Origin of the sequence: Zunongwangia pacifica, from assembly GCF_023499215.1 — a bacterium.
Lineage (GTDB): Bacteria > Bacteroidota > Bacteroidia > Flavobacteriales > Flavobacteriaceae > Zunongwangia > Zunongwangia pacifica.
In genome coordinates this window covers 230,685-288,355 of sequence record NZ_JAKHSK010000002.1, presented here as the reverse complement: position 1 = coordinate 288,355, position 57,671 = coordinate 230,685, and the positions used below count along the sequence as shown (strand labels likewise).

Below are 57,671 nucleotides of genomic sequence, written 5' to 3'. Positions count from 1 at the left end.
TTCTTGGGGCGGTTTATTATCACCCACAGATTATCAAACCTATTCCTGGAAATACATCCAGCAGATCATCGATGCCTTAAAAGATGAAATTCCGGTGATTGCGTACGGTAAAGGTTGCTGGTTTGCGCTTAAAGAAATGTCACAATCTGGCGCAGCCGCTTTAGGTGTAGACTGGACATGCTCTGCAATGAATGCACGATATTTAAGTGGCGGACAAATTACGCTACAGGGAAATTTTGATCCTTCAAGACTATATTCGTCTCCACAGGAAATTAAGAAAATGACCACCCAGATGATCGACGAATTTGGTAAAGATCGTTATATCGCTAATTTGGGACACGGCATTTTACCAGATATTCCGGTTAAAAATGCGCAGGCATTTGTAGATGCGGTTAAAGAATACAAACCCAGATAATGGCAATTTGGGCAAGAATACGGCGGCTTAAATTTAAAGAGATTTTGATCCTGCTGAAGTTATTCCTGCCCAATCCATTTTATATTTTTCCAACCTATCGAGCCACCAGAGAAACGATGACACTTTGCGACCGGTTGTTTGGGAAAAAGCATTATCAGGATAATCGCGAAAACGCTTTTAGACATGCCTACTGGAATTTTTTAATTGCTGAAAAAGTTTTCATAAAAAATAATTCTGTTGAAGAATCGATAATTTGGGCAAAAAAAATTACAGATCTCCATGAGCGCCTGGCTCCTAATAAGACATTGGCGCGAGCAATGGATCTACATAATAATGAAGTAGGGCGAACTCTCTTCAGCAATAATCCTGAGGAAAATGCCGTGGAAAAACTTCAGGATTTAATGAATTCCGCAGTGAAGATAAACGATGTAGATCTATCGAAATTGGATAAAAATCAACTCGTTTTTATAGAATAATAGCTTACGATTATGCTGAACAAAAATTACCGAGACGAAGAAAAAGAACGCATCGATGCACAGCTACGATCGATCATGGAAATGGGCCATATTCCCGAAGAATGGGAAGAAATTCGGTTAGACTTCGATCGAAAACTGAAAGAAGCTTTAGGCATCGGCTTAAATGAAATTGAAAATCTTCCTGAAGAAAAAGTGATGGAGATTTTAGCGAATCTTGACTTAGAATTTTCACATTACGAAGCCCTGGGCGATATTCTTTTAAACAGTATCGAGCTGGAAGCTGAAGAAAAACAGGCCGATATTGCGCAAAAAACACTTTCAATTTATAAAAAAGCCCAAGAGGTAAGTCGAACGTTTTCATTTAGTCTCACGCAAAAAATTAATGAGGCTAGAAGTTGGATAGATGATTAGCATGAAAGACCAATTTTATCGATATATAGAGGATCTCCAGGACACCATAACTTCAAAACTGGAGGAAATCGACGGAAAAGCAACATTTAAAGAAGACCTTTGGAAACGTGAAGAAGGTGGTGGTGGCCGTACCCGGGTCATCGAAAACGGAAATGTATTCGAGAAAGGCGGCGTAAATATTTCAGCAGTTCACGGGCCGCTAAACCCAGCCATGCAACAGTATTTTAAGGTTGGCGATGTAAACTTTTTTGCCTGCGGACTAAGTTTAGTAATTCATCCTAAAAGCCCTATGGTTCCTACCGTTCATGCCAACTGGCGCTATTTTGAGATGTATGATAAAGAAGGAAATACGGTAGACCAGTGGTTTGGTGGGGGGCAGGATCTTACCCCTTATTATCTTTTTGAAGAAGATGCGATTCATTTTCATCAAATTTCGAAAAATGCCTGCGATAAGCATGATCTTAATTTTTATCCTGAATACAAAAAAAGATGTGATCTGTATTTTTGGAATGCGCATCGTGATGAGGCACGGGGAATTGGCGGATTGTTTTTTGATTACCTGAAAGATTCTGAAGAACATAATATCACCGACTGGTATAATTTTGTGACCGAAGTTGGCAATAGCTTTTTAGAAGCTTACGTCCCCATTGTTGAAAAAAGAAAAGATCTTGAATATGACCAAAATCACCGGGACTGGCAGGAAGTGCGTCGCGGGCGATATGTAGAATTTAATCTGGTTCATGATAAAGGCACTCTATTCGGCTTAAAAACCAATGGCCGGATCGAAAGCATTTTAATGAGTTTACCGCCTCACGTACAATGGGTTTACGATCACCATCCTGAACCCGGCAGCGAAGAAGAAAAATTAATGAAAGTACTAAAAGAGCCTGTGGAGTGGGTGTAGGTTGTTAATAGTTTACGGTGGACAGAAATATAGCTGATAGCTTTTAGCTCTCAGCAGTCAGCTTAAAAGATGAAAAATTATAAGAAATACTTGGTTTGGCAGAAATCCCATCAATTAACATTGGAGGTCTATAAACTATCCGCAAAGTATCCAAAAGAAGAAACTTTCAATCTGGTAAGCCAAATTAAAAGGTCATCGAGTTCCATACCTACCAATATTGCTGAAGGTTGTGGAAGAAAATCTGATAAGGACTTCTCTCGATTTCTATATATTTCATTTGGCTCAGCAAACGAATTAGAATATCAAATGTTGCTAAGCAAAGACCTCAATTTTATTAGTGCTGAAGACTATGAAAACCTTCAACTTCAAACTGAAGAAATTAAGAAAATGCTTAGTGCTCTTATAAAAACTTTAAATGGAAGCTAATAGCTGAAAGCTTACTATCTGAAATTTTAGAAGTTAAGAAAATGCTAGCTTCATTAATTCGAAAAATAAAATCAACATTTTAAATAGTTTAATTTAGCCGTAAACTTAAAAACTGCTTACTGGCAACTAAAAACAAAATCATGTTCCCATTACAAAGAAATAGAAGATTGCGTACCAACGAAGCCATTCGAAGTTTAGTAAGAGAAACAAGTGTGAGTCCACAAGACTTTATGTGCCCCATGTTTGTAACCGAAGGTAAAGGAATAAAATCGGAAGTACCATCAATGCCCGGAGTTTATCGTCAATCTTTAGACGGCACTGTAAAAGAAGTAAAAGAATTGTGGGCTTTAGGCGTAAAAGCGGTGAATCTTTATGCGAAGGTAAGTGAAGATTTAAAAGACAATACCGGTAAAGAAGCCTGGAACAAAGACGGTCTTATGCAGCAAACGATTAAAGCTATAAAGGATGCCGTTCCCGAAATGATTGTGATGCCCGATGTAGCACTAGATCCTTATTCTATTTATGGTCACGATGGCATTATAGAAAATGGTCAGGTAGTTAACGATCCTACCGTTGATGCTTTAACGAAAATGAGCATTAGCCATGCCGAAGCGGGGGCAGATTTTATAGCTCCTAGCGACATGATGGATGGCAGAATCTTAGCCATTAGAAAAGGATTGGAAGAAAATGGGTTTCATAACGTAGGGATTATGAGTTACAGCGCTAAATATGCCTCTGCTTTTTACGGTCCGTTTCGTGATGCCCTAGACTCTGCTCCTAAAGACAGTACGGTAGAAATACCCAAAGACAAAAGAACCTATCAAATGGATTTTGCCAACCGTACCGAAGCCATCAAAGAAGCCATTCACGATGTGGAAGAAGGTGCAGACATCGTTATGGTTAAACCCGGGTTATGCTATTTAGATGTAGTAAGAGAAGTTAAAAATGCCGTAAATGTACCTGTTGCGGTCTATCAAGTCTCTGGAGAATATGCTATGATTAAAGCTGCTTCAGAAAAAGGATGGATAGACCACGACGCCGTTTTGCTAGAACAATTAACTGCTATAAAAAGAGCAGGAGCCAGTATTATTTCAACTTATTTTGCGAAGTATGCCGCAAAATTACTTCAGCAATAATTATTAGAGCTTAGATCGCTTCGCTTTTCGATAATAGAAAACAAACAAAAACCTCACAGATTTTAAAAATCTGTGAGGTTTTTTGTTATTCAAAATTGATTTGGAATTATATATCAGAATTTATAGAATAATCCTGAAAAAAGCCTGACTGCCCGATGGGCAGATTCAGGAAGAAATTCATTTTTTTGACACTTCGCGAACTGGCAATAAGGTCGTGTTAAGAAAAATAAATAATGATGATTGCTGAAAGCTGGCAGCTAGTGATTATTTATCAATATTTTAATCTTTCACATTCGGTTTTTTAGTAAATTTATGCCGTGAAATTCAACAAACTACATATCTCATTTTCTTTGGTGCTTATTGCTTTATTAAGCGCCGTAGGAATTTCACAACCTAAAACCTCAGCTTACGTATATCAGGATTCGGCAAAAAGCACTTCTAGTTTTCAGCAATCTGATATCACCAAAGCATTTGTTTTTGAAGAACCGGGAAGTTACAATCTGCAAACCGATCAGGAAGATCTTGCATTGTCCCTTGTATTCTTCAATAGTTACTTTCAGCTGGATTCCAGAAAAATTCCGCAGCTTACCCTAAATAACTCCTGGGGTTTTATTCAAGACCACAAAAGCAAGCTGGAAGCTCAAATATTTCCATTCCACTTTTACTCCTGATTGATTTAATAATTATTTAGTGCTGATTTTCAGCAAAAACAACATGAGATCCTATGCAAGGATTATATCATGTATTTATAATTATTAAAATTCAATAAAAAATGGAATTATCTTCAACAGTAATAGGCATTACCCTTTTTATTTTATTTATGGGGCCTATATTTTACGCACTTTACATACAGGGTCTAAAAGAAAAGAAAAACAAAAGAGCCCTCCAAAATCTTGCTAAAGAGTACAATATAAATCTGGATTATACTGAAATTTCTAATTCTTTAATCTTAGGATTGGATAAAACACAACATAAACTTTTGATCATGGAGCCGGTTAATGCAATGCAACATCAGATGATAGACCTCTCTGAAATTAATAAAACCAGTGTCATAAAACGCAGTGTTACGTTTACCGAAAACGAAAAAAGAAAAACAAAAATCATTCAGATAAGTATAGAATTACTCTCTAAATCTAATCATAAACGTATAAGTGAAATTTTATTTTACGACGAGGATAACGGAGATACTAATGATATGGAAACCCAATTATTTGCAGCTTCCCGCTGGAATGATCTTATACAGACAAGCTTATAAAGGATCTTTAATTGGTTGAGTTGTTGATAGAAAGCTGTTCTTTAAAATTTATAGAACAGCTTTCTTATTTTATAATTTCTTTCAAATAAATTCGTTTTTTAATCCCTAATTTAGTTTTCTTAAAAACTAAAGAACACTAATGGGATTACTCCTGCTTTTTGCCACATTTTCGATATTTTTTTCCTTTATGTGCTCTATTTTAGAAGCTGCACTTCTAAGTTTTACCCCGGCCTATATAAAAATAAAGAAACAAGAGGGTAAACATTATGCTGAGGTTTTGGCGAATTTTAAAAAAGATATCGATAAGCCTTTAATTGCCATTTTAACCATAAATACGGTCGCCCACACCGTAGGTTCTATATTAGTAGGCGTACAAGCCGAAAAAACCTATGGGGATGGCAGCAACGCTGTAGGTATAGTTTCGGGATTATTAACATTAGGAATTTTAATACTTTCTGAAATTATCCCAAAAACACTAGGAGCCACATACTGGGATAAAATGGGTGCCTTTACTGCGAACGCCCTTAGATTAATGATCGCTCCAATAAAATATACCGGTCTCTTATGGCTACTCATGTTAACAACACGACTTATTGGCAAATCGGCCAAGGTGAATACCATGAGTCGGGAAGAGTTTGCAGCAATTACCGAAGCTGCTGAAGAAGAAGGTGTTTTTGAAGAGAACGAAAGCACTGTGATTAAAAATATGCTGGTCTTTAAATCGGTAGAGGCCAAAGATATCATGACGCCATTTTCTGTAGCAATTACAGAAGATGAGTCTAAGAGCATTGAAGAATTTCACCAATCCCATAAAAATTTAAAATTTTCCAGAATCCCGGTATATAAAGAGAAATCTAATAATATCACCGGTTTTATTTTAAAGGACGATTTGCTGGAAGAAATGATAAAGCAAAACGGACAAGTGAAACTGGAAGCTTTAAAACGTGAGATCTTTGTGACCACCTCTGAAGTGCCTATCCCCGATCTTTTTGATATCTTTATTAGAAAACGAACCCATATTTCTATCGTGACCGACGAATTTGGAAATGTAGTTGGCCTGGTCACTATGGAAGATATTATTGAAACACTTTTAGGTCTGGAAATTATGGACGAAAGTGACAGTATTGAAGATATGCAAAAGCTTGCCCGTAAAAGTTGGGAACGACGGGCAAAACGCCTGGGATTAATCCAACGTCGCGAAGAAGCACAACCTGAAGAATTACAAAATGAAGACAACGTATCTGAAGACTCCTCTGGGAACAGCCAGTATAAAGGGTAATAACGACGGAGTTTCTGAAATAAAAATTCAGGAGAAAAATATAGAATTTCAGGAAAGCCAGGAGCTTCCGGAGTGCGTACTTCAGGCCAAGACCCAATTGCAGGAATATTTTCTGAAAAGACGAAAATATTTTGATTTTAAAATGAATCCGGAAGGCACCCCTTTTCAGAAAAAAGTATGGAAAGCCTTATTAGAGATTCCTTTTGGAAAAACCAGTTCGTATATGGAACTTTCTAAAAAGCTGGGTGATCCTAAAGCGATAAGAGCAGTCGCATCAGCTAACGGTAAAAATCCGCTTTGGATTGTGGTACCCTGTCACCGTGTAATTGGTAGTGATGGTTCGCTTACCGGTTATGCCGGTGGATTACACCGCAAGAAATGGTTATTGGAATTAGAGAGCCCTTCACCACAGCAAAGTTTATTTTAGACGAATTTTGATAGTATTTAAAGTTTAAGCTAGGTTTTATTTCTTCAGAATCCTTAATTTTAGGCTATGAAGAAATTTTTACGCTTTCTAAAATACGTTCTCAGTATTTTGATCCTGCTTATTGCGCTGCTTTATATATTCGATTATGATTATATCTTAAAAGGCATAAAGGTTACCTATCTTAAAGGTCATAAAACCGCGTATATCGATGATTATCCTGAATTTGATAATCGTGTAATTAAAGCTGATAGTTTAAACTCACAACCGTGGCCAGAAAGCAAAAATTATAATTCGGTTAAAGCAACCGACTCTTTAGAAAACCTCAACAAAGAACTTCATACGGCTGCTTTTTTGATCATTAAAAACGATAGCATCTGGTATGAGAACTATTACGATCAATATTCAGCAAAAAGCAAAACCAATTCATTTTCCATGGCCAAAAGTGTGGTGGTTGCACTTTTGGGAAAAGCTATTCGGGATGGCTATATCACCAGTATTAATGAGCCTGTAAGTCATTTTTTTCCGCAGTATGACATTCGGTTAACCGTAGGCGATTTAGCGTCGATGTCTTCAGGACTTAATTGGGACGAAAGCTATTATAACCCTTTTGGTCAAACAGCCAAAGCCTATTTTGATGATGATATTCGAAAAATAATTTTAGACCTTAAAGTGGTAAAAACACCCGGCAAAAAATTTAAATACCTAAGCGGAAATACAGAACTTTTAGCCATGGTTTTAGAAGAAGCGACCAATAAAACCTTATCTGACTATTTAAGTGAAAGCTTCTGGCAACCACTGGGAATGCAAAGCGATGCCCTATGGCAATTAGATAGCCAGGAAAGCGGTATGGAAAAAGCCTATTGTTGTATTGCCAGCAACGCTAGGGATTTTGCAAAATTCGGGAAGCTTTTTAAACAAAATGGACAATGGAACGGGCAACGACTTATAAACCCTTCTTTTGTTCGAACCATGAAAAATCCAAGATTCGAGGACACTCCGTATTACGGATACGGACTTTGGCTTAGTGATTATAAAGACAAGAAAATCTTCTATATGCGTGGTATTTTAGGGCAGTACATTATTGTAATTCCTGAAGATGATCTAATTATTGTTCGTTTAGGTCAGGGCCTTTTAAAACGCAACGGAGAGGACAAACATAGCCCCGATTTTTATCGATATATCGATGAGGCTTATAAGATGCTAAAAAATTAAATAATGAGCTATTTTAAAGAGCTACCTGGTAAAATGAATATTGCCTTTCGGCGATTTCCTTTAACCTTAGTATGGGTAATACTGGGGAGCATTTATATAATTGGTTTAGTAGAAACTGATGCCAATATATTTACAACTTTCTATGCTGAAACTTTAGTTTTGATCTTAGGAGTTAGCTGGCTTATAGGAATCCGATTTTTAAATGAGAGTTTTTCTAATAAATCAGTCAGTTGGGCCATACGTGTATTAGCATTATTAGGATTACTACTCTATTATATTAGCTTTCCTGATTATGAAAACTCAACAAGTATAACTTATACCAGATGGTTCATTTTATTAATTTCTGGACATATTTTAATCTTCTTTGCACCGTTTACCAGCCGTTGGAATAAATTAGATTACTGGAATTATTTACAAAGAATAATTATTGCCATTTCCAGAAGTGTTGTATTTTCAGGAATCATTTATTTGGGATTATCTTTGGCGTTATTAGCTATTGAAAATTTATTTTCAATAAATATCAGAGATGAAATTTATGGCGATTTATTTGTTATTTGCCTTGGTATCATAAATACCTTTATCTATTTATCCGATTTTCCAACTGCAATACATCATACGCAACAACTCTATTATTCTAAAGCATTAGATGTATTGATAAAATACATTCTTATCCCTATCGTTCTATTGTACCTGGTAATCGTTTATGCCTATTCCCTAAAAATTTTAATCACCTGGGAACTTCCTCAAGGTTGGGTTTCTTACTTGATAACAATTCTTTCAGTTGCTGGTTTTATAATTCATATAATTATTGAACCCATTAGAGAAAAGCATCCGGACTTAATAGTAAATAAATTTTATCCATTCTTTTATTTCTCTTTATTTCCCTTATTTATTTTACTTTTTGTAGCTATTTTCACTAGGGTACTAGAATATAATTTTACAGAGAACAGATACTTTTTACTTATTATCGCACTTTGGATTTTAGGAATAAGTATTTACATTTTAATAAGTAAGAAAAAACGCTTATCGATTATAGTTATTAGCTTCTTTATACTTTGTATATTAAGTATTTCTGGGCCATGGAATGCCTTCAAAATCTCTACAAATGCCCAGAGCAAAGAACTTTTAAGTTTAATTGAGAAAACTAAAAAATCGAATCTTTCTCGGCAGGAAGTCGATCGATTTTTAAATATTTCCAGATACCTGAAAGAAAGGAATGAATTATATCTTATCGATGATGATTTAGGTTTTAAAACCAATTATATTACTTCAGCTTACAACTCTGGCAGCTTGATATTAGACTCCATTTACGGGGAAAAGAATTATAGTAAATCTATAAATTCCAACACGAATTATTTTTACTTACAAAACATTAATAAAAGAAGGGAAATCGATATTAGTGATTATGAAAAATTTGTAGAGATTTCTTTAAATAAAAATCCAAAATCAGGCTATTTACTGCAAGTTGAGGACCAATATATAATATTCAAAGGTTCCGATAAACAATTATTCAAATTCAACCTCAAAAAAGATATCAGAAAAAAAATTAAGCTCTATGATTACCTAAGTAGTGCGCCTGTAGAAAGTTTTGAATATACTATAACAAATGAATTTGGTGAATTTAAACTGATCATTAATGCTATAAATGGAAATATAGAAAATAACGACGTTAAATTCAATAATATTGATGGTTATATACTAATGAGACTGCATTAATCTTTTAACTTAATTTCTATTAGTCCAGATATTTTGAGTGTATTTTCGGGCCAAATTTATATCGAAATGGAAGCTTCGGTACAAAATCTTTTGCAAAGATTTCACTCAGCCTCCAGCATCATCTTAAATTAAATTCAATTTTTACAATTCAGAGTTCATTTTTAAGTGGATATTATACGCTTTTGGCGGTGCCAATAAAAAAAGGCCTTGCAATTAAAATTGCAAGGCCTTTTCAAATCGATTTTATTTGATTTAAAGGGTTTCTTTTAACCATTTAAAAAACTCGTTTTGCCAAACCAAAGCGTTTTGTGGCTGCAACACCCAGTGGTTTTCATCTGGAAAATACACCAATCTACTTTTTAAACCAAGCAATTGTGCGGCTTGATAAGCACCTAAACCTTGCTCTATCGGTACACGATAATCTTTACCGCCCTGATAGATTAAAATAGGCGTATCCCAATTGGCTACTTTCGTAATCGGGTTAAACTCGTTATAGGCCTTTTGTGCATCGGCATTCTCTTTTTCCCAATACGGACCTCCAAAATCATGGTTTACAAAAAACAATTCTTCCGTAGTTCCATACATGCTTCGCGTATCAAAAACACCATCGTGTGCAATAAATGTTTTAAATCGGTTATTATGAATTCCGGCTAAATAAAATACTGAATATCCACCGTAACTTGCTCCTACAGCTCCTAAGCGGTCATTATCTACATAGGATTCTTTAGCAACTTCATCGATAGCCGATAAATAATCGTCCATTACCTGGCCGCCCCAGTCTTTACTAATTTCTTCGTTCCATTCTACACCATGTCCCTGCATTCCCCTACGGTTTGGCGCTACTACAATATAGCCTTGCGAGGCCATGACCTGAAAATTCCATCGAAAAGAATAAAATTGTGATAAAGGAGATTGTGGGCCTCCCTGCGCATATAATAAAGTTGGATATTTTTTAGAAGCATCAAAATTAGGAGGCAAAATAACCCACACTAACATTTTTTTGCCATCGGTAGTGCTTACATATCGTTTTTCTACCTTCGGAAGGTCTAAAGCTGCATACAATTCGGTATTTACATTTGTCAGCTGCTCAAAAGTTTTCTTCTTTAAGTTGAAGCGAAACACTTCTGCAGCATGATTCATATCGGTTCGGGTAACCAAAAGTTCTTTTTTCTTTTCGGCAACAATACCGGTAACATCAAATTGTCCTTCAGAAAGCTGTTCTACTACCGAAGCAACTCGTTTTTTCCCCGGATAATTTACTTTGAATAACTGGATGGTACCATCAACCGGAGCGGTGAAATAAATTTCTTCTCCGTTTTTAGCCCATAAAAAGCTATTTACTGTTCCGTCCCAATTGGCCGTTAGGTTTTGTTTTACGCCATTTTCTAAAACGACAATATCATTTTTATCTGCTTCATACCCATCTTCTTTCATTTGCAACCAGGCTAAAGCACCTTCAGAAGAAAAAGCAGGATTGGTATCATATCCTTTATTCTCCCCAGTGATATTTTCGGTTTCTTTTGTTTCCAAATTGTATTTATAAATATCGGTATTTGTGCTTATCGCGTAATCTTTACCTTTTAGCTTTTTAGATACGTAATAAATACTTTTACCGTCTGGAGCCCAACAGTAATCCTCTTCCCCTCCAAATGGTTTCTGCGGAGTGTAATAAGGTTCATTAGGCATAATATCTATTCCTTCACTGTCTTCTTCCCCAACTTTTTTATAGAATACATGCGAGTAATTTCCGTTTTGCCAGGTGTCCCAATGACGAATATCTAAATCTGAATATACATAGGCATCAGACTTGTCTAAATTCTTATAAATATCTTTGGATTGTACATCTTCAATATGAACTTCTTTATTAAAAAGTTGGTATTCCCCATTGGGAGAAATATTTCTATCACTTGCTACAGCAACTTCTTCTTTGCTAATCTCCTTTGCGGTGCCACCTTCAGCAGGAATTTGGTAATATTTAGACGTAAAATCGTTCTCTTCGATATTAGGGATCGAAACTTTATAGAATAACTGTTCCCCATTTTTATCGAGTCCTAAAACACTAATTCGTTCTACCTGCCATAACTTTTCCGGCGTCATTTTTTGTTGCCCAAATACAAGCGGACCACTAATTACTAAGCTCATAACCAGCATTAATTTCTTCATAAGTTTTATAATTTTCTCTATTTAGAGGTAAAGTGTATGTCGTACAAATTTAAGCCTTAGTTTGCGAATTCTCTTTAAAGAATTTAAAATATCGCATTTGCTATAAAACTCAAAAACTACCTATAAATAGGCCATTCAATCATTATAAAAGAATACTTTTGTTCGCATAAATTTTTACTGATGTCCCTAAAACATATATTCTTTTTACTCATCATCACTATTACGGCTTGTAAAACCGGGAGTACCAAAAAGATAGGTCATTCCGAATTTGACAAAACACATAAAAGATTAGAATATTTAATTAAAAATGACTCTACAGCGGCTTTTAAAAAGGTATTCAAAAAAACGCATTTTGACCCTAATCATTCCGACTTCGGAACACCATTATTATTTAATGCTGTTTCAAAAAATAACGAAGAAATCACTGATTTTCTACTGAAAAAAGGAGCCGATATTAATTATATCTCTAAATATGGAACTGTAATGCACTGGGCTTTGGAAAGCGAGAACACTAAAATGGGCAATTTATTGCTGAATAACGGTTTTGATGCGTCTATAGAGAAAAAGATGATTAAAAACCCGGAACCGCTAAATGTACTGACTGCTTTTTTGGTTGAAAAAAACGATGAAAATATACTTCTTTTTAAAAAATTACTAGACAGCGGAATGAACCCAGATTTAAGAGATAAAGATGGGGCTTGCTCGCTTATTTTGGCTTCTTATTTTTCTAAACCCGATTTAATTTCACTACTTCATAAAAATGGAGCAGACATGAATATTAGAGCTGTTCCTGATGAGAATAACCCTAATTTGAGCCCTACCGAATTCACCACTAACCAGTACACAGCCCTTATGATTGCTACTTTATTTGAAAAAACAGAAATTGTGGCGCAACTTTTAAGCTATCCTGAAGTAGATACCACAATAACTGGTATTAAAAACCAAAAAACAGCTTACGACATTGCTCTCGATACTAAAAATAAAGATTTAATCGCCTTATTTCAATAAACTGCAATTAACCATAATCGGTAAATAACGAGTCTATTTTTGAAAGTACGGTAATAAAATTGTAATTTAAAATACTGAATTTCAATTTTTATGGAACTTCAAAAACTCAACTTAGAGCATATTTTATTTCTGGATATCGAAACCGTTCCAGAACATGCTTCTTTTGAAGATTTAGATGACGTGAAGCAGCAACTCTGGGCTGAAAAAACAAAATATATCAGGAAAGACGAGCACTCTCCAGATGAGTTTTACCCACGAGCAGGAATTTGGGCCGAATTTGGTAAGATTGTATGTATTTCAGTTGGTTTTTTAAGTTTGAAAGAAGGTACTCGTGATTTCCGACTTAAAACTTTTTCAGGTGAAGAGAAGTCGGTTTTAAATGATTTCGGCAATCTTTTAGATGAACATTTCAATAAACCTTATCATTTGCTTTGCGCCCATAACGGGAAAGAATTTGACTTCCCCTTTATTGCCCGAAGAATGATTATCCATAACCTGAAACTGCCCGAGAAATTAAGCAATATGGGCAAAAAACCCTGGGAAATTCCGCATCTCGACACCATGGAACTTTGGCGTTTTGGTGATTATAAACATTTTACCTCACTCAAACTACTTACCAATGTACTTGGCATTCCTTCTCCAAAAAACGACATTGAAGGGTCGCAGGTGTATGAGGTTTTTTATACCGAAAATGATTTGCAACGCATTATCAGCTATTGCGAACGCGATGTTGTCGCGATCGCGCAAATCCTTTTACGTTTAAAACAGGAAGCCCTTTTAAAAGATTCAGAAATCAGCACTGTTTCTTTATAATTTCATCTCTGGAATTTCTCCCTCAACAATCAGCTTTCCTTCCGTAGCAGCTTTAATTTCGTCTACACTTACGCCCGGTGCCCGTTCTAAAAGTTTAAATCCGTCCTCGGTTACTTCAATCACGGCCAGATTAGTCACAATTTTGGTAACACAACCTACCCCGGTTAAAGGAAGCGTACATTTTTTAAGCAATTTCGATTCGCCCGCTTTATTGGTATGCATCATGGCCACGATGATATTCTCTGCAGAAGCCACCAAATCCATAGCGCCACCCATACCTTTTACCATTTTCCCCGGAATTTTCCAGTTGGCGATATCTCCATTTTCGGCCACTTCCATAGCACCTAAAATCGTAAGATCTACATGCTTCCCGCGAATCATCCCAAAACTTAAAGCCGAATCAAAGAAACTCGCTCCCGGCAGCGCGGTAATGGTTTGTTTGCCCGCATTAATCAAATCGGCATCTTCTTCGCCTTCTAACGGAAAAGGGCCCATACCCAAAATCCCGTTTTCACTCTGAAATTCTACCTGTATATCATCACGCACAAAATTGGCTACCAAAGTAGGGATTCCAATCCCCAGGTTTACATAAAACCCATCTTTTACCTCTTTGGCGATACGTTGTGCTATTCCGTTTTTGTCTAACATAGTTTAATGTGTTGATTTGATGATGTGATAATTTGACAATTAAATTATCCTCTCTTTTAATTTGAAAATTTTAAAATTTGATAATTAGATTTTCTTACTGGATGCTACAATCTTTGATAAAATCTTAATGATTACCTCTATTTCCTTCATCAAAAAATCTGGAGGATTGGGATAATGATTTGAAGCTTTACATAACTTAAGCCAATAAAAGGTTTCATCAGCTTCTTTTGAAGCTATCTTCAATTTATGAATAAAATCTTTTTTACTCTCTGCATTCTGTGCTTCCCAGGTATTTGCTCCTATTGAAGTTCCACTTCTAAATAGCTGAGAGGACATTTCATATTTGTGATCTGCTTTTAATTCTTCTGAAAATTCAATGATAATTAAAGAAAAATTGAAGGTTTTATCTACAATTATATTTGGCTTATCATTCCTCATTTTCAAATTGATTAATTTTCAAATCATCATACTATCTTTCTCTTACCGTTCTTTTCTCGATTCGTTTTTCGTAATTTTTGCCTTCAAAAATGCGTTGTACAAAAATTCCCGGAATGTGAATAAAATTAGGATCCAGTTCACCGGGTTCTACCAGTTCTTCTACCTCAACCACCGTAACTTTTGCAGCACCGCACATCACCGGATTAAAGTTTCTGGCTGTTCCTTTAAAAATTAAATTCCCTGCTTTATCTCCTTTCCAGGCTTTGATAAACGCAAAATCGGCTTTAAAAGCTTCTTCTAAAACATACATTTTCCCATCGAATTCTCTGGTTTCTTTGCCCAGGGCAACCTCGGTTCCATAACCGGCAGGGGTATAAATTGCCGGAAATCCCTGCTGGGCTGCCTGGCATCTTGCTGCTAATGTTCCCTGCGGAATCAATTCTACTTCCAGCTCTTCGCTTAACATTTGTCGTTCAAATTCAGCATTTTCGCCTACATAAGAAGAAACCATTTTATCGATTTGCTTCTTCTGAAGTAAAAGTCCGAGTCCAAAATCGTCAACACCGGCATTATTGGAAATACAGGTTAAATTTTTAATGTTTAATCGTACTAATTCTGAAATGGCATTCTCTGGTATTCCACTTAATCCAAAACCACCAAGCATAAATGTCATCCCATCGTGAACGCCTTCTAAAGCTTCAGTAACACTATTTACCGTTTTACTAATCATTGATTGCTATTTTCCTTTAAAAATAGAGAAATTTCAAGATAATTGCAATATTTTAGAAAGTCCTTAATAAAATACGGAATTTGACTATTCTTAGCTACTGCTTTTCTTTTCCGAACAAAGCATAAAAAAGCCCAGATCGAATACCAATCTGAGCTTGTAGTTGTCGTAAATAATCTAAGGTAAAACCTTGTAGATATTTTTAGAAATCCAGTTCTTCTACTACTCCGCTATCTGGATTATTTGATTTTCCGTAAGTAGCGCAATCTACCGAAATCGATAAATTCTCCGGTCTTTCAAAATCGTCCTGAGAAATATTTAAATCTTCGTTAGCATACACACTTTTCATATACATTCCCCAAACTGGTAAGGCCATTGTTGCCCCCTGCCCATAAGTTATACCTGGGAAATGCACCGCACGATCCTCAGCGCCTACCCAAACACCGGTTACCAAATTGGGCACCATTCCCATAAACCAACCATCACTTTGGTTTTGTGTAGTTCCCGTTTTTCCTGCGATTGGATTTTTGAAATCATAAGGATATCCTGTAACTGCTTTTTCATAAGCTGGATTCCCCTTGGCCCAAGTTCCTCTTAAGCGCGCACCAGAACCGTAGCGGGTTACCCCTTCCATAAGATTTACCGTCACATAAGCCGCTTCTTCACTCATTACGTCGTAAGCCTCTGGTACATTTTGGAATAAAACAGTGCCGTTTTTATCTTCGATACGAGTGATAAGCACCGGTTTTACACGAACACCTTTATTGGCAAACGTACTGTAAGCTGCCACCATATCGTAAAGGCTAATATCTGCTGTTCCTAAAGCGATAGCAGGCCCGGTTGGGAAACCTTCTGTATCTATTCCTAATTTTGAAATTAGACTAATTACGTTACCCGGAGTTGTTTTATCGATTACTCTTGCGGTAACCGTATTTACTGAATTTGCCAAAGCTTCTTTTAAGCTCATCATACCGGAATATGAATCCTTGCCTCCACCTGAATTTCTTGGGGACCAGTCTTTAATATTACCATATTTACCGGCCGGAATGGTAAACCTGTTTAATGGCAATGTATCACATGGCGACATTTTAAGCTGATCGATTGCGGTAGCATATACAAAAGGTTTAAAGGTTGAACCTACCTGGCGTTTCCCTTGTTTTACGTGATCGTACTTAAAATGTTTAAAGTTTGTACCACCAACCCATGCTTTTACTTCACCGGTGGTAGGATCCATAGACATTAAACCGGCCTGTAAGAATGATTTATAGTAAAGGATTGAGTCACGTGGAGTCATGGTCGTATCAATATCCCCTTTCCAGGAGAAAATACGCATTTCACGAGGTTCATCAAAAGAAGCTAAAATTTCTTCTTCAGACTTTCCTTCCTTTTTCATTTTGCTATACCTGGCCGATCTTCTCATGGCACCGTTAATAATATTATCGATCATACTTTGATCAATATCCCTAAAAGGTGCGGTTCTATTGTTTTTATTCTGGCGATCAAATTCCTGCTGAATATGTGATAAATGCTTTGTTACTGCATCTTCAGCATATTCCTGCATTTTAGAATCGATACTGGTGTATACTTTTAGACCATCGCGATAAAGGTTATACTTTTCACCATCTGGCTTAGGATTATCATCGATCCAATCTGATAAAAATTGCCTGGTATATTCTCTAAAATAGGTTGCAATCCCATCATCATGCCCTTCTGGAGAAAAGGTGATTTTCATCTCGATTTGTTGCAGGGAATCTTTTTGCTGCTCGGTTAAAAAACCATTTTTATACATCTGTACAAAAACCTGATTTCTTCGATTCTCTACTAAATCGGGGCGACGTACCGGATTGTATAATGCTGAATTTTTAAGCATTGCTACTAACACGGCAGACTCTTCAATTTTAAGGTCTTTGGGTTCTTTATCAAAATAAATTCGGGAAGCTGAACGTACCCCTACCGCCTGATAAAGGAAGTCGTATTTGTTTAAATACATGGTCACAATCTCTTCCTTGGTGTACTGTCTTTCTAAACGAGTGGCAATTACCCATTCTTTCATTTTCTGAAGCACACGTTCGAAAGTATTATCGGTAGAAAAATCTTCTGTAAATAACTGTTTTGATAACTGCTGAGTAATGGTACTCGCTCCTCCTTTGGACCCAAGATAAACCGCTGCACGTACGGTACCACGTGCATCGATCCCGGCATGTTTATAAAAACGTTCATCTTCTGTAGCTACCAGTGCCTGCACTAAATGCTGCGGAATTTCTTCGTATTTAATAGGGGTACGATTTTCACGATAATATTTACCTAAAGTTTCCCCATCTGAAGAAATAAGCTCGGTTGCCAGATTCGTCTCCGGGTTCTCTAATTCTTCAAAAGTGGGCATTTTACCAAAAACACCCCATCCTGCCAATAGAAAGAAAAAGATAACGACCAGGATCCCAGCACCAAAAAGGGTCCAGAAACCAATAATATATTTACGATTACTTTGCTTAGGTTTAGTTTGCTTTTTACGAGATTCAGCCATTTGCTCTAATTATTCTGTGTAGTTTTTTCTATTCTGAAACCAACATCTGTGATTCCGTCTAAATTTTCTATTCCGTTTACCTCACCATTTTTTCTCATGGCGTGCCTTATGTTCACCTGATACTCTCCTGGTTCTGTAAACTTTACATGCTCTTTATACCAGAGTTTATTTTCTTTTACATCACCAAATCCTGTACCAAGCCATTCTCCATTAGGTAACGCCATTTCGTACTCTAAGGTATCGCTAATTACTTTTCCTTTTGGGAACTGAATTTCAGTAATTAAATACAGGTTACTGTACTTAAATTCGCTGTTATTCCTAATATTTATAAATAAATTGTACGCTTTTAAAGAATCTAATTCACCAATATTAAACGAAATAATTGAATCTTTATTCCACTGATTCACAGATTTATATTCGTCATAGACCCTTTTGGAATCACAACTCCAAAAAAACAGGCCTGAAATGGCTAAAATCAAAATAAAATTACTTCGCATTTCTCGAGGAAGATGGTTTATTTTTCTTTCTTCGTTTCTTATTTCTACGTTTCTTTTTAGGATGTGGATTATCGAACCTTGTTAAACTATCCTGACCAACAACATTGTTAAAATCTGGTTGTTCTTCTTCCATTTGAAGTTCTACTTCAAATTCCTCAAGGCTACCAACACCTTCCCTTTTTTTGTTCGCTTCAATAATTTGATTTGCCTGATCTACGGTAAGCTTGTGCCACGTCATCCATTCACCCTCGTAAGCATACCATAAAAAGCCTTTAAAAATATCGATTTTCTGGCATACTGCGGTCCCTTTTTTTGTATGAAGTTTAATATCTGACTTCGGAAAAGTTTTAAGGGATTCCAAATACGTATCTAATTCGTAATTAAGGCAACATTTTAGTTTTCCACACTGGCCGGCCAGTTTTTGCGGGTTTAACGATAATTGCTGATATCTTGCCGCACTGGTACTTACAGATCTAAAATCTGTTAACCAGGTAGAGCAACATAATTCACGACCACAAGAACCAATACCCCCAAGTCTTGCTGCTTCCTGGCGAAGTCCTATCTGGCGCATTTCGATACGCGTATTAAACTCACGGGCAAATTCTTTGATTAACTGCCTAAAATCTACACGGTCATCTGCCGTATAATAAAAAGTCGCTTTTGAGGCATCCCCCTGAAATTCGATATCGCTAATCTTCATGCTTAGCTTTAATCGAATAGCGATTTCCCTGGCACGGGTTTTAATTTTTTCTTCACGAGCACGGGCTTCTTCCCAAACCTCAATATCCTTTTGGGTGGCCTTGCGGTAAATTTTTAAAACTTCGTCGCTATCGGGAGTGATTTTTTTCTTTTTCATCTGGATTCTTACCAGTTCTCCGGTAAGACTCACCATCCCAACATCGTGACCTGGGGAAGCTTCTGTAGCGACCACATCGCCCATACTTAGGCTAAGATTTTCGGGATTTTTAAAGAAATGTTTTCTGCCGTTTTTAAAACGTACTTCAACACAATTAAAAGGTTCTACTCCGTTTGGAAGGGACATATTAGAGAGCCAGTCAAAAACCGTAAGTTTATTACAACTATCTGTTCCGCAGGTTCCGTTATTTTTACATCCTTTAGGCTTACCGTCTTTACCGGTAGAGCAACTGCTACACGCCATAAATGTTATATATCTTGATAAGGAGTTCTAAAAAGCCAAATCTTATTTTTAAAAATAACCCGATATCCCGACCATCAATCTCACTTCTAAATCCCGGGACCTCAAAGGTCTATTTCAAAATTTCAGCTTTCTAATTACGCTCCTTTAGGTTCATAATTACGTTCTTAAAAAGTAAATATACCAATATTAATTGGCATCACCATTTAGAACGCAGGCTTAACTCTTATATTTTAAAACTTCAGAGCGGCCTTTTTTAAAAATTTTATTGCTGTTGCGCTTTCCTCTTCTAAGCTCTTTTTGCTCTTCATAGGGCAGTGCATTTACCTTCATACAATCCTCGCTACAGCAATTATTCATTTCCATAGCGCATTCTTCACATTGTATAAAAAGCAGGTGACATGCTTCGTTTGCGCAATTCACATGGGTGTCACAGGGTTTACCGCATTGGTGGCAATGTGCAATCACATCGTCGCTAATTCGCTCTGACCGACGATGATCGAACACAAAGTTCTTTCCAATAAATTTATTCTCTAATTGTTGATTTTTAACCTGACGGGCGTATTCTATAATTCCGCCTTCTAACTGATACACATTCTGAAAACCGCGATGCTTATAATATGCACTTGCTTTTTCACAGCGAATACCTCCGGTACAATACATCAACAGGTTTTTATCTTCTTTGTGCTCTTCTAAATCTTTTTCTATAATTGGCAAAGAATCCCTAAAAGTATCCACATCTGGAGTAACCGCCCCTTGAAAATGACCAATTTCACTTTCGTAGTGGTTTCTCATATCTACACAAACTGTATTGGGATCTTCTAATAGTTTATTAAAAGTCGCAGCATCTACATGAATACCCTTATTGGTCACATCGAAGCTTGCATCATTCAACCCATCAGCTACAATTTTATCGCGGACTTTTACCTTTAGTTTAAGGAACGATTTAGAATCCTGCTCGATCGCAATGTTAAGTCGGCATCCTTCTAAAAAGTAAATGTTATCTATAAATTCTTTAAACTCGTTAAACCTTTTTGCAGGAACAGAAAGCTGGGCATTTATCCCTTCGTGGGCTACATAGATTCTTCCCAGAACATCCATCGAATTCCAGGCTACAAAAAGATGATCTCTAAAAAGTTTAGGATTGCCTATTTTTGCGTAGGCATAAAAAGAGAGCGTAAGCCTGTCTTCACCGGCTTCCTCGATTAATGCTTCTCTTTCTTTAGCGCTTAGTTTATTGTACAGTTGCATGCTATACTAATTTTAAGAATTAAAGAAATATTATAGTTTTTTAGCGGTAATTATTTTTACCGGACAGGCATTTTGAGCCTGCAAACATTCGGCAAAGATACTATCATCGTGCGATTTAAGGGTATAAAAGCCTTTTTTTTCTTTAGAATGCAATAAAACACTCTTCCCGTCTTTCTTAGACATTTGAAATTCTGAAGGCGCCATCTCTACACAATAATTACAGCCTATACATTTATCCCGCTGTAAGGTTACTACTACCATTAGGCCTTAACGATTTTATACAATTTATCTGAGTTTCTTATTCTGAAAGGCAGTTTTATGGTACAGGAATCTCCTTTTGATGCCGTATCTAATTGTTCGTCGTTAACCATCATTTCAGAAAGTTCTACTTCCTGCGCTCCAGTAGTTGGCCCGGTGATTAATAGGGTATCTCCCAATTTAATATCGTAAGCTTCGATCTTAAATTCCCCAATATTGGCTTTAGGAAAATAATGCATCCCTTTACCAACATATACTTTCTTTTGGGTAGCGTGCGAACCTGAACCAACACTCCATTCCCCTAATTTTTGACCTAGATAATAACCACTCCAAAATCCGCGATTATAGACTTTCTTAAGCTCTTCCATCCAGGATTCCACTTTTTCTTTCGCGTAAGTTTCAGCATAATATGCATCAATGGCCTCACGATAGGTTTTAATCACTTTAGCCACATATTCTGGCGCGCGGCCACGACCTTCGATCTTTAAAACCTTTGTACCGGCATCGATCACCTGATCTAAGAAATCTAAAGTACAAAGGTCTTTAGGAGACATCATATACTCATTATCCAGCTCGACCTCAAAACCACTTTCCTGATCGATTACCGTATATTTTTTTCGGCAATTTTGCTTACAGGCACCACGATTGGCAGAAGAATTATGAGAATGTAAACTTAGATAACACTTTCCTGAAACCGCCATACATAAGGCACCATGACCAAAAATTTCTATTTCAATCAAATTTCCTGTAGGTCCTTTAATTTGTTCTTTTTCTATCTGATCGCAAATTTTCTTTACCTGCCTTAAGCTTAATTCCCTGCTTAATACCATCGTATCGGCAAACAGGGCATAAAACTTAACTGTTTCAATATTGGTAATATTAATTTGTGTAGAAATATGAACCTCCATTCCTATCTGTCTTGCATAAGCAATCACGGCCTGGTCCATAGCAATCACCGCAGTTAACTTTGCAGCTTTTGCCTTATCGAGTAAGGTTTTTACGATCGAAAGATCATGATCGTAAATAATGGTGTTAAGCGTTAAATAAGTACGCACATTCTTAGCTTCGCAGCGTTTGGCGATCTCTGGCAAATCGTCTAATGTAAAATTAATACTTGCCCTGGCACGCATATTTAACTGCTCTACACCAAAATAAACCGAATCGGCTCCATTATCCAATGCCGCCTGCAAAGACTCAAAGTTCCCTGCCGGCGCCATAAGTTCTATCTTTCCTGTACTCGTCATTTTTAATAAAATTATGGGGTGCAAAGATACATATCTTTCAATTATTGGTTACATTTAAACAAACCCAAACTTTCTATAGTCTACACTTCAAAATCGATAAATTTTTTGAAGATTTCCTTTTGAAGAAAAATGGCACAGGGAATAATCCTGAGCATTTAAAATTGTGACCTAGTAAAACTTATAGTAATTTAGCAACTTGCAAAAAACAGGAGAACAAAAATGAGTAACGATAAAGAAAAAGAAGCAAAACTAAAAGCACTGAAACTTACCCTTGATAAAATGGATAAAACCTATGGTAAGGGAACAGTAATGAAAATGGGAGATCAGGCAATTGAAAATATACCTTCGATTTCTACCGGTTCTTTAGGTTTAGACCTTGCCTTAGGCGTAGGTGGCTATCCAAGAGGGCGAATTATAGAAATTTACGGGCCAGAATCGTCTGGTAAAACCACCCTTACGCTACACGCTATTGCGGAAGCACAGAAGGATGGTGGTATTGCCGCTTTTATTGATGCTGAACATGCTTTTGATCGTTTTTATGCTGAAAAACTTGGGATCGATATTGAAAACTTAATTATTTCTCAGCCCGATAATGGGGAACAGGCCTTAGAAATTGCCGATAACCTGATTAGATCTGGAGCGATTGATATTATTGTAATCGACTCGGTTGCAGCTTTAACGCCAAAAAGTGAGATCGAAGGGGAAATGGGAGACTCTAAAATGGGACTTCATGCCCGTTTAATGTCTCAGGCACTTAGAAAATTAACCTCAACCATCAGCAAAACAAACTGTACCGTAATTTTCATTAACCAGCTTCGTGAAAAAATTGGGGTGATGTTTGGAAACCCAGAAACAACAACTGGAGGTAACGCACTTAAATTCTATGCTTCTGTACGTTTAGATATTAGACGTTCTACGCAAATTAAAAACAGTAGCAGCGAAGTAATGGGTAATAAAACAAGGGTTAAAGTGGTTAAAAATAAAGTCGCGCCACCATTTAAGACCGCTGAGTTTGATATTATGTATGGTGAAGGAGTTTCAAAAATTGGTGAAATTATCGATATAGGTGTAGACTACGAAATCATTAAGAAAAGTGGATCCTGGTTTAGCTACGAAGACACTAAACTGGGCCAGGGTCGTGATGCGGTAAAAACGATTTTAAAGGACAATCCAGATTTAATGGATGAATTAGAAGTTAAGATAAAAGATGCCATTAAAGTAGCGAAGGAAGAAGCATAGAAAAAATTAGGCCGTAATTGAAATTACGGCCTAATTTTTTTCCCTAAAAGTTAATAGTTAATTTGAGTAAATTTAGTTTGATGGATAAAGGTATTCTATGGCAACTTTATCATAATATCCAAAATTACCGCTTTCACTAGAGCCAAAACAGGCTTTCATTAAAGAAGATGAATCATAGCCTGTGGGAGTTCCTGGTATATGTACAGCTCCTTCGGGATTAGCAGATTCTCCATTATTATATCCACAACTTTGCCTAGTATTCCAGTCAGTATGCCTTAGACCAATAGCATGACATATTTCATGTGTTAGAATATGTTCATTAACATTTAAAGAATAACTTTCTGAGCCCGAAAAAATATCTACATTTCGAAAAGGATTACCATTACTATCAGGAAAACCTGCAATACCGCCTGCCGCACCAGGTCGTTGGGACACTTTTATTTGGCGACCTGAAATCAATCCTGGACCATCGTAAATTTCAAATGTTAAACCAATATCCAATGCATTCAGATTTGCTACGGCTCTGGTTAAAGCGGATCTTTGCTTACTAGTTAAAGCTACTCGATCTGTACCCCCCAAAAAATCTGGAGCATTCCTGGGAATAATGTATATTTTGACATTATTGTCAACTAAATTATATGTTCTATACTGTTTAGTTAATTTTTCATTAGATAATTCCTCTAATCTTGATCTTGACATCAAAATATCTCCTTCAATTAGAAACATTTTTTCCAACCCTCCTTCAGAATTAGGATAATCGACCATTTCTAAATCGCTTGTATTAAAATTAAGGGAAGCTATTTTAGCGATTTCATCTTTTGAAATTTCCTCTGTATCTATAGAAGAAAAATCTTCTTCTATTATACTTTCATCTTTTTCACACGAAAAGATAAGAAAGCATACCGATAATAAATAAGTAAGTTTTTTCATAATTTTTATTAGGTTAAGAAATATAACTTTTAGGGATAAAATAAATGTAAGAAAATATTTTTGTTTTCTACGCAACCCTTTTTAGTTTCTTTCATCTAACAAAAAATAAAACCTTTAAATACCAATGAAAAAAACTAGTTTAATTTTATTCTTTGCACTTGCTATAAGCTTAATTAGCTGTAATAATGATGACGGGCCAAGCATTGCTTATGGTTATGCAAAAATTACAGGACATAACTTACCCACATATATTGAGTATGATGAAAGTTATGATATAAAAGCGACCTATAAGTTAATTAATGCATGTCATAATTTCGTTGGTTTTGATGCAAGGCCTTATGAAAATGAGGATGAAGAAAAAACTTTAATTATTAATGTATCAGCTATAACTTCTTATGACCCTAATATCACAGAATGTAACAAAGAAGGTAATTTAACCAGCACAAAATCAGTTATTCAAAATGGTTTTAAATTAAGTAGGGTAACCTCAAACAAGGAGCAATACAATACCGTTAGATTCCGCTTCTTAACTAATGTAAACTCAGAGAACGAAGGGGAATATATCACTGTAAATTTGCCAGTAGGCGAGCCAGAACCTGAGGAAACTCCAACAGAATAAACAAAAACAGCTATCATAAAAAAGCCGGAATTCTAAAGAGTTTCGGCTTTTTTATGTTAAATACGCAACCTTTTTAAAAAATAACATCTAGTAAGAAACAAGTATTAATTAAAATGAAGAAAATTCTATTAATTCTAATCCTAGCGCTTGGTTTCACTGCCTGCAATATTGACGATGACGGCCCAAGCATTTCGTATAACTATGTTGAAATTTTAGATGCCACTTTACCACAATACTTTGTAGTAGATGAGGAGTATAAAATTGATATTACGTACGACCTGGGTAGCGAGTGTAATACATTTAACAATTTTGAATATAGTGGAAGACGACATCAAGAGCACGATTCTATATATGAATTTTATGTAAATGCTGTAGTTGCATACGATCCTAGAAATATTGAGAATTGTACAGACACCGGATTAACGGAAACTAAAAACTGGACAGAAGACTTTAAGTTAAATTCCGATCAATACGATGTGATTCGGTTTAACTTTCTTAGCGGAAGAAAAAACGATGGCACTGGAGAATATTTAACCAAAGATGTCCTGGTAGGAGCTCCAGATGATCAAGAAACAGAAGAACCTACTGAATAGCTAATGGAAATACAAGAGTAGTTTTTTCTTAAAAGCTGAGATTTTTAAATTTCAGCTTTTTTTATTTACAGTACGCAACCTTTTGAATTTTAGTGTATCTACAGAATACAAAACACTAAATTATTTTATAGCCTAATGAAAAGAATAGTATTAATTTTAGCTTGTATCTATACCCTTACCGGATGCTCTCTAGACGATGACGGTGCATCGCTATCGCTTAGCCTGGCTAAAATTACCGATGCCCAAATGCCAGATTATTTTGAGACCGGGGAAGTTTATAATTTTCCAATTAGTTACATGCCGTCAAATGGATGTGAAGAGTTTTATGGCTTTGATGTGAACAGAGAGATTAATGGCAATGTACGGCACATTTATGTTTTTGCAGTTACCGCAAGATATCTGGATAGAACAGACTGTGACGACCCAACTGAACAGGAAAAGGAATTAAAAAATATTGTAATTACCGGAGATGAAAACACGGAGTATGTTTTTCATTTTTGGATTGGTGAAGAAAACGACGAAGCGCAATATCTGGACATCACCGTCCCTGTTGGCGAACCGGAAGCAACCGAAGAATAAAAAACATCCTAAGGGATGGGTCTATGATCATAAGAAATTTATTATAATCTTGTTTTTTTATTTCGACGCAACCCGACCTCAATAAGATCGGAAAAGCATCAAAACATTTCATCTCGATTATCGAGTAAAACTAACTAAACCAAACATAATTTTTTGACGCTAGAAAAGCTCATAAAAAGATGTAAGCAAAATGATATTAAGGCTCAGGAAGAACTTTACCGCTTATATGCCGGTAAAATGTTTGGACTGTGCCTAAAATATTCTGATAGCTATGCGCAGGCCGAAGACAACTTGCAGGATGGCTTTTTGACCATTTTCAACAAAATAGGCCAATACAAACACCAAGGCTCTTTTGAAGGCTGGATGAAGCGTATCATGATCAACACCACATTACAGAAATATAGAAAAGAAAAATTATATAGTATATCAAACGAAGATCAAATAGAGGAAACAACGGTAGAATACGAAGAATCTTCACTGCCATTGGATGTTCTTCTTAACATTATACAGCAGCTGCCACAGCGTTATCGCGAAGTTTTTAATTTGTATGTTTTAGATGGTTATTCCCACAAAGAGATTGCTGAAATTCTACAAATTTCTGAAGGAACTTCTAAATCGAATTTATCGAGAGCGCGCAGCTTATTAAAAGAAAATATTGAGAATAATCAACATAATTCTTCTGCAAAAACCCTATGAAAGAGAATAAGAATATAGACCGACTTTTTCAGGAGAAGTTCAAAGATTTTGAACAAACTCCAAGAGAAGAGCTTTGGAAAAATATCGCAGAAAAATTACAGGAAAAACAAGAAAAAAAACCTGTAATCCTGCCCATTTGGTATAAACTAGGTGGCGTTGCAGCTGTTTTGGCCATTATCCTGACCACAGTTTATTTTTTACAAAACAGCCCTGCAAATTTTACTGAACCCCAAATCACATTTGATATAGAGGAATCCCAACTCCCTACTTTTGAAATGCCTACCGATTCCCCTTTAAATCATGCTAATAAAACATTAAAAGAAATTACCGAAACCTCTTCTAATAGCAACATCGAAGAAGCTAAAGAACGCGAATCTCATTCAAATAATTTAGGTGCTATGGCCAGCCAGAACACCACACAAACTTTAGGAATAGATACTACTTCTAAAAATTCCAATTCAGAAAAAACGAACAGCAATTCATCGAATATCGCATCAAACAAGTCAAACAACGAACAGGAATTGGCTCATCTCGATCATAAAAATGGCGATGAAACCATCCAAAATCAACAAACAGGGAACAAAGTAATTTCTTCTGCTGAAAATAAGAATCCTAATAAAACAGCGTCGCAAGTTGCAAGTGCCGATTCAATCAAAACGAAAGCTGATGAAGAGTATAAAACTGCACTGGCTATTCTTTCAGAAGAGAAAAACAACGCTACTCCTGAAGAAGTAAAAATAGCGTCTAAAGCAGGAAAAGTAAGTATTTCTCCTTTCGCCGCACCGGTTTATTACGATAATTTGGGAAGCGGTAACCCTATAGATCCTTCTTTTGCAGGGAATCAAACCAATAGTGACGTAACAATGTCTTACGGAATTAAGGTGGCTTACGCTATTTCAGAAAAAATAAAAATAAGGTCGGGCATAAGCAAAGTGAGCATGAATTATAAAACTCAGGATATTGCTTATAATTACGCTATAGCTTCTAGCAAAATATCGAATATAAATTATGAGCAGGGAAGCGAAAATATTAGAATTGCGAGTACCGTTTCGAGACCTGATAATTATGCAGAGACCCCCCATGATTTTGCTCCTTCAAGCAGTTTAAACCTACCAAGGGAAACCGGTTCGTTAAATCAGAATTTTGGATATATCGAAGTTCCTGTAGAAATAGAATACAGTTTAATCGACAAAAAATTTGGTTTAAAATTAATCGGTGGCGCCAGTAGTTTGTTTTTAGATGAAAATACGGTTAGCGTGAATGGACAAAGTGGCTCTATAGAACTGGGAGAATCAAACAATCTGGAAAGCCTTAGTTTTACCACAAATATCGGGATGGGTGTCGATTATCAGCTAAACGATAAATTTAAACTGAATTTAGAACCTACTTTTAAATACCAGTTAAACAGCTTTAGCAATACAAGCGGAGTTAATCCTTATTTCTTCGGAATTTATACGGGTTTTAGTTTTGAATTTTAACTCGATAATCGAGATTTAAAAGTCTTCTTTCTGAATTGAAATTGAATGAAATCAAAAGTTGCTAAGCGAACTAGAAACTGAAATTAGGTTTTACAGACTAGGATTTTTTAGTTCTTCAAGAATAATTTCATGTGTTTTATCTTTAAGCTCTTTACGATCTTGCTGAGTTTTACCTGCGGTAGGAATAAAATCGTGGATGGTAACCCTTAATTTCCCGGGGCTACCCGATAAAAATGTGTACGAAAAACGCTTTTTGGTATCGTGAAAAGTTAAAGGAGCAATGAGTATTTGATGATCAATGGCCAATTTAAAAGCGCCTTCTTTAAATTCGTCTAAAATGACACTTTCATCGTCGGGAACGCCACCTTCAGGAAAAATACAGATACTATTCCCCTGTTTTAAACGTCTTTCAGCCTCATTAAAAACCGCCTGCCGACTTTGCTGACTTTTACGGTCTACCAGAATGCAGGTTTTACGGTAGAAAAACCCGAAAATTGGAATTTTAGCCAGCTCTTTTTTACCTACAAATACAAAAGGATGGTTAACGGTTGCCAGCATAAGCATAATGTCTAACATCGAATAGTGATTGGCTACAAACATATAGCTGCCATCCTTATCCAGTTTATGGCTTCCATGCGTTCGCCGGTAAAAACCCATCCCAAAAATGATGAATTTCCCCCACATCCTGGCACAAAAGAAAAACTGAGGATAAAAACGCTCTGCCGAAGTAAAAACGATTAGAATAGGGAGCATAAGGATAATAGGTACCACCAATAAAACGTAGAACCATATTCTCCATACTACAATAGCAATATTTTTAAAAAATCGCATAGGTGTCAAAAGTAGTAAATACAATCAAGTCAATTCCACAAAAAAAGTACCTTTGTATAAAAATTTAATAACTACATGTCTAGAATACTAACGGGAGTGCAAAGTACAGGAACTCCTCATTTAGGAAATTTACTGGGGGCAATTATGCCTGCTATTAAAATGGCGAATAGCCCAGAGAATGATTCATTCATTTTTATAGCAGATATGCACTCTTTAACGCAAATTAAAGATGCGGAAACTTTAAAAAACAACACCTACTCTGTCGCGGCAACCTGGCTTGCCTGCGGTCTTGATATTGAAAAAACTGTTTTTTACAGACAAAGTGACATCCCACAAACCAGTGAACTTACCTGGTATTTAAGCTGCTTTTTTCCTTATCAGCGACTTACGTTAGCACATTCATTTAAAGATAAAGCCGATCGGTTAGAAGATGTAAACGCAGGGCTATTTACGTATCCCATGCTTATGGCAGCAGATATTCTTTTATATGATGCTGAAATTGTTCCGGTAGGAAAAGACCAGTTACAACATTTAGAAATTACCAGAGATGTAGCCTCTCGTTTTCACAATAAAATGGGAGAAACCTTTGTAATTCCTGAAGCTAAAGTAGAAGAAAACATCTTGTACGTTCCCGGTACTGATGGTTCTAAGATGAGTAAATCGAAAGATAATACCATTAATATTTTTCAGACTGATAAAAAACTGAGAAAACAGATAATGAGTATCCAAACCGATAGTACTCCGCTTGAAGAACCTAAAAACCCGGATACCTGTAATGTTTTCAATATTTATAAATTATTAGGATCTGAAGAACAAACAGCAGACCTACGCCAAAAATATGAAGCCGGTGGTTTTGGGTACGGTCACGCCAAACAAGCACTATTCGAACTGGTAAAAGAAACCTTTGCTGAGCCACGCGAAAAATATGAATACTACATCAATAATCTTGAAGAAGTAGATAAGGCCTTAGCCATAGGAAAAGAAAAAGCAACCGTTGTTGCTAATGATGTTTTAAAAAGGGTGCGCGAGAAATTAGGATATTAGTAAACTACCTTAGGGCAAGCTCATTAGGTAGTTGGTAGAAAATTATTTTTTATTTAAACACATCCCGTCCCGCTATTGGGACGGGATCGCAGCATTTAATCTCGATTAACGAGTAAGCATGCTAAATGGCTTCAAATAATTTACCGGGCAAAGGTCTAATCACACCTTTAAGTTCCATATTCAATAAAATTGAAGCGGCTTTAAAAGTCGGGAAATCACAATATAGTGCTATCGTGTCTAATTGTGATTTCCCTTTTTCTTTTAAATGATCGTAGATAAGTTGTTCTTCTTCATCTAAATCTACAAAAAGCTGCTGCTGTATAGGTTTTATTTCTTCTTCTAGTTTCCAACCCAGCATATACACCAAATCAGCTGCACTACTCAGCAAATGGGCATTATTAGATTTAATAAGGTTATTGCAGCCCTTGCTGTATTTATCACCAGGCCTTCCTGGAACTGCAAAAACTTCACGGTTATAAGAATTGGCGATATCTGCAGTCACCAAACTTCCGCCTTTTTCGGCACTCTCAATGACTACGGTCGCTTCGCTTAAACCAGCAATAATTCGGTTTCGTTTTAAGAAGTTATTGCGATCAAATTTATCACTACTCCAAAAATCGCTAAAAAAGCCTCCATTTTTTAAAACTTCATCTACATACCTGGCATGTACTTTTGGGTAAATCTGATCGAAACCGTGTGCTAAGCAACCAATGGTTTGCAAGTTATGATCGATGGCTGCACGATGAGCTGCAATATCAACGCCATAGGCAAAGCCCGAAACAATTATGGGATTAAGCGGACTCAACTCCTCAATAAATTGTTCTACAAATGCCTTTCCTGCACTTGTAATCTTCCGGGTACCCACAATACTTATAATTCGACGATTGTTAAGCTGTATATTTCCTTTAGAGAATAGCAAAATTGGGGAATCATGGCAGTGTTTCAACTTTTCGGGATAATTATCGTCTAAAAAATAATGTGTTTCTAATTGTTCATTTTGGATAAATTCAATTTCCTTTTCTGCTGCTTCAAAGTTTGCGGGATCCAGCAATCCTTTAAGTTTAAGCGCACCAATCCCTTCGATTTTCAATAAATTTTGCCGCTTTTCTTTAAAAATTGCGGCTGCACTTCCCAATCTTGCAATGAGCTTCTTTGCTGTCCTATCTCCCAGATTAGGAGCTCTTTGCAATGCCAGTATATATCGTAAATCTGTAATATTCATCCCACCGCTTTCCACTAAAATTACGTAAAAAAAGATTTGTTAATAAAATTTGTTTCGCTATTTTTATATACTTCCTATTCCTATTATTTTTGCAATTATGAAAATAGCTAATTACATACAGGATTTACTTTATCGCTACGAATGCGTTATCTTACCCGGATTTGGTGCGTTTTTATCGCAAAGAGAATCTGCTTTTATCGATGCAGCAACACATACTCTTTATCCACCAAAAAAGACTGTATCCTTTAACCGTCAATTAGTTAAAAACGACGGATTATTAGCTAATTACATCGCAGATGCCGAAAGTATTAATTATACTACAGCGCTTAATAAAATTGCAGATTTCGTACATCAGCTGGAGAGTTCTTTAAAAGAGCAGCAAAAAGCTGAAATTGCCAACGTTGGTGAATTTACGGTTTCTGAAGATTATACCCTTCAGTTTGAACCTTTTAATAAAGTAAATTACCTGGCCGATTCTTTTGGACTGGATGTGGTTCATTCCACAAAAATTCAGCGTGAAGTGTACAAATCTCAGGTTCAGAAAATCGAAGACAAAGCACCCATTCACTTTACTCCTGAACGAAGAAGCCGCAAAGCTGCATTTCTTAAATATGCCGCCGTTGGGATTCTTGCTATTGGCCTTTCTGGTATTGCCGGTTTAAATATCTATAGCAATCAGGTTGCTGAACATAATATTGCTGAACAACAGGAAGCTGAAAATCAGTTACAGCAACAAATTCAGGAAGCTACTTTTGTGATCGACAACCCACTACCGGCCATTACGTTTAACGTAGAAAAGCAATCTGGCAATTTTCACCTGGTGGCAGGAGCTTTTAGAGTGGAAGAAAATGCCGAGAAAAAAGTAGAGGAACTTAGAGAGGAAGGGTATAAAGCGAGACTTATAGGGGCTAACAAATACGGACTTCATCAAGTGGTTTTCTCCAGCCATAAAACAAGACGTGACGCGGTAAATGCATTAAATAAATTAAAGAGAGAAAACCAGGCTGCCTGGCTATTGGTACAGGAACTTTAATCTTTTTTTAGTGATATTTATTTAAAAGCTTACTATTATTGCCAAAAATTGGCAAATATGAATTCTAAGTACCCAAAAGATTCTAGAACTACATTAACCGATCTTGTTTTACCAAGCGAGACCAATCCCCTAAATAATTTATTTGGAGGCGAATTGTTAGCTCGTATGGATCGTGCTGCCAGTATCGCAGCCAGAAGACATAGCCGTCGTATTGTAGTGACTGCCTCTGTAAATCATGTAGCGTTTAATAAAGCGATCCCGCTAGGAAGTGTTGTAACGGTTGAAGCCGTCGTTTCCAGGGCGTTTAAATCGTCTATGGAGATTTTCATAGATGTATGGGTAGAAGACCGTGAAAGCGGGCTTAGAAGTAAAGCAAACGAAGCGATTTATACATTTGTAGCCGTAGATGAAACCGGTGCTCCGGTTCCCGTTCCTCCTTTAGAACCAGAAACCGATTTGGAAAAAGAGCGTTATGCTGCCGCTTTACGAAGAAAACAACTAAGCCTTGTTCTTGCCGGTAAAATGCAACCTAACGAGGCTAGCGAACTTAAAGCCTTATTTACCAAGTAAGCCGTAAGCCTTGTTGTTGGGCTATTAAAGTTTATCCATTTGGGTTATGTAAATGAACCCGTAATCCAAAACCAACATCTACCAGAAAATGATTATTTAAATAATCATTATACGCCGTATTCTCGATATCAAGATTTAAATAATAAGGAGAAACTTTAGCGAAAAAGGCTATAGTTTGATTAAATCGATAGCCTAATTCTCCCCCTACTTTATAACTGGTGCCGTTTTCGCGAAACGAATCTGGAGAAAAAGGAACCGTATTTCTTACAGAAACACCACCAATACTGGCTGTAATAAAGTAGTTAAATTCCCTATTTATGGCCTGGTAATATCCCAGGCTCAACCCATATTCGCTAAAATTGCTTTCGCTTATATTTCCAATTTTTTCAATATTGCTTACCTCTCCTTCATGCCACTTTCCATAAACTCCCGCTACAAATTGAGGGGTGATAAAGACATTGACTTCAAATTGAATTCCGGCATCGAACGTATAATCATTACCCAAACTAGAATCACTTAAACCATTAGGAAAATAGAATGACAATCCAAAAAATACGGTTTCAGGATCCTCAGGATTGTAAGAGTTTCTATGCGCATTTTGTGGAACCTGCTCTTGTTGTGCGTTTACTAAAGAGATACTGAATAGAAATGCTAAAAGTATTATGTTTTTCATCTGAAAAATTTATGCTGGAAAATCGATAAAAAAGATAAGGTCTTCGATTTAAAATTCTAAGTTAACACTACTGGTTGTTGAAGTTACCATTATTGTGGAATCCTTTTCGTCCCCATCGTTTACGCTATAAAAAATTTTGACTGGTGAGCCAACTGGTAAACGCAATGATTTTTCAAAAGAAGGATTTTCTTCATCCAATCTTAAATAATCATTTTTGATATTCTGAAATTCCGGTAAAAGATCTGCATATCCATCGAAGGCGATCAACTGTCTTGCGTTATAATATTGAAGTTGAAGTTCTACACTATTGGTTTCAGGCAATCTATTCATACGAATATTTACATCCTGCATAGGACTCAGCTTAACCACATCTAGATCGATACGCTCTTCCCTATCCATAAATTCTCTTTGATCTACATAACTTAAAGTCATGAAATTGGAATCATAATCGGATGAAGAAGGCGGATTAAAATTAACCACTATTCCTCTATTGTAAGAAACCAAGGAAACAAAATCTACACTCCCTCCTGCTTTACTGATGGAGGCACCCAAAATATTATAATCTTCTGCAATATTAGTGGTTACATTTACGGGAATATCGTGTAAAGCTACATCGTTAGAATCTACCAAGGTCGCAAAAATAGCAGTTCGCTTATTTTCGGTCACCAATACATCATCACTATTACAGGAACTAAAAAATTGAATTAGAAAGACCATCGCTATCGCGGCAACGTAATTTTTTCTCATAATTATTATTTACACCAGATAAGATGCAAATTAAGAAAAAGGTTGCGTTAAGAGCTATAAATTAGCGTTTTAAAATCCAACTTTCTGGATTATACTTTTTGGTATTTTGGAATATTAAAAAGTGAAGCGTGGTTTTCCCCGAGCTTTTACTGGTGGCGACAACTCCCAAATCCTGGCCTGTACTTACATAATCGCCTTTGCGTACATACACCTCTTCAAGATTATCGTAAATGGTAATATAATCACCATGTCTTAACATTACTGCTTTGTTGGCTCCTTTTAAAATCTGTACCTCACTAACGGTACCTTCAAAAACAGCCCTGGCTTTTCCTCCTTTATCGGTATCGATATTTACACCACTATTGTTAATGGTAATATTGCTTACCACCGGGTGGGGTTGTTTCCCAAATCTCATACTTATCGTACCTGTAGCTACCGGCCACGGTAGTTTTCCTTTGTTACTGGCAAAGTCTTTTGCCAAGGCTTTTGCTTCAGGGGTAAGTTCGAATACATCACGTTTGCTAGAACCCGATTTTTTATTCGCTTCAGCAATCGATGCTTTAATCATGGCATCAATTTTACGCTCTATTTCGTCGATTTCCTGTTGCGCCTTTTTAATTTGTGAAGCAAACTGGCCTTCTTTTGCCGTAATGGTTTTCATTAATTCCTGTTGCGACTTTTTATTTTCTTCAAGTCGTGCCCTGGTGGCCCTATTTTCAGCAATTAGCTTATTCTTTTCTGCTTTTTGATACGCAAGGCGTTTGTTTAAACGCTGTAGATCTATCGTACGCTTCTTTATTTGCTCTCCCTGCGATTTGCGGTAGTCTGTATATTGTTTTAGATATTGAAGCCGTTTATAGGCCTGTAAAAAGCTTTCAGACGAAAGTAAGAACATAATACGGCTTTGCTGCGATTTGCTACGGTATGACTTTTTAATCATCTCGGCATAATCGGCTTTTAATTCTTCAAGTTCTTTTCTGAATTTCGCGATTTTAGCTTCATTTTCGTTCATCTCCTTAGTAAGAAGACTCGCTTGTTGGTTAGTGACTTTTATTAAACTCTCTGTACTCTTTATTTGTTGGTTTAAGTCCTGAACTTCATTTAAAATCGACTTTTCCTTCTTTTTATTGCTACTTCTTAATTCTGAAATTCGACGAATTTCATTCCGAAGTTCAATTCGTTTTTTCTCTAAAGCTTCTCTGGTAGTTTGAGAAAATGAATTGGTCACCACCAAAAAAGTAGCGATATAAAAAAGATATTTAAAAAAGCCTAATTTCATTCTACAGAAATTTCATCGTACCCAGAAGGGATACTAAATGGAAAACTTACCTCACCGTCAAATTCCATTGAGCGATACTGCAAGGTAATATTGGTACTTTCACCACCTTCATTGGCAATAATGGTAATTGTTTCAGGAAAAAGCCTGCCAGCAACGCGCTGATAATCGCCGTAAGTTATCGTAACACTTCTGCTTTTTGAATCCTGAGCCAACTGTTGCGCCTTCGCTTTATAGGTTTCAGCATCTAACATAAACATCTTTTTTACATCAGATGATTTCTTCGGAAGTAATTGAAAACCTCTTGGAGATTCACTTAAAGTATAAGCATCTTCCCTAAGATCGTAAATGGCCTGGCCCAATAATAAATTCTGAAGTTTCTCGAAATCTAAAGGGGTTCCCAACCACTTGCTCACTAAACTAAAATCACCATCAAAATAGGTTTTCCCTACTTTTTCGTAATAGCTTACTTTTTGCGGAGTGATATAGGCTTTGGCCATTGGAAAACCAAGAATACTGGCACTCATCCAAATGGCTTTGTCTTTTTCCATCCTAAAACTTAGATTTACCGATTGTGTTCTATCGGCATCCTGATAGGTGGCTCTTAATTTTCCAGATAGGGTATTAAACTGTATCGCTTTATCGTAATGGTTTTTTATAACACCTGCTGCTTTTAGATTGCTTTTTTCGAAATCGGTGGCTGCTTTTTTGGTTCCGCAGGCCGCAATACTAAGCGTTAATAGAACGACAACGATTATTCTTTTGATCATTTACTTGCTTCTTTTAAGATTTTAATGGCTTTTGCATTATACTCATTCGCGCGCTCTTTATCTTCCATCCCGGCGTATGACACCGAGATCTGCTGATAAAAATCGGCTTCCATTCGTGGGTTCTCAATTAAAAAATCCAATCCAAAAGTAAGAATTTCGACCGCTTCAGAATAATTTTTAAGTTTATTTAAGGCTACTCCGTTTAAAAGATAAAAAATAGGCTGCGCGGGAAAAATATCCCTAGCTTCTGAAGCTAACTTACTCGCGCTTTCAAAATGTTCCAAATCGATCCTAAGGATAAGCGTGTTTTTAATCATTTCGAAATTTGCCGGATCTTCTTTTAATCCCATTTCAAAATAACGAAGGGCATCTGCTTTATTATCTGTTCTTAGGTAATATTCTCCTAATTTTCGATATAAAGAAGGTTCATTTTCGAGATTAGAAAGCATCTGGCTTACTTCCATAAGCTCACTTTCCCATTCTGGATTTTGATTGACGAACAATAAAAAATCATTTAAAACCTTATATTTTGATGCAGCATCAATCTCTTCGCTCTTAAAAACCAGCTGCATGGACTGCATGGCTTCTTCAGGCTGATCTTTATTGAGATAAAACTTATACAGTGCTAAATGCGCCAGACTAGAACCGGGACTCACTTTTAAAAGCTCCTGAGCCGTTTGAAAGGCTTCTTCTTCCATCCCCTGGTCGCTAAATACATAAATAAGATTCAGGTAATTTTGCTCTTCTTTGGGGTACTCTTCAATTGCTTTTTCTAAACTTGCAATCTGGGCATCTGTATTATTGGTACGCGCATAAATCTGGCGGCGTAAGCGGGTACGATATTCGTTTTTTCCGAATTGATTATCTAAACTATCGATAAGGGACAACGCATTATCGTAACGATCACTTAGGATATATAGATCGGCAAGATCTTCGCGATATTTAGCATCTATTTTAATTAATTCCTGAAGTATTTTTATTGCGTTTTCATAATCTACCGAAGCAATTTCGTTCTCATAATAATCCCTAAGAATATGTTCATCTTTGGGTTTTAAATCAATGGCTTTTTGAAAATAGGGTTGTGCCTGCTCAAATTCTTCTAAAGAATAGTAGTTTTTAGCGATTTCGTAATAAATCACCGCTTTACTATCGTCTATAGCAAGGCACTTTTGCAAAGCTTCATTCGATTTCCCGTAATTTTCAATACCGCGTTGCTTTAAGGCTTCAAAAAAATACTCCTGGAAATCGTCGTTTACTTCCCCAAGATCGCTATTTACAGTCGCACTATTTTCATCTTCGGGTTGCTGAATTAAAGCATAGGCATTTCCTGGCACCAAATAAAGCTGCCCAAAAAAGGCCAATATCACGATCTGTTTCAGCAAAGTTTTTGAGATTTGGGTTTCAATAACTATTCCAATACTGAATAATCACCAATACTGATTTCGGTAAATTCACCATCGAATTTAGCAAAATTACCAATCATTGCGTTATTCAATTTTGCGTTTTTTACTTCAGCAAAAGTTTGAATAAGACTATTTTTTATCGTAGCATTCTCGATTTTTGTTCCGTTGCCAATAGAAACGTTAGGGCCAATCTTCGCATTGATCAGTTCTACATTTTCACCGATAAAGCACGGTTCAATAATTTCAGCATCTTTAATTTTCACATGATCAGAGATGAGCTTTTCGCCATTCTGGTGTAAAAATTTAAGCATACGACCATTGGTTTCTACGGTTACATTTTTGTTTCCGCAGTCCATCCACTCTTCTACTTTTCCCGGCACAAATTTTAGTCCGTTTGCCTGCATGGCTTTAATCCCATCATTAATTTGATATTCGCCACCATGAACAATATTATTGTCCAAAACCTTTTGAAGCTCTTCTTTTAAAACGGAAACTTCTTTAAAATAGTAAATCCCGATCACTGCCAGATCTGAAACAAATTCGACTGGTTTTTCAACAAGCTCGGTAATTTGTTTACGATCGTTAAGTTTTACTACTCCAAATGCTGAAGGATTGTCTACCTGCTTTACCCAAATTACGCTATCGGCATCTTTATTCAATGTAAAATCGGCTTTAAATAACGTATCGGCATAAGCGATTACCGCAGGCCCTTCTAAGGAGTCTTTGGCGCACATAATGGCGTGGCCGGTTCCCAAAGGTTTATCCTGATAATAAATGCTTGCTTTTGCGCCTAAACTTTCGGCGATATCCTTAAGGTCGGTTTCTACTTTCTCACCAAAATCTTCCCCTATCACAAAAGCAACTTCATCGATATTTTCGTCTAACACTTTCGCAATCCCCTGTACCAATCGATGTACGATAGGTTTACCGGCGATAGGAATTAATGGTTTTGGTGTAGTAAGTGTATGCGGCCTAAGGCGTGAACCTCTTCCCGCCATGGGTACAATAATCTTCATTTGTTTGTTTGATTTAGAATAATTTTCCGGAAAAATTGAAATTACTTTGTTCCCGTACTGCCAAACCCGCCAGCTCCGCGTACGCTATCTGTAAGTACTTCAACTTCTTCCCATTTAATATGCTCGTGTTTGGCGATTACTAACTGTGCAATACGCTCGCCATTTTCGATGGTAAAATCTTCGTTTGATAAATTCACCAAAATTACCCCTATTTCTCCGCGATAATCAGCATCGATCGTTCCCGGTGCATTTAAAACGGTAATTCCTTTTTTGGCAGCCAAACCACTTCTTGGTCGCACCTGTGCTTCGTAACCTACCGGCAGTTCTATAAACAGCCCTGTTTTTACGATAGCTCTTTCCAAAGGTTTTAGTAAAATAGGCTGGGCCAACTCGGCTCTAAGATCCATCCCTGCGGAAGCCTCTGTGGCATACTCTGGTAATTCGTGTGAACTTTTATTAATGATTTTAATCGTCATGATCGCTTTACTATTTTCTTGATGTCTTCTTGTTCTTTAAAATACGTAATTCCCACAAATATGAGAACAAATAAGGCAGCAACTATATAATTTTGCCTAAAGTATATAAAACTAACGGCCGATAATCCCACCGAAAGCAGTAAATAAAATCCTATTTTCTTAACGTTATAAGGCACCAGGTAGTATTTTCTTCCGTAGAAATAAGAGATAAGCATCATACTGCCATAAGCAGCCAACGTTGCCCATGCCGCAACCATAAAGCCAAATTTACCAATTAGGGTAATATTTAAAATAACAGTAACTAGAGCTCCAAAAAGTGAAATATACATCCCCATTCTGGTTTTGTCGGTAAGCTTATACCAAACTGCAAGATTATGATAAATCCCTAAAAATAAATTAGCCAGAAGAATGATGGGTACGATGGCCATCGCTTTCCAATATTCCTGATTAGGGATCATATACTGCTTAAATATGTCTATGAAACAAACCAAAATCAACAGGATTATTCCGCCACAGATCACAAAGTATTCTAAAATCTTAGCATAAGTTGTTTTGGCATTTTTCTCTTTGGCATGATTAAAAAAGAAAGGTTCGGCTCCCATTCTAAACGCCTGAATAAAAATCATCATAAAAACCGCCAGTTTATAACAACCGGAATAGGCTCCCATAATCTCTTCGGAAAGGATATCTTTAAGCAACAGCTTATCCAGATTTTCGTTAATGATGAATGATATTCCCGCCAGCATAATGGGCCAGCCGTACTTCCACATTTGCTTAAAGAGCGAAAAACTAAACTGAATTTTAGTCTTAAAGAAATACGGAAGCAAAATTAGAAACGTAATTCCGCTAGCGATAAGATTGGCCAGAAATATATAGCCTAAAATATCTTTTTGGGTAAAATGATCTAAGACATATTGTGGTGCAAAATCCGGAAACTTTGGTACAAGCCACAAAAAATAGCTATTAATCGCAAAGACGATAAAGATATTTAGCAGTTTGACCGATGCAAATCGAATAGGCCTGTTGGTCGCTCTTAAATATGCAAAAGGGATGACTACCAGCGTATCCAAAATTAAAACCGAGAAAAGGATATTAAAAAAGAAAGGATCTAGATCGACCAGTCTTATAAACGAATCCTGAAAAAGCATTACTAAACCAAAAAACAGCAGCGTTGTTGTGGTTAAAGCAATGAAGGATGTTGAATACACTTTTTTTTTATCCTCTGCCCTACTAAAAAACCGGAAGAACGAAGTCTCCATCCCATAGGTAAGCAAAACATTAAAAAAAGCTGCCCAAATATAGAATGTTGTATTAACCGAATAATCTTTAGTATCCAGGACATCGGTATGTAAAGGCACTAAAATAAAATTTAGCAACCTTGGTACTACAGTGGCAATACCATAGATAATTGTATCCTGAAAAAATCGTTTTAAAGTACTCAACAGGCTTTGGATTTCCTGCAAATATCCTAATAATTAGGAGAAAAACACCTATTTGCGTTCTTCGATATCACTAATTACATAATATTTGGTTTCGCCATTTTCCTGATATTCTAACAAGGCCTGATCTTTTTTTATACTCACCGGACTTTTCTCTGGTTTCTGAGGCATTTTATTGCCGTATTCCTCACGAGGGTCTGAACTCATTACATAATCAGATTGACGAATTCCGAAGCTTGCCGTGTAGCGATTTTGCCCATCTTCGTTATAAACAATTGGGGATTTTAACCCCTTAAAGTAAATATTTTTTAACTCGATACGATTTTTTTGAATCGCTGTAACCGGAAGATAAAAAGTCATCTGGCCACCACTGTTTATAAAATAGGCCTGCTGAAATTGCGCAGGAGCTTCTTCCTGAAGGTTTTTATTAGATCCACAATTGGTGAAAATTGAAAAGAAAAATAGGCTAAAAATAAAATAAGTATGTTTCATGACTTTACTGGTTTGATTGTTTGTTAACTGAAATCAAAACAAGTGCCAAAGAAAAATTACCCTCAAAAATGGCTAATATTGGCAATCATTAATATAGAATTTTCCCCATAAAAAAGCCCGGTAAAAAACCGGGCGTTAAAATATATAAATTGAGATATTTAGTTATTAAGTGCTTCAGCACCACCAACAATTTCAAGAATTTCGTTGGTAATAGAAGCCTGTCTTGCTTTGTTATAAGATAACTTAAGGGAATCTCTAAGCTCTGTTGCGTTTTCGGTTGCTTTGTGCATCGCTGTCATACGGGCACCGTGCTCTGAAGCAAACGAATCTCTTAAAGCTTTATACAATTGCATTTTTAGCGACTTCGGGATCAAATCTTTTACAATTTCGAGTTTCGAAGGCTCAAAAATATAATCAAGTTGTTTTTCTTCTTCAGTTTCAAACTTAGGAATTGGTAAGAACTGTTCGGTTAAAACAGCCTGAGTAGCAGCATTCTTAAAGTGGTTATACACCAATACGATCTTGTCGTAATTTCCTTCTAAGAATTGTTCCATTAAATCTTCAGCAATAACAGAGACATTTTCGAAAGAAAGATCATCAAAAATATGCGTATTTGCTTTATATACGTTAAAGCTTTTCTTTAAAATATCATTGGCTTTTTTACCAATACTGTACAAATGAATATCCTTATCGGCATACTCATTAGCTATCACATTTTTTACTCCCTTAATGATGTTAGCATTAAAGGCGCCCGCTAACCCCCTGTTAGAAGAAATCGCAACTACAAGCACTTTTTTAACTTCACGTTGCTCTGCATATTTACTGCTAGCATCATCATCTAAGGTACCACTAAGATCTTGTAATAGCTGAGATAACTTTTGAGAATAAGGACGCATAGACTCAATAGCATCCTGCGCCTTACTCAACTTTGCCGCAGATACCATTTTCATGGCACTGGTAATCTGCATTGTTGAAGAAACCGAGGTAATTCTGCTACGTAATTCTTTTAAGTTTGCCATATTTTTAAAATTGGACTAGCCTAAATACTAAATAAAATAAAGAGTGCAACGCTAATATGCACTCTTTATTTATAACCTTTTAACCTTTATATTTCTCAGATAGCTCTTTTGCTACAGATGCTAAAGTATCTGTAACATGATCGGTAAGTTTACCGGCTTTAAGCGTATCCATTACGTCTCTATGCTTTGTATTTAAGAATTCGATATAATCTCTTTCAAACTCTCTTACTTTTTCTACAGGTACTTCTCTAAGTAAGTTTTTAGAACCTGCAAAGATAATTGCGATTTGATCTTCTACTGGATAAGGATCATTTTGTCCCTGCTTAAGAATCTCTACGTTACGCTTACCTTTTTCGATAACACTCATGGTAGCCGCATCAAGGTCTGAACCGAACTTAGCAAAAGCTTCAAGTTCACGGAACTGTGCCTGGTCTAACTTAAGCGTACCGGCTACTTTCTTCATCGATTTAATCTGAGCAGACCCCCCTACACGAGATACCGAAATACCAACGTTAATTGCAGGACGCACACCCGAGTTAAATAAATCTGAAGTTAAGAAAATCTGCCCGTCTGTAATCGAAATTACGTTGGTTGGGATATATGCAGATACGTCACCCGCCTGAGTTTCGATAATTGGAAGTGCTGTTAAAGAACCACCACCTTTTACTTTATCTTTAAGTGAATCTGGAAGGTCGTTCATTGTCTTCGCAATATCATCATCGTTGATCACTTTTGCTGCACGCTCTAATAATCTTGAGTGAAGGAAGAAAACGTCTCCAGGATATGCCTCACGCCCTGGCGGACGACGTAATAAAAGAGACACCTCACGATAAGCAACTGCCTGCTTAGAAAGATCATCATAAACGATTAATGCAGGACGACCTGTATCTCTAAAATATTCACCAATCGCAGCACCGGCAAATGGAGCATAAACCTGCATAGGTGCAGGATCAGATGCATTTGCAGCAACAATAGTGGTGTAAGCTAAGGCTCCTTTATCTTCTAAAACTTTAGCAATACCTGCAACTGTAGATGCTTTTTGGCCTACAGCAACATATATACAATATACCGGTTTACCGGCATCATAAAATTCTTTCTGGTTAAGAATGGTATCAATACAAACGGTTGTTTTTCCTGTTTGACGGTCGCCAATTACAAGCTCACGCTGCCCTCTTCCTACCGGTACCATCGCATCGATAGACTTAATACCAGTTTGCATAGGTTCTGTTACAGGCTCACGGAAAACAACACCAGGTGCTTTACGCTCTAAAGGCATTTCAAAAGTTTCTCCTTCAATATTCCCTTTACCATCAATTGGTTCACCTAAAGTGTTTACCACTCTTCCAACAATACCTTCGCCAACTTTGATAGAAGCAATTCGTTGTGTTCTTTTTACTGTAGAACCTTCTTTAACTTCTTTTGAAGGTCCTAAAAGTACTACCCCAACGTTATCTTCTTCAAGGTTAAGTACCATTCCTTCTAGACCACTGTCAAATTGAACTAATTCTCCGTACTGCGCATTAGAAAGCCCATAAACGTTCGCAATACCGTCACCAACTGTAAGTACGGTACCAACCTCGTCTAAAGAAGCCTTAGCCTCGAATCCGGAAAGTTGTTGCTTTAATATTGCTGATACTTCAGCAGGATTTACTTCTGCCATAATTATTTAAGATAAAATGCCTCGTTAACTACGGGCGGTTTTTATTAAATTTTAGAAACGTGTGCGTTGCCTGTTTTAAATTCTGTCTTTAATCTGTTTAAGTTGTTAGCCACACTAGCATCATATTGAAGGTCACCAACTCTTAATACAAAACCACCAAGAATACTTTCGTCAATTTTATTCTTGATTGTTGCTTCCCTACCGGTAAGCTCTTTTATTTTGGCCTGAATTTTAACTTCAAGCTCTTTTGTTAAAGGAACTACAGTGGTTACTAAAGCATTTTGCACCAATATAGCGTCATCGAATAACAATAGATATTGTTTTGCAACAATATCTAATATATCGATACGATTATTTTCTACTAGCAAATTAAAAACGCCTGTTGTTAATCCATTTACATCTTTAAAAATCGCCTTTAAAATTTGATTTTTAAGATTAGGCTTTATTATAGGACTTGCTAAGGTACGTCTTAAATCTTCGCTATTCTCGATCGTTTTAGAGATGCTAAGCATGTCTTCTTTAACATCCTTAGCTACTTTTTTATCGTTTGCTAATTCAAGAATTGCTTTTGCGTAACGTTGTGCTGCTCTGGTTCCCTTCATCACAAACTATTAATTTAAAGTAACATCACCAAGCATCTCATCGATCATCTGGTGTTGCTTTTCTTTACTTGATAATTCTTTACGAACTACTTTTTCTGCAATTTCTATAGATAAATTCGCAACCTGAGATTTGATTTCTGCCATAGCAGCTTTCTTCTCCATCTCTATGCTTTCTTTTGCCTGAGCTACAATTTTATCGGCTTTGGTTTGTGCTTCTTCAGTGGCATTGGCCAACACTTTTTCTTTTAGCTCACGAGCTTCTTTAAGAATGGCATCTCTTTCAGCACGAGCTTCTTTAAGTAACTGCTCGTTATCTGCCTTAAGATTTTGCATTTCTTTTCTAGCCTCTTCAGCTGAAGATAATGCACTGTTAATCGAATCCTCTCTATCTTTAACAGCTCCAAGAATAGGTCTCCATGCAAATTTTGCTAAAATCAAAATAAGTACAAGAAACACTATTGTTTGCCAAAAAAGTAAACCAATTTCAGGAGTAATTAAATCCATAATATTTTTAAATTATAACTTTCAATTTTTAATGGGTTTAAAATCGGTTTGTAACCAACCGTTACAAACCGATCTTTAATTTTCCTAGACTATGCTGGTACTGTAAGTACCCCTAGTAATGCAGCAACAACTCCAAAAAGGGCAACACCTTCTACAAGAGCGGCAGCAATAATCATAGCTGTTTGGATTTTTCCGGAAGCTTCTGGCTGACGGGCGATAGCGTCCATAGCAGAACCACCAATTTTACCAACACCAATTGCTGCTCCGATAACCGCAAGACCAGCACCTAAAGCTGCAAGTCCAATGTGTAAATACTCCATAGTAAAAAATTAAAATTAAAATTAATGATGCTCATGTTCTTCTACTGCCATCCCTATAAATAAGGCCGACAGCATGGTAAAAATAAATGCCTGTAAAAATGCTACAAGCAATTCTAAGACCGAAATGAATAAAGCGAAAGGAACAGAAATACCCGCTACTCCCACATTTTCAAGTATAAAAATCAGTCCTATTAAACTCAATATAATAATATGCCCTGCCGTAATATTCGCAAATAAACGAATCATTAAGGCTACAGGTTTTACTATCAATCCAACCACTTCTACGATGGTTAAAATTGGTTTTACAAAAGTTGGGATTCCCGGCATCCATAAGGTATGCTTCCAGAAATCTTTATTCCCATTAATCACGATCAATACCAAGGTGAATAACCCAAGCGATACTGTAACGGCAATATTACCGGTAACATTGGCAGCACCAGGCAATAAACCAACTAAATTCGTAATCCAGATGAAGAAAAATACCGTTAATAAAAATGGCATAAACTTCATGTATTTTTTCTCCCCTATCTGAGGTTTTGCAATTTCGTCCCGTACAAATAAAACAAATGTTTCAAGAATATTGTTAAAGCCCTTAGGAGCTTGTTTATGCCTTTTGTGGAAAGAAGCCAGACGAACAAAGATGATCAACATAATGATAACGGTTATAAACATAGCCGCTACGTTTTTAGTGATCGATAAATCGACTGGACGCTCTGCATTTAAAGGATGATGTTCCTTATCAAACTCAACCTCATTAGCCCCTTCTTCTAATTGATAAATTTTTTCATGAAGATTAACGAAACTCATTCCGTTTTTTTCTACTACATGATGCCCTTCGGTATCATGATGAAATTCGCTGGACATAAAAGTAACAAGACCATGATCGGTATATAAAATCACCGGAAGTGGTATTGTAAAAGAATTCTCTCCTTCTCCGTAAAAATGCCATCCATGCGCATCACCAATATGGTGAAGGATCATCTCTGTAGCATTAAATTCTTTTTCGGCTTCTACTAAAGAGTCCTCTTTTGATGCAAAAGAAAAAACCGGAAGTAAGGCTAGTGCAAATGTCACTATAATCTTTAACGATTTCTGTGCTATCATAATACCTGGTCTACTTAAAAATTATGGGCTCTAAATTTCGGTGCAAAGGTATACTTTTATTTTTTATGTGAAAGTCCACATTTTAATTTTTTATTTAGATTTCAGTTAATCAGAAAAATTATTGATATTCAATCATTTATTCTGGTTAATTAATTTTACGGCAAAAATGGTTTCAAAAATTAAGAAAATAAAATAGGGCACAAAAAAAGCGATCACCTGAGCAAAATTTGAAACCTCATCATCAAGTAATGCCGGCAACAAAAACATAACCGCTGCAAACATTTTTAACAAGCCTAATCCCATAAAAGTAAAACCTGTTTTATCTGAAAAATTAAGGTTTATATACAACAATATGATATAAATAAACAATGTTACTAAAATATGAAACATGTAATTAGCAACCGTACTGTAGTATAAGGTGACCTCTACGAAATTTGAAATTACTATAGATTGAATTACAAATAAAATTAAAGAAAAAGGCAAAAATACCTTAAGGAAGTTTAATAATGGTTTTCCCATCTACTCGTCGTCTTTACTGATGTTTTTAACACTTCTTATCACCTGAAATAAAGCAATAAAAACCCCTAAAAGTGAAACTGAAATTGTGTAGGCCGAAAATTTATTTGGAAATTTTTTGTCTAACCAAATACCCAAAAAGACAGCCCCGGCAATGATAATTGCCATCTGAAAACCTACATTTACAAATACCAGATATTTATTACGCTGATTGTTTTTCATTCTTAACCGACTTCATTGCACTGCGCATTTGGCAAGAGGCATTAAAACTTGCACCAGGCTCCACAGCAAGTTTTAATGCTACAACTTCTCCATCCACAATCGCCGATGATTTTAAACTCAATATCCCACTTACTTTTAGCTTTCCATTAAATTTACCCTCGATATCAGCGTTTTCACATTCTAATGTCCCTTCTATATTTCCATTTTTGCTAATCACCACTTTACCACTGGTCATTAAAGTTCCTTTTAAAAAACCTTCAATTCTAAAAGCTCCTTTGGCTATTATATCTCCGGTAATCTTTGTTCCTGCAGCAATCCTATTTTGTTCATTAAAAATTTCCTTGCCAGAGGTACCTTTCTTTTTTTCTGAAAACATCGTATTAAGAGTGAGAGTTAATAATCTGTTTTATATGTATCAAGATTCTTTTTTAAGAGAATTACACGATAATTATCTGTTGATATTGCAAGAAAGTCATTTTCAACATTATAATCATCATTTTCACGCAATAATTCACCAAAACCTAAAGCTTTTGTACGATCTTCTAAACCATGTATGACTACAAAAATACGATCATCGGTATAAGTATCTAAAGAGGTTGAAAGATTGGCATAATCTAAATCTACTAAAGCAGTATCTATTTTTTGCTGAAGTGCCTGCGCCTCTTCTAATTTAGAATTTTCAAATTCGTAAATGAGTTTATAATTGGTGGCCAAACTATCTTCCTGAAGTTGCAGCCTGCTTAATCTGGGTAGCGTGGCACTAATCATTTCTTTAGCTTTTTGTCCTTCTGGCGATTGGGGATAGGTTAAAGAAACATAACTAAGGGCTTTTCGATATTCTGCCAAACCTCTTAAACGGCCTATAGCCATAGCCTTTAATAGTTCAAATTTAGGGGCGATCTCCTCTCCTGAATATCGAGTTATAAACTTATCACTTTCAGAAATCACCTTAGAAAATTGTTGATTTTCGAATAGTTTTAATGTGTTTTCGTAACTCCTCTTAGGGATGCTTTCCCCATCAACTAAACTTTGTGGGTTCTGAATAAAAAGAGCATATTGAGAGTCGGGATAATTAGAAACGATATCGTTTTTCATCTGGCCCTGTTTCTCCTGCATGTTTAATCTTCCGTAAGCTTTGTAAAGATTATATTTTGAAGGTAAAATTAATCGGTCTTCAGGATTACTGGCCAATACCTCTTCTAAACGGTCTACAGCTAACTGATATTCGCCGAATTTCTCGTTGTAAATTAAGCCTAACTGATAATACGCATAATTACGATCATTATAAAGGCTATCGATAACCTTGTTGTCTGTTGGCAGCTTATCTACATAAGTTAAAGGATCGAACTTTGGATCACTGGAAAAATCAAATTCTCCGGCATTTTCTTCAACAGGCTGATTGACTCCTGTATTTCCGGTAGCCACCCAGCGCCAGTTATCAGCAAGTTTACGATTTCCCCAAACTCTTAAAAATTCACGTTCTCCCCTATTTATGCGGTTTTCACTATAAAAATAAAAGTTACTCGCATTTTCTTCAACGGGCACTCCTATATTGGGAACGCCAGGACCGGCGGTATTTAAAGCTAAAGCTGCCTGTGTTTCTCCTGCTTTAATTTGCTTTTGGTAATCTTCTTTTAACTTATCGGTATAAGTGGTGTAAAATGCGATTTGTTCTTCACGGGGTAATTCTGTTAAATCTAAAATACTATCATTTTTATCGGCTATGGCCTGATAAAAAATCACATTATCTAAATTTTTACGCTTCTTTTCAATCGTACGATATTCCCTTAAATTAGAGGGCATTTCTAAAAGCGTACTATCAAAATATTTTGCTGCTCTTGGATAATCTGATCGATCAAAATTAATATTGGCCATAATCTCATAATTTATAGACCGAAGGTAAGGATCACTATTGGCCCTGCTTCTTAGCGATTTATTGTAATACACAATAGCGGTATCTATAGAATCACGCTGATGGTAATATTCGCCAATTTGAAAGTAAATTTTATCTAAAAAAGGACGGTTTTCACGATCTTCTTCAAGATCAGTAAGCATTTGTTTTAACTGCTGATCGTCGTTTTCTTCGCTATTAAAATTTCTAGCCTTCTGGATATAGGCGTTAATCATATAAATACGCGGCGACTTTCGGTTTAAATCAATAACCTCATCAAAAGCGAGGTTAGCATTTTCAGGCTGATTAAGCAGATTATACAGCTGCCCTAAAATAAAAAAGTAGCGGCCTTTCTCCTCATCTTTCTTAGTAAAATTAGCCGCAGTGGTTAAAGGTGCCAATGCACTATCGGGATACTTTAAATTAATATACGCCTGGGCCATGGCAGCTTTTGCATCGGCATATTCCTGATCTTCAAATTGCGAATTATCGATAATCCTTTTTAGATTCTTAATCGCAATCCGGTAATTTTCTAACCTAATATTGGTTTTCTCTCGCCAAACCTGTGCTGTTCTAATACTATTACTGGCAGGGTACTTTTGTAAAATATAGTTGAACGCCTCTAAAGCCGGAATAAAGCGTTGATCAAAATATCTTGCTTTTCCCAGTAGCATATAGGCTTCGTCGATTTGCGGATTTTCTTCTTCCCCGGCAATTAACATCGAATGTCGCTGTATTGCTTTTACCGCTTTTTCTTCGGCAACGCCAAAGTTTTGATTCCGTACGCTATCGGGAAGTAAAATTTCTTCATCGATTTGCATGCGCTCTATAGGCAATACATCCCAATAATTATCCCTGTAATTTTGGTTTAATTCTTCCCGGCCAGTTTCCAGGGCAAGATTTCCGTTATAAAGTGTATTATATTCAGCTGTAACCGAATGCCAGCTTCGACTAATAAAAGTATCCTTCTTTCTGGAACATGAAATTATTGCTCCCAGAAGGACGAAAATGAAAAAAGCTTGTGTAAATCTCCTCAAAATCAACCCTTTCTTATTACCATCATAACTCAGTTACGCAGCATTTAGTATGTAAAAATAAGTTTCTTTTTACAAATACAAAGGTTTGCGCATTAAATAAGAAAAATCAGGCCGTGATTACTCGGGATTATCAACTTTAGGTTCCTCGGTTTGCTCCTCTTCAGATAGTTTCACTTCTTCTGGAATTTGTTCCCCAGAAAAATAAGTTTCCAGTTCTTTTAATGTGGCTTCAGAAGTTTTAATATCCTTAACGATAATGCCTTTATTTAAAACTACGATACGCTCACAAACTTCGGTCACATGAATAAGATCATGACTGGAAACCAAAACAGTAGTTCCTGAAATTTCAGAAAGATCTTTAATAATTTTCTTCAGCCTAATTTGTGTCGTAGGGTCCAGATTGGCAAATGGCTCATCTAAAATCACCACTTTTGGCTCGCCAATTAACGCCGCAACGATTCCCACTTTTTTCTGATTTCCTTTTGATAAATCCCGAAGATATTTTTTTCGGCCAATAATTTCCCCGTTAAAAAATTCTTCAAATTGCATCAAAAAACTATCAATATCGGCTCGGTTTTGATTACGCAGTTCTCCCACAAAATAAAAATATTCTTCCGCAGTAAGATAACCTATCAAAAAACTCTCGTCGATAAACGAAGCGGTAAAGGTTTTCCAGTCTTCACTTTCGTTAACAGTAATATCCTGATTAAAAATATTTCCTGACGTAGGTCTTATTAAATCTAATAACAAACTAAAAAATGTAGTTTTTCCGGCTCCATTATTTCCCACGAGTCCGAAATTTTGACCTTGTGGGATTTCTAAATGGTCGATATCTAAAACTTTGGTGCCATTGTATACTTTAGATAGATTGGTTGCTGTGATCATAATATGTTCTTTATTTGGGGGACTTTATATTTTAATTAAAATTGAGTGTTAAGCGCTATTATTTTGGTTAATTAAGATAGCATATCGTATTAATCACCGGTTTGTTTATACCCATGAATCATAGCATATTTATTCTTTTTATACTGAATGGTAATTCTATCCATCAGGTAGTTTCTAAGAAAGATGCCTATAAGTCCTAAAACACCTATCGCTAAAAGACCAATATTAAAACTGAAGACTTTATAACATAAGTAAAAAACACCCAGTGGAACCGCCAATAGTGGTATGGCCACTAACCATTGTGCTGCGCCGGTTCCCTGATAATTCATAAACGGACTTTTTTCTAAATCAATACGCTTTTTATTAAACGATCCCGTAAACATCAATAAGGGTACATTTACCCCAAGATTATACAGGGCACAAGTAAAAATAATGAGTAGAATATTCCAGCCAAAATATGCATAAGGTGTGCTTAAAATAGTAAGTATTACAATACTAAAACTTATTAATGCTGCTTTAGAAGCCAGATACTTTCGCATTGGTATATTTTGCGACATGATCATTTGGTAATAGGCAGCATCCCAGCTTGGCACAAATTGCCCAAAATTGATCATAAATATTCCGGTGATAAAAATACCAGCAAAAACAAACATTACCGGCATGCCTTCGTAAACAGAATTGGTAAAAAACAGTAAGCCATATAATAAAAAGAAAAAAGAAAGAAATACCGTTGATTTTGGACGTTTGTTGCGCCAAATTAACTTCATGTCTAATTGAAGAAATGTCGCTACATCACCAAATCTTTTTAACCACTCAAACTCCTGTGATTTAACCTCTTTTTGTTTCGTTTTTAGGCCGGCGTCCAAGTAAAATTTATTTTTCAGTGTATTTCGTACCCATACAAAGAATAATACTGAAAGAATGACTGGCAAAATAGCCAAATAAGGCATTTCTAACACATAATTTAAGAAAACACCAAACTTCTCGCTTACCGGGAAAACATCAAAATATTCTAATCCTGCCAGCGCTAAAATGAAAATGATCGCCGGTAAGAACGATTTTAGATCTTCAGCAAACTTCTTTTTTATCAGGAAATTAAAATAATTGACAGAAAAACTAAAAAACAATACGCTAACTGCCCAGGCAATCATTGAAACTGCACTATGATTAGATCTCACAGTGACCACAATAGCAAAAGGCACGTAAATTAAAATGGGTAAAATGTTATAGAACGAGAATAGTGATTTTAGCAACACAAAATTGATAACCTTATGCTTTTTAATATTCTGAAGTAACAAAGGTTTTATTTGCACTACAGGAAGGCTTTGCATAAAAAATCGAAATATCAATTCGAAAGCCAGCCAGGCTAAAATAAATTCGTTCAATTTCAAGAGTGGGTCTTTATCAGGATATACATCTTTTAATATGGGGTACAGTCCTATTCCCATAAAAAGAAACATGACAGCAAAATATGCTCCTATAAAAATCATGAAAATCTTAAGACCCAGACTCTTGCCAAAACTTGCGCTACGTGTAAAAGACTTCCACTCTAAACTGAGTAATTTACCTACCATACAAAAATGCTTTACTTACTTGTGTCGAAATTTAGACTTTTGTTACACTCTAAAAGCTGATACTTTGTATTTTTGCCCACAAATTATTTTTGATGGGTACATTTCATAAACTAAAAATAAAAGAAATCATTAGGGAAACGCCTCAGGCTGTGAGTATTTCGTTCGAAATTCCTTCAGAACTTGAGCAGGAATACAAATTTAAAGCAGGACAGTATATTACCATAAAAGCAGATGTGGATGGTAAAGAACTGCGTAGAGCTTATTCCCTTTGTTCAGCTCCAAATTCCGGAGAATTTAAAGTAACGGTTAAGGAAGTTGATGGTGGTAAATTTTCTGTAGTGGCTAATAATAAACTTCAGGCTGGCGATATTTTAGACGTTCATACTCCTGAAGGGAAATTTATTCTAGAACCTTCTACAAAGGCTAAAACTTATGCTGCATTTGCAGCAGGAAGTGGTATCACACCGGTATTATCGATTATAAAAACAGTACTTTCTGAAGAATCCCACAGTAGATTTATTCTTACCTACGGAAATAAATCTCCAGAAGATACTATTTTCTTTAAGGAACTTTTAGAACTTCAGTCGGCTTATCCAGATCGACTTTTTGTTGAATTTGTATTTAGTAGAGCCAGAGAAGACAATGCACATTTTGGCCGAATTGAAACCAGCACGGTTAATTTTGTGATGAAAAATAAATTTAAAGATCATCCTTTTGATGCTGTTTATCTTTGCGGACCCGAAGAAATGATTAATCATGTAAGCGAAGTTCTTACCAATAATGGTATCGCTGAAGAAAATATCTATTACGAATTATTTACCAGTAACGATACTGGCGAAGTTGAAGCTAATCTTGAAGGGCAAACACAAATCACCATTATGGTTGACGATGAGGAAACCAGCTTTGTGATGAATCAAACCGATGTGATTCTGGATGCTGCGCTGGAAAACGATCTTGATGTTCCTTATTCCTGCCAGGGCGGAATTTGCAGTAGCTGTATCGCCAGAATTGTGGAAGGAAAAGCTGAAATGCGTAAAAATCAAATTCTTACTGACGATGAAATCGAAGAAGGATTGATTTTAACCTGCCAGGCGCATCCGCTTACTCCCAGCATTAAAGTTGATTACGACGACGTTTAAATTTTAGTATTTTTTTTATAAAAAAGGCTTTCAGTAGTAGTGAAAGCCTTTTTCTTTTTCAATTCAATACCGAATTTATTTTTTTAACCACGCTGTTCGGACTTATGTTCCTAATGGCAAATTCGTAACCATCAGGATATTTATTGCCATAAACCGAGGTGGGTATTTTGGGGAACTTCTCTAAATCTGGAATCAACGAATTTTCGAAAGGCTGTTTAAACGGTTTAAATCCGGCATAAGGATGGGTTACTCCCCAAATACTAATTACCGGAATCCCATACATCGCCGCCATATGTCCATTTCCACTATCCATCGATAACATCACATCAAGATTGGATATTAAAGCCAGCTCTTCTTCAAAAGATAAGAGCCCCGCCACACTTATACAATTCTCAAATTGCTGTGCCCAGGATTGTAGTTTTTTGGTTTCCACATTTCCCCCGCCAAGTAAAAACACCTGAATATTGTCCTGGTTATTTAGTTTGCCTAAAACCTCTTCCATTAAATCTGCCGGATAGGCTTTAGAATTGTGCTGGGCAAAAGGGGCAATTCCCAACCATTTTTTAGAGGAATGCGCTACGATATCATGTATTTTAGGCGGAATTTGCTGTTTTTCAGGAAAAATATGATTACTGAAATCGATAGGGAATCCCAACTCTTCAAACACATCGGCATAGCGCTGGTGTGTACTTTTTAATTCCCTGAAAATTTTATGATCTTCACGGGTTAATTTCTTTTTTTCTGCCCTACCCTTATCGATTTGTTTCACGGGAATTCCGAAGAAATAAAAAACCGATTTTAATACATTGCTTCTAAGAACATTGTGAAGATCGGCCACCATTTCGATCTCATGATTTCGTAATTCCCGGGCCAGTCTTCCCAATCCCATCACACCATTATGCTCGCCATTAATATTGGCTTCATAAATTTCTACATTGGGAATCCCTTTAAACATAGGCGCAAAAAAAGGACGCGTAAGGAAAGTGATTCGGCAATTGGGATACATCGCCATAAAGGTTCTAATCACAGGAACCGTCATGGCTACATCGCCCATGGCCGATAAACGAATAGCAAGAATATGAGCACTTTTCTCTTTATTCTCCTTGGGAATATGTTGATGTGTAGTGCTCATAATTTTTCTTATTTATTTCTAAGAACCGGGTTTAGTTCGTCATCATTATACATTTTCATCTGTTTATAGACTTTCATGTATTTATCACCGTTTTCAATATCTTTTAAAAGCTGATCTATGGCTGAAGAAAGATCTACCCGTTGCTCTAATAAAATATCAAGCTTTGCCTGGCATTTTTCTTTATGCTCTGCTGAAGCATCGTCACGAGTGGCTTCCTGGTGCATGTGATAAATTTTAAGTGCTAAGATCGATAACCGGTCTACACCCCAAGCAGGACTTTCTGTATTGATCGTCGCATTTTCTTTGGGCTCCACCGCTTTATATTTTTCAAGGAAATAACTATCAATATATTCTACCGTATCGGTACGATCCTGGTTAGAAGCATCAATAAGGCGTTTCAGTTTTAACCCAGCCACAGGATCGATATTGGGATCCCTTACAATATCCTCGTAATGCCATTGCACAGTATCTATCCAGCATTTTCTATACAAAAGATGCTCTATAAGCTGTGATTCACTATCATAGGGGTTTGTAAAAGGCTGATCTACATGATCAATTTCATGATATTTTTTGATCACTTCCTGAAAGATCTTATTGGCTTTATCTGTAAACATTATGTTGATTTTTTAAAACTGAATAGTTTAAACGCCCCCAAAATCTGAAAATTTCAGGATTCGTCGCTTTTATTGAATATTTAAAATTAAGATACAAAGGTATTATAAAATCTATAATTGATATTATCCTCTTTTGTACGACCAGAAATTCAAATGTATGCTTCTAAAGCTCTTTTAAGTATGAATAAAAAGCACTCCAAAAGGCATCAAAATCAATATTAGTAAAAGTATTTCCCTAAAGATCTTATCCTTGCCGGTATCAAAGTAGTTAGAAACAATAATACTAAGCGGAATAAAGAAAAAAATAAGCTCGCTCCCATTTTTACTTGGCGCCAATATTCCTACTGAAATACCAATGACAAGCGTAAACAAAATAAGGTTTAAGGATGGTCGTAAACTCACACCGGCCTTTTGAATAATTGAAATATAATATACAAGCGACCATAAAGTAAGTGCTAAAATGATACTTATTGGCGTTAGGAATTTGAAGGACTGATAATTAGAAAAATCGAAATTATAGGACTGGTACCAATCTGAAATTAGATAAAATTGATCGTAAATTAATAAGTGTATCGAGCAGTAAATCATGTAAACACAAACTGCTGAAGTGATAGGAATTAACCAGTTTTTAGGCCTGGGCGAATAAATGATAATCCCCCAAAATACAATCAATAAAAATAAAATCGACCAGAAATAGAATAACGAAGCAATACAAATCCAAAAAGCAGCGTCAAATATTTTCTTTTGCACGCTTATTTGCGATTTTAAACTTATTATTCGGCGTAAAGCCAATAGAATAAGCGTTGCTGAAATGATCACATTATAATCCCTAAGCAACGAAAAAAAGGAAGCACAAAACACCGAAAATAAAAGAACTTTATACGCGCTACGCTGGGTAAGATCATTCTTTTTTGCTATAAAATTCAGCAAAAATAGTGACAGCATAAGCGTTAAAAAAACGCCTAAAATTTTAAAGAATTTAAAGATCTCGAAAGCCAAAAACCAGTTCTGGAAATTAGCTGTGATAAAAAATCCAGAGAGCAATACGAGGACAAGCGTAATATTAATTGGCTTTGATTTGGCAAAAAAGCTTGTTAGCATTGCTCTTTTTTCTATTTTTGTAGTGTTAAACTAACAATGTTAAACGATGACTGAATTTTTTGAAGGAATCTCGTGGCTATTTGAAAATGTACTTCTTGTACCTCTTGATTGGCTACGTTCCCTGGAACTAGACTCATGGTGGGCTGCTAACGCCATCAACTTTGTATTTATTATCATTGGAATGATCGCTTTTGCATACTGGTGTAAGCAATTAAAGATTTTCCAAGATGCCGATGACGAAAACACAAGGTCTAAACCTTACTTAGGATAATCCTAAGCAAGGTCGAATCCTAGATCTTTTCTAAAATACATCTTATCAAATTGTAGTTTTTCTACATTTTGGTAAGATTTTTTTAGTGCCTGTTTGTAATCTTCTCCAAATGCGGTTACAGCAATTACCCTACCGCCGTTGGTCACTACTTTACCATCCTTTAACGTAGTCCCTGCATGAAATACCAGCGCGTCTTCTACATTTTCGATACCGATAATTTCTTTAGCTTTTTCGTAAGCTTCTGGATATCCTCCAGAAACCATCATTACCGTTGTAGCAGTTCTCTGGTCGATTTCCAGATCTACCTCATCAAGTTTTCCCTGGGCGGCTTTTTCCAGCACTTCTACCAAATCAGATTTTACCCTTGGTAAAACTACTTCAGTTTCAGGGTCTCCCATTCGTACATTATATTCTATCACATAAGGCTCGTTTCCTACTTTTATCAATCCGATAAAGACGAATCCTTTATAATCGATATTTTCTTCAGCAAGACCGTTTACCGTAGGTTTTACAATGCGCTCTTCGATTTTCTGCATAAATTCGGCATCAGCAAAAGGTACCGGAGAGATT

Annotated in this window: 63 protein-coding genes (2 of these 63 cut by a window edge); 25 read left to right on the top strand and 38 right to left on the bottom strand. The window is 36.3% G+C overall.

Annotation, left to right across the window (positions count from 1 at the left end; genetic code table 11):
* The 12 genes from hemE to L1967_RS02565 all read left to right on the top strand — a co-directional run.
* A protein-coding gene (gene hemE, locus L1967_RS02620; RefSeq protein WP_249600159.1) for a uroporphyrinogen decarboxylase crosses the window boundary here: on the top strand, positions 1-415 show its final stretch. 614 nt of this gene lie to the left of the window's left edge; 415 of the gene's 1,029 nt are visible here — the last part of the coding sequence; the start codon falls outside the window, past its left edge; it ends in the stop codon at positions 413-415.
* Positions 415-891 (top strand): DUF6973 domain-containing protein, encoded by a 477-nt coding sequence (locus L1967_RS02615; protein ID WP_249600158.1) that lies wholly within the window; start codon positions 415-417, stop codon positions 889-891. The genes hemE and L1967_RS02615 overlap by 1 nt, the downstream gene beginning before the upstream one ends.
* 12 nt (positions 892-903) lie before the next feature.
* Positions 904-1,302 carry a hypothetical protein gene (locus tag L1967_RS02610; RefSeq protein WP_249600157.1) on the top strand — a complete coding sequence of 133 codons (399 nt, stop codon included), beginning with the start codon at positions 904-906 and terminating at the stop codon, positions 1,300-1,302.
* A 1-nt stretch (position 1,303) separates the two neighbouring features.
* A complete protein-coding gene (gene hemF / locus L1967_RS02605) occupies positions 1,304-2,206 on the top strand; it encodes an oxygen-dependent coproporphyrinogen oxidase (RefSeq protein ID WP_249600156.1) in 903 nt (300 codons plus the stop codon).
* Positions 2,207-2,275: 69 nt separating this feature from the next.
* Positions 2,276-2,632 carry a four helix bundle protein gene (locus L1967_RS02600; RefSeq protein ID WP_249600155.1) on the top strand — a complete coding sequence of 119 codons (357 nt, stop codon included), beginning with the start codon at positions 2,276-2,278 and terminating at the stop codon, positions 2,630-2,632.
* A gap of 140 nt (positions 2,633-2,772) precedes the next feature.
* Entirely contained in the window at positions 2,773-3,768 is a 996-nt protein-coding gene (gene hemB / locus L1967_RS02595) for a porphobilinogen synthase (protein ID WP_249600154.1), read from the top strand.
* Positions 3,769-4,085: 317 nt separating this feature from the next.
* Positions 4,086-4,439: a hypothetical protein gene (locus L1967_RS02590; RefSeq protein WP_249600153.1), complete on the top strand. Its 354-nt coding sequence runs from the start codon at positions 4,086-4,088 to the stop codon at positions 4,437-4,439.
* 101 nt (positions 4,440-4,540) lie between these two features.
* On the top strand, positions 4,541-5,023 hold the full coding sequence (locus tag L1967_RS02585; RefSeq protein ID WP_249600152.1) for a hypothetical protein: 483 nt from the start codon (positions 4,541-4,543) through the stop codon (positions 5,021-5,023).
* Between the two features lie 139 nt (positions 5,024-5,162).
* The gene (locus L1967_RS02580) at positions 5,163-6,302 is read left to right on the top strand and encodes a CNNM domain-containing protein (RefSeq protein WP_249600151.1); all 1,140 of its coding nucleotides are present in this window, start codon (positions 5,163-5,165) and stop codon (positions 6,300-6,302) included.
* Positions 6,250-6,729: a methylated-DNA--[protein]-cysteine S-methyltransferase gene (locus L1967_RS02575; protein ID WP_249600150.1), complete on the top strand. Its 480-nt coding sequence runs from the start codon at positions 6,250-6,252 to the stop codon at positions 6,727-6,729. The genes L1967_RS02580 and L1967_RS02575 overlap by 53 nt, the downstream gene beginning before the upstream one ends.
* A 66-nt stretch (positions 6,730-6,795) precedes the next feature.
* Complete coding sequence (locus tag L1967_RS02570) at positions 6,796-7,941, top strand: serine hydrolase domain-containing protein (RefSeq protein WP_249600149.1); 1,146 nt, start codon at positions 6,796-6,798, stop codon at positions 7,939-7,941.
* 3 nt (positions 7,942-7,944) lie between these two features.
* Positions 7,945-9,657, top strand: a complete 1,713-nt coding sequence (locus L1967_RS02565) for a DUF4153 domain-containing protein (RefSeq protein WP_249600148.1) — start codon at positions 7,945-7,947, stop codon at positions 9,655-9,657.
* Between the two features lie 252 nt (positions 9,658-9,909).
* Here the strand turns inward: L1967_RS02565 and L1967_RS02560 are convergent, their stop codons facing one another.
* Complete coding sequence (locus L1967_RS02560) at positions 9,910-11,820, bottom strand: S9 family peptidase (protein ID WP_249600147.1); 1,911 nt, start codon at positions 11,818-11,820, stop codon at positions 9,910-9,912.
* A 180-nt stretch (positions 11,821-12,000) separates the two neighbouring features.
* Here L1967_RS02560 and L1967_RS02555 point away from each other — a divergent pair, with 180 nt between their 5' ends.
* A complete protein-coding gene (locus L1967_RS02555) occupies positions 12,001-12,828 on the top strand; it encodes an ankyrin repeat domain-containing protein (protein ID WP_249600146.1) in 828 nt (275 codons plus the stop codon).
* Between the two features lie 90 nt (positions 12,829-12,918).
* On the top strand, positions 12,919-13,641 hold the full coding sequence (locus L1967_RS02550) for a 3'-5' exonuclease (protein ID WP_249600145.1): 723 nt from the start codon (positions 12,919-12,921) through the stop codon (positions 13,639-13,641).
* Here the strand turns inward: L1967_RS02550 and L1967_RS02545 are convergent.
* The 9 genes from L1967_RS02545 to L1967_RS02505 form a co-directional block, all read right to left on the bottom strand.
* Positions 13,636-14,289, bottom strand: coding sequence for a CoA transferase subunit B (locus tag L1967_RS02545; protein ID WP_249600144.1), 654 nt, complete (start codon positions 14,287-14,289; stop codon positions 13,636-13,638). The two genes, L1967_RS02550 and L1967_RS02545, sit on opposite strands and share 6 nt — an antisense overlap.
* 84 nt (positions 14,290-14,373) lie before the next feature.
* On the bottom strand, positions 14,374-14,727 hold the full coding sequence (locus L1967_RS02540; protein ID WP_249600143.1) for a four helix bundle protein: 354 nt from the start codon (positions 14,725-14,727) through the stop codon (positions 14,374-14,376).
* A 31-nt stretch (positions 14,728-14,758) separates the two neighbouring features.
* Complete coding sequence (locus L1967_RS02535) at positions 14,759-15,457, bottom strand: CoA transferase subunit A (protein WP_249600142.1); 699 nt, start codon at positions 15,455-15,457, stop codon at positions 14,759-14,761.
* Between the two features lie 199 nt (positions 15,458-15,656).
* Entirely contained in the window at positions 15,657-17,978 is a 2,322-nt protein-coding gene (locus L1967_RS02530) for a penicillin-binding protein 1A (RefSeq protein WP_249600141.1), read from the bottom strand.
* A gap of 5 nt (positions 17,979-17,983) precedes the next feature.
* Positions 17,984-18,475, bottom strand: a complete 492-nt coding sequence (locus L1967_RS02525; RefSeq protein WP_249600140.1) for a gliding motility lipoprotein GldH — start codon at positions 18,473-18,475, stop codon at positions 17,984-17,986.
* Positions 18,465-19,634 carry a PSP1 domain-containing protein gene (locus tag L1967_RS02520; RefSeq protein ID WP_249600139.1) on the bottom strand — a complete coding sequence of 390 codons (1,170 nt, stop codon included), beginning with the start codon at positions 19,632-19,634 and terminating at the stop codon, positions 18,465-18,467. The genes L1967_RS02525 and L1967_RS02520 overlap by 11 nt, the downstream gene beginning before the upstream one ends.
* Positions 19,635-19,850: 216 nt before the next feature.
* Positions 19,851-20,882 carry an oxygen-dependent tRNA uridine(34) hydroxylase TrhO gene (trhO, locus tag L1967_RS02515; RefSeq protein ID WP_249600138.1) on the bottom strand — a complete coding sequence of 344 codons (1,032 nt, stop codon included), beginning with the start codon at positions 20,880-20,882 and terminating at the stop codon, positions 19,851-19,853.
* A gap of 30 nt (positions 20,883-20,912) precedes the next feature.
* Complete coding sequence (locus tag L1967_RS02510) at positions 20,913-21,143, bottom strand: ferredoxin (protein ID WP_249600137.1); 231 nt, start codon at positions 21,141-21,143, stop codon at positions 20,913-20,915.
* A complete protein-coding gene (locus L1967_RS02505; protein WP_249600136.1) occupies positions 21,143-22,384 on the bottom strand; it encodes a peptidase U32 family protein in 1,242 nt (413 codons plus the stop codon). Before L1967_RS02505 ends, L1967_RS02510 begins: the two co-directional genes overlap by 1 nt.
* A 219-nt stretch (positions 22,385-22,603) precedes the next feature.
* Here L1967_RS02505 and recA point away from each other — a divergent pair, with 219 nt between their 5' ends.
* The gene (gene recA, locus L1967_RS02500; RefSeq protein ID WP_249600135.1) at positions 22,604-23,623 is read left to right on the top strand and encodes a recombinase RecA; all 1,020 of its coding nucleotides are present in this window, start codon (positions 22,604-22,606) and stop codon (positions 23,621-23,623) included.
* A 72-nt stretch (positions 23,624-23,695) separates the two neighbouring features.
* On the opposite strand, the gene L1967_RS02495 is transcribed toward recA, so the two are convergent.
* A complete protein-coding gene (locus L1967_RS02495) occupies positions 23,696-24,553 on the bottom strand; it encodes a M57 family metalloprotease (protein WP_249600134.1) in 858 nt (285 codons plus the stop codon).
* Between the two features lie 124 nt (positions 24,554-24,677).
* On the opposite strand from L1967_RS02495, the gene L1967_RS02490 reads away from it, so the two are divergent.
* From L1967_RS02490 to L1967_RS02470, 5 genes are all read left to right on the top strand, one after another.
* On the top strand, positions 24,678-25,172 hold the full coding sequence (locus tag L1967_RS02490) for a hypothetical protein (protein WP_249600133.1): 495 nt from the start codon (positions 24,678-24,680) through the stop codon (positions 25,170-25,172).
* 113 nt (positions 25,173-25,285) lie between these two features.
* Positions 25,286-25,765, top strand: coding sequence for a hypothetical protein (locus tag L1967_RS02485; RefSeq protein ID WP_249600132.1), 480 nt, complete (start codon positions 25,286-25,288; stop codon positions 25,763-25,765).
* 135 nt (positions 25,766-25,900) lie between these two features.
* The gene (locus tag L1967_RS02480; RefSeq protein WP_249600131.1) at positions 25,901-26,344 is read left to right on the top strand and encodes a hypothetical protein; all 444 of its coding nucleotides are present in this window, start codon (positions 25,901-25,903) and stop codon (positions 26,342-26,344) included.
* Between the two features lie 153 nt (positions 26,345-26,497).
* On the top strand, positions 26,498-27,040 hold the full coding sequence (locus L1967_RS02475; protein ID WP_249600130.1) for an RNA polymerase sigma factor: 543 nt from the start codon (positions 26,498-26,500) through the stop codon (positions 27,038-27,040).
* The gene (locus L1967_RS02470; RefSeq protein WP_249600129.1) at positions 27,037-28,518 is read left to right on the top strand and encodes a PorT family protein; all 1,482 of its coding nucleotides are present in this window, start codon (positions 27,037-27,039) and stop codon (positions 28,516-28,518) included. Before L1967_RS02475 ends, L1967_RS02470 begins: the two co-directional genes overlap by 4 nt.
* 90 nt (positions 28,519-28,608) lie before the next feature.
* Here L1967_RS02470 and L1967_RS02465 read toward each other — a convergent pair whose 3' ends face one another.
* The gene (locus L1967_RS02465; protein ID WP_249600128.1) at positions 28,609-29,349 is read right to left on the bottom strand and encodes a lysophospholipid acyltransferase family protein; all 741 of its coding nucleotides are present in this window, start codon (positions 29,347-29,349) and stop codon (positions 28,609-28,611) included.
* Positions 29,350-29,424: 75 nt separating this feature from the next.
* Between L1967_RS02465 and trpS the strand changes: the two genes are divergently transcribed.
* Complete coding sequence (trpS, locus tag L1967_RS02460; protein ID WP_249600127.1) at positions 29,425-30,393, top strand: tryptophan--tRNA ligase; 969 nt, start codon at positions 29,425-29,427, stop codon at positions 30,391-30,393.
* 121 nt (positions 30,394-30,514) lie between these two features.
* Here trpS and dprA read toward each other — a convergent pair whose 3' ends face one another.
* Complete coding sequence (gene dprA / locus L1967_RS02455; protein ID WP_249600126.1) at positions 30,515-31,615, bottom strand: DNA-processing protein DprA; 1,101 nt, start codon at positions 31,613-31,615, stop codon at positions 30,515-30,517.
* Positions 31,616-31,712: 97 nt separating this feature from the next.
* Here dprA and L1967_RS02450 point away from each other — a divergent pair, with 97 nt between their 5' ends.
* Both L1967_RS02450 and L1967_RS02445 read left to right on the top strand, forming a co-directional pair.
* A complete protein-coding gene (locus L1967_RS02450; protein WP_249600125.1) occupies positions 31,713-32,648 on the top strand; it encodes an HU domain-containing protein in 936 nt (311 codons plus the stop codon).
* Positions 32,649-32,705: 57 nt separating this feature from the next.
* A complete protein-coding gene (locus tag L1967_RS02445) occupies positions 32,706-33,218 on the top strand; it encodes an acyl-CoA thioesterase (protein WP_249600124.1) in 513 nt (170 codons plus the stop codon).
* A gap of 31 nt (positions 33,219-33,249) precedes the next feature.
* Here L1967_RS02445 and L1967_RS02440 read toward each other — a convergent pair whose 3' ends face one another.
* From L1967_RS02440 to L1967_RS02340, 21 genes are all read right to left on the bottom strand, one after another.
* Complete coding sequence (locus L1967_RS02440) at positions 33,250-33,891, bottom strand: hypothetical protein (RefSeq protein WP_249600123.1); 642 nt, start codon at positions 33,889-33,891, stop codon at positions 33,250-33,252.
* A gap of 48 nt (positions 33,892-33,939) precedes the next feature.
* Positions 33,940-34,638, bottom strand: a complete 699-nt coding sequence (locus L1967_RS02435) for a hypothetical protein (RefSeq protein ID WP_249600122.1) — start codon at positions 34,636-34,638, stop codon at positions 33,940-33,942.
* 61 nt (positions 34,639-34,699) lie between these two features.
* Positions 34,700-35,917, bottom strand: a complete 1,218-nt coding sequence (locus L1967_RS02430; protein WP_249600121.1) for a murein hydrolase activator EnvC family protein — start codon at positions 35,915-35,917, stop codon at positions 34,700-34,702.
* Positions 35,914-36,684, bottom strand: coding sequence for a lipoprotein insertase outer membrane protein LolB1 (lolB1, locus tag L1967_RS02425; protein ID WP_249600120.1), 771 nt, complete (start codon positions 36,682-36,684; stop codon positions 35,914-35,916). The genes L1967_RS02430 and lolB1 overlap by 4 nt, the downstream gene beginning before the upstream one ends.
* On the bottom strand, positions 36,681-38,066 hold the full coding sequence (locus L1967_RS02420) for a tetratricopeptide repeat protein (protein ID WP_249600119.1): 1,386 nt from the start codon (positions 38,064-38,066) through the stop codon (positions 36,681-36,683). Before L1967_RS02420 ends, lolB1 begins: the two co-directional genes overlap by 4 nt.
* 26 nt (positions 38,067-38,092) lie before the next feature.
* Complete coding sequence (locus L1967_RS02415; RefSeq protein WP_249600118.1) at positions 38,093-39,103, bottom strand: sugar phosphate nucleotidyltransferase; 1,011 nt, start codon at positions 39,101-39,103, stop codon at positions 38,093-38,095.
* A gap of 41 nt (positions 39,104-39,144) precedes the next feature.
* Positions 39,145-39,579: a dUTP diphosphatase gene (gene dut / locus L1967_RS02410; RefSeq protein WP_249600117.1), complete on the bottom strand. Its 435-nt coding sequence runs from the start codon at positions 39,577-39,579 to the stop codon at positions 39,145-39,147.
* Complete coding sequence (locus tag L1967_RS02405; protein WP_249600116.1) at positions 39,576-41,021, bottom strand: oligosaccharide flippase family protein; 1,446 nt, start codon at positions 41,019-41,021, stop codon at positions 39,576-39,578. Before L1967_RS02405 ends, dut begins: the two co-directional genes overlap by 4 nt.
* Positions 41,022-41,069: 48 nt before the next feature.
* Positions 41,070-41,510, bottom strand: coding sequence for a hypothetical protein (locus L1967_RS02400; protein WP_249600115.1), 441 nt, complete (start codon positions 41,508-41,510; stop codon positions 41,070-41,072).
* 158 nt (positions 41,511-41,668) lie between these two features.
* On the bottom strand, positions 41,669-42,529 hold the full coding sequence (atpG, locus tag L1967_RS02395; protein WP_249600114.1) for an ATP synthase F1 subunit gamma: 861 nt from the start codon (positions 42,527-42,529) through the stop codon (positions 41,669-41,671).
* 79 nt (positions 42,530-42,608) lie between these two features.
* A complete protein-coding gene (atpA, locus tag L1967_RS02390) occupies positions 42,609-44,189 on the bottom strand; it encodes a F0F1 ATP synthase subunit alpha (RefSeq protein ID WP_249600113.1) in 1,581 nt (526 codons plus the stop codon).
* A 44-nt stretch (positions 44,190-44,233) separates the two neighbouring features.
* Positions 44,234-44,791, bottom strand: coding sequence for an ATP synthase F1 subunit delta (atpH, locus tag L1967_RS02385; RefSeq protein WP_249600112.1), 558 nt, complete (start codon positions 44,789-44,791; stop codon positions 44,234-44,236).
* A gap of 9 nt (positions 44,792-44,800) precedes the next feature.
* Positions 44,801-45,295, bottom strand: a complete 495-nt coding sequence (locus L1967_RS02380) for a F0F1 ATP synthase subunit B (protein ID WP_249600111.1) — start codon at positions 45,293-45,295, stop codon at positions 44,801-44,803.
* 89 nt (positions 45,296-45,384) lie between these two features.
* Positions 45,385-45,615: an ATP synthase F0 subunit C gene (gene atpE / locus L1967_RS02375; protein WP_013069578.1), complete on the bottom strand. Its 231-nt coding sequence runs from the start codon at positions 45,613-45,615 to the stop codon at positions 45,385-45,387.
* A 21-nt stretch (positions 45,616-45,636) separates the two neighbouring features.
* Positions 45,637-46,719 carry a F0F1 ATP synthase subunit A gene (atpB, locus tag L1967_RS02370; protein ID WP_249600110.1) on the bottom strand — a complete coding sequence of 361 codons (1,083 nt, stop codon included), beginning with the start codon at positions 46,717-46,719 and terminating at the stop codon, positions 45,637-45,639.
* Between the two features lie 132 nt (positions 46,720-46,851).
* Complete coding sequence (locus L1967_RS02365) at positions 46,852-47,238, bottom strand: DUF6168 family protein (RefSeq protein ID WP_249600109.1); 387 nt, start codon at positions 47,236-47,238, stop codon at positions 46,852-46,854.
* Positions 47,239-47,457 carry an AtpZ/AtpI family protein gene (locus L1967_RS02360; protein ID WP_013069575.1) on the bottom strand — a complete coding sequence of 73 codons (219 nt, stop codon included), beginning with the start codon at positions 47,455-47,457 and terminating at the stop codon, positions 47,239-47,241. It abuts the gene before it with no gap.
* On the bottom strand, positions 47,438-47,833 hold the full coding sequence (locus L1967_RS02355) for a bactofilin family protein (RefSeq protein ID WP_249600108.1): 396 nt from the start codon (positions 47,831-47,833) through the stop codon (positions 47,438-47,440). The genes L1967_RS02360 and L1967_RS02355 overlap by 20 nt, the downstream gene beginning before the upstream one ends.
* Before the next feature lie 17 nt (positions 47,834-47,850).
* Positions 47,851-50,385: a type IX secretion system periplasmic lipoprotein PorW/SprE gene (porW, locus tag L1967_RS02350; RefSeq protein ID WP_249600107.1), complete on the bottom strand. Its 2,535-nt coding sequence runs from the start codon at positions 50,383-50,385 to the stop codon at positions 47,851-47,853.
* 117 nt (positions 50,386-50,502) lie between these two features.
* Entirely contained in the window at positions 50,503-51,270 is a 768-nt protein-coding gene (locus tag L1967_RS02345; RefSeq protein WP_249600106.1) for an ABC transporter ATP-binding protein, read from the bottom strand.
* Between the two features lie 89 nt (positions 51,271-51,359).
* Positions 51,360-52,844, bottom strand: a complete 1,485-nt coding sequence (locus tag L1967_RS02340) for a DUF5687 family protein (RefSeq protein WP_249600105.1) — start codon at positions 52,842-52,844, stop codon at positions 51,360-51,362.
* Between the two features lie 92 nt (positions 52,845-52,936).
* Between L1967_RS02340 and L1967_RS02335 the strand changes: the two genes are divergently transcribed.
* On the top strand, positions 52,937-53,983 hold the full coding sequence (locus tag L1967_RS02335) for a ferredoxin--NADP reductase (RefSeq protein WP_249600104.1): 1,047 nt from the start codon (positions 52,937-52,939) through the stop codon (positions 53,981-53,983).
* 58 nt (positions 53,984-54,041) lie between these two features.
* On the opposite strand, the gene L1967_RS02330 is transcribed toward L1967_RS02335, so the two are convergent.
* From L1967_RS02330 to L1967_RS02320, 3 genes are all read right to left on the bottom strand, one after another.
* On the bottom strand, positions 54,042-55,115 hold the full coding sequence (locus L1967_RS02330) for a glycosyltransferase family 9 protein (protein WP_249600103.1): 1,074 nt from the start codon (positions 55,113-55,115) through the stop codon (positions 54,042-54,044).
* Positions 55,116-55,123: 8 nt separating this feature from the next.
* Positions 55,124-55,729, bottom strand: coding sequence for a DUF4254 domain-containing protein (locus L1967_RS02325; protein WP_249600102.1), 606 nt, complete (start codon positions 55,727-55,729; stop codon positions 55,124-55,126).
* A 174-nt stretch (positions 55,730-55,903) separates the two neighbouring features.
* Complete coding sequence (locus L1967_RS02320; RefSeq protein WP_249600101.1) at positions 55,904-56,830, bottom strand: DUF6427 family protein; 927 nt, start codon at positions 56,828-56,830, stop codon at positions 55,904-55,906.
* A gap of 46 nt (positions 56,831-56,876) precedes the next feature.
* Between L1967_RS02320 and L1967_RS02315 the strand changes: the two genes are divergently transcribed.
* The gene (locus L1967_RS02315) at positions 56,877-57,101 is read left to right on the top strand and encodes a DUF6341 family protein (protein ID WP_249600100.1); all 225 of its coding nucleotides are present in this window, start codon (positions 56,877-56,879) and stop codon (positions 57,099-57,101) included.
* Positions 57,102-57,103: 2 nt separating this feature from the next.
* Here L1967_RS02315 and purD read toward each other — a convergent pair whose 3' ends face one another.
* Positions 57,104-57,671, bottom strand: the final stretch of a protein-coding gene (gene purD, locus L1967_RS02310; protein WP_249600099.1) for a phosphoribosylamine--glycine ligase. The gene runs 707 nt beyond the window's last position; 568 of the gene's 1,275 nt are visible here — the last part of the coding sequence; the start codon falls outside the window, past its right edge; it ends in the stop codon at positions 57,104-57,106.

Excerpts from the sequence above, each read along its gene's own strand:
- trhO (WP_249600138.1), bottom strand. The coding sequence starts at position 20,882 with ATGCAACTGTACAATAAACTAAGCGCTAAAGAAAGAGAAGCATTAATC.
- L1967_RS02545 (WP_249600144.1), bottom strand. The coding sequence starts at position 14,289 with ATGTTAGACAAAAACGGAATAGCACAACGTATCGCCAAAGAGGTAAAA.
- atpE (WP_013069578.1), bottom strand. The coding sequence starts at position 45,615 with ATGGAGTATTTACACATTGGACTTGCAGCTTTAGGTGCTGGTCTTGCG.
- trpS (WP_249600127.1), top strand. The coding sequence starts at position 29,425 with ATGTCTAGAATACTAACGGGAGTGCAAAGTACAGGAACTCCTCATTTA.
- L1967_RS02585 (WP_249600152.1), top strand. The coding sequence starts at position 4,541 with ATGGAATTATCTTCAACAGTAATAGGCATTACCCTTTTTATTTTATTT.
- dprA (WP_249600126.1), bottom strand. The coding sequence starts at position 31,615 with ATGAATATTACAGATTTACGATATATACTGGCATTGCAAAGAGCTCCT.
- L1967_RS02485 (WP_249600132.1), top strand. The coding sequence starts at position 25,286 with ATGAAGAAAATTCTATTAATTCTAATCCTAGCGCTTGGTTTCACTGCC.
- L1967_RS02430 (WP_249600121.1), bottom strand. The coding sequence starts at position 35,917 with ATGAAATTAGGCTTTTTTAAATATCTTTTTTATATCGCTACTTTTTTG.
- L1967_RS02340 (WP_249600105.1), bottom strand. The coding sequence starts at position 52,844 with ATGGTAGGTAAATTACTCAGTTTAGAGTGGAAGTCTTTTACACGTAGC.
- L1967_RS02540 (WP_249600143.1), bottom strand. The coding sequence starts at position 14,727 with ATGAGGAATGATAAGCCAAATATAATTGTAGATAAAACCTTCAATTTT.
- L1967_RS02440 (WP_249600123.1), bottom strand. The coding sequence starts at position 33,891 with ATGAAAAACATAATACTTTTAGCATTTCTATTCAGTATCTCTTTAGTA.
- recA (WP_249600135.1), top strand. The coding sequence starts at position 22,604 with ATGAGTAACGATAAAGAAAAAGAAGCAAAACTAAAAGCACTGAAACTT.
- L1967_RS02565 (WP_249600148.1), top strand. The coding sequence starts at position 7,945 with ATGAGCTATTTTAAAGAGCTACCTGGTAAAATGAATATTGCCTTTCGG.
- hemB (WP_249600154.1), top strand. The coding sequence starts at position 2,773 with ATGTTCCCATTACAAAGAAATAGAAGATTGCGTACCAACGAAGCCATT.
- L1967_RS02495 (WP_249600134.1), bottom strand. The coding sequence starts at position 24,553 with ATGAAAAAACTTACTTATTTATTATCGGTATGCTTTCTTATCTTTTCG.
- L1967_RS02470 (WP_249600129.1), top strand. The coding sequence starts at position 27,037 with ATGAAAGAGAATAAGAATATAGACCGACTTTTTCAGGAGAAGTTCAAA.
- L1967_RS02400 (WP_249600115.1), bottom strand. The coding sequence starts at position 41,510 with ATGAAACATACTTATTTTATTTTTAGCCTATTTTTCTTTTCAATTTTC.
- atpA (WP_249600113.1), bottom strand. The coding sequence starts at position 44,189 with ATGGCAGAAGTAAATCCTGCTGAAGTATCAGCAATATTAAAGCAACAA.
- L1967_RS02520 (WP_249600139.1), bottom strand. The coding sequence starts at position 19,634 with ATGGCGTGTAGCAGTTGCTCTACCGGTAAAGACGGTAAGCCTAAAGGA.
- L1967_RS02535 (WP_249600142.1), bottom strand. The coding sequence starts at position 15,457 with ATGATTAGTAAAACGGTAAATAGTGTTACTGAAGCTTTAGAAGGCGTT.
- L1967_RS02330 (WP_249600103.1), bottom strand. The coding sequence starts at position 55,115 with ATGAGCACTACACATCAACATATTCCCAAGGAGAATAAAGAGAAAAGT.
- L1967_RS02435 (WP_249600122.1), bottom strand. The coding sequence starts at position 34,638 with ATGAGAAAAAATTACGTTGCCGCGATAGCGATGGTCTTTCTAATTCAA.
- atpH (WP_249600112.1), bottom strand. The coding sequence starts at position 44,791 with ATGAAGGGAACCAGAGCAGCACAACGTTACGCAAAAGCAATTCTTGAA.
- lolB1 (WP_249600120.1), bottom strand. The coding sequence starts at position 36,684 with ATGATCAAAAGAATAATCGTTGTCGTTCTATTAACGCTTAGTATTGCG.
- L1967_RS02365 (WP_249600109.1), bottom strand. The coding sequence starts at position 47,238 with ATGGGAAAACCATTATTAAACTTCCTTAAGGTATTTTTGCCTTTTTCT.
- L1967_RS02505 (WP_249600136.1), bottom strand. The coding sequence starts at position 22,384 with ATGACGAGTACAGGAAAGATAGAACTTATGGCGCCGGCAGGGAACTTT.
- L1967_RS02555 (WP_249600146.1), top strand. The coding sequence starts at position 12,001 with ATGTCCCTAAAACATATATTCTTTTTACTCATCATCACTATTACGGCT.
- L1967_RS02380 (WP_249600111.1), bottom strand. The coding sequence starts at position 45,295 with ATGGATTTAATTACTCCTGAAATTGGTTTACTTTTTTGGCAAACAATA.
- L1967_RS02550 (WP_249600145.1), top strand. The coding sequence starts at position 12,919 with ATGGAACTTCAAAAACTCAACTTAGAGCATATTTTATTTCTGGATATC.
- L1967_RS02445 (WP_249600124.1), top strand. The coding sequence starts at position 32,706 with ATGAATTCTAAGTACCCAAAAGATTCTAGAACTACATTAACCGATCTT.
- L1967_RS02450 (WP_249600125.1), top strand. The coding sequence starts at position 31,713 with ATGAAAATAGCTAATTACATACAGGATTTACTTTATCGCTACGAATGC.
- L1967_RS02525 (WP_249600140.1), bottom strand. The coding sequence starts at position 18,475 with ATGCGAAGTAATTTTATTTTGATTTTAGCCATTTCAGGCCTGTTTTTT.
- L1967_RS02315 (WP_249600100.1), top strand. The coding sequence starts at position 56,877 with ATGACTGAATTTTTTGAAGGAATCTCGTGGCTATTTGAAAATGTACTT.
- L1967_RS02580 (WP_249600151.1), top strand. The coding sequence starts at position 5,163 with ATGGGATTACTCCTGCTTTTTGCCACATTTTCGATATTTTTTTCCTTT.
- atpG (WP_249600114.1), bottom strand. The coding sequence starts at position 42,529 with ATGGCAAACTTAAAAGAATTACGTAGCAGAATTACCTCGGTTTCTTCA.
- L1967_RS02530 (WP_249600141.1), bottom strand. The coding sequence starts at position 17,978 with ATGGCTGAATCTCGTAAAAAGCAAACTAAACCTAAGCAAAGTAATCGT.
- L1967_RS02360 (WP_013069575.1), bottom strand. The coding sequence starts at position 47,457 with ATGAAAAACAATCAGCGTAATAAATATCTGGTATTTGTAAATGTAGGT.
- hemF (WP_249600156.1), top strand. The coding sequence starts at position 1,304 with ATGAAAGACCAATTTTATCGATATATAGAGGATCTCCAGGACACCATA.
- L1967_RS02575 (WP_249600150.1), top strand. The coding sequence starts at position 6,250 with ATGAAGACAACGTATCTGAAGACTCCTCTGGGAACAGCCAGTATAAAG.
- atpB (WP_249600110.1), bottom strand. The coding sequence starts at position 46,719 with ATGATAGCACAGAAATCGTTAAAGATTATAGTGACATTTGCACTAGCC.
- dut (WP_249600117.1), bottom strand. The coding sequence starts at position 39,579 with ATGACGATTAAAATCATTAATAAAAGTTCACACGAATTACCAGAGTAT.
- L1967_RS02335 (WP_249600104.1), top strand. The coding sequence starts at position 52,937 with ATGGGTACATTTCATAAACTAAAAATAAAAGAAATCATTAGGGAAACG.
- L1967_RS02345 (WP_249600106.1), bottom strand. The coding sequence starts at position 51,270 with ATGATCACAGCAACCAATCTATCTAAAGTATACAATGGCACCAAAGTT.
- L1967_RS02600 (WP_249600155.1), top strand. The coding sequence starts at position 2,276 with ATGAAAAATTATAAGAAATACTTGGTTTGGCAGAAATCCCATCAATTA.
- L1967_RS02490 (WP_249600133.1), top strand. The coding sequence starts at position 24,678 with ATGAAAAAAACTAGTTTAATTTTATTCTTTGCACTTGCTATAAGCTTA.
- L1967_RS02570 (WP_249600149.1), top strand. The coding sequence starts at position 6,796 with ATGAAGAAATTTTTACGCTTTCTAAAATACGTTCTCAGTATTTTGATC.
- L1967_RS02465 (WP_249600128.1), bottom strand. The coding sequence starts at position 29,349 with ATGCGATTTTTTAAAAATATTGCTATTGTAGTATGGAGAATATGGTTC.
- L1967_RS02615 (WP_249600158.1), top strand. The coding sequence starts at position 415 with ATGGCAATTTGGGCAAGAATACGGCGGCTTAAATTTAAAGAGATTTTG.
- L1967_RS02480 (WP_249600131.1), top strand. The coding sequence starts at position 25,901 with ATGAAAAGAATAGTATTAATTTTAGCTTGTATCTATACCCTTACCGGA.
- L1967_RS02560 (WP_249600147.1), bottom strand. The coding sequence starts at position 11,820 with ATGAAGAAATTAATGCTGGTTATGAGCTTAGTAATTAGTGGTCCGCTT.
- L1967_RS02510 (WP_249600137.1), bottom strand. The coding sequence starts at position 21,143 with ATGGTAGTAGTAACCTTACAGCGGGATAAATGTATAGGCTGTAATTAT.
- L1967_RS02320 (WP_249600101.1), bottom strand. The coding sequence starts at position 56,830 with ATGCTAACAAGCTTTTTTGCCAAATCAAAGCCAATTAATATTACGCTT.
- L1967_RS02610 (WP_249600157.1), top strand. The coding sequence starts at position 904 with ATGCTGAACAAAAATTACCGAGACGAAGAAAAAGAACGCATCGATGCA.
- L1967_RS02325 (WP_249600102.1), bottom strand. The coding sequence starts at position 55,729 with ATGTTTACAGATAAAGCCAATAAGATCTTTCAGGAAGTGATCAAAAAA.
- L1967_RS02355 (WP_249600108.1), bottom strand. The coding sequence starts at position 47,833 with ATGTTTTCAGAAAAAAAGAAAGGTACCTCTGGCAAGGAAATTTTTAAT.
- L1967_RS02415 (WP_249600118.1), bottom strand. The coding sequence starts at position 39,103 with ATGAAGATTATTGTACCCATGGCGGGAAGAGGTTCACGCCTTAGGCCG.